We start from the raw sequence: 57,671 nt of genomic DNA on the forward strand, positions 1-57,671 counted from the left end.
GGGTAAACCAATAAGTGACGTTTGGAGAATCCCTTTTATTAATCCTGTGTCAAATGAAAGAGTTGATTATGCGACTCAAAAACCTGAAAAATTACTTACACGAGTATTAAATACAAGTTCAAACAAAAATATGGTTATCGCTGATTTCTTTGGTGGTAGTGGAGTAACTGCAAAAGTAGCCAATGAATTAGGTAGAAAATTTATTCATTGTGATGTTGGTATAAACAGTATACAAACTGTAAGAGATAGATTAATTGCAGAAAAAGCAGACTTTAAAATATTAGAAGTAAAAGATGGTGTGAGTTTATTTAGAAACCCACAACAAACAATGGATAAATTAGGCTCTCTAATCACAGGCTTACAAAAAAAGGTAGAAGGAGTTTCAAAATTTTGGTTTGGAGCAATAAACGACAGTAAATTAGGTGTAATTCCAGTTTATGCACCAGATTTAATTAATAGTAAACAAAAAGTATTAGATATTCCAACCATTAATAGAATTATCAATCAAGAAATACAAAATCTAACTATTACAGTTAAAAAAGTAATTGTCTATTACATTGACATTGATGATGAAAAGGAATTACGAAAATTTATAAAAGACAACAATGCAACCACAGTAGATATTGAATTGAAAGATTTAAAAAATCTATTGCACGAAACAGTTGTAAATGATGAAGTGGAATTTTCTTTAAACAATGCAGATTCAGAATACACGATAGAAATTGAAAAATTTGTAAGCGACAGATTATTACAGAAAATTGGAGCATTTAACGAAAAAGGAAATTTACAATCTCTTAAAAATGGAAAAGAGTTTAATCCTATAGAAATTAGTGAAGAAGGTTTAGAATTGATAGAACTGATTTCTTTAGATTGTAAAAACAAAGAAGGAGAATGGTTTAGCTCAACTGAAATTAAAATTGACAAATTGGGTTATGTTATCACAAACGGAGAAAAGTCGAAAGAATTCTGGAACGGAAAAATTACGACAACAGAAAAACCATTGAGAATAAAAGTGAGAAATATTAGTGGAGACGAATTAATAAAAGATGTGGAATAAAGCCAGTGGCTAACAATGTATATAAAAAATAGGGCGGAAAGTGCTAAATCAAAGGCTTGTGCTTTTTTGCAAATTCCGCCACATTTTTAATTTGTATTTTAGAAAAAAGATAAAAATAAAATGAAAAATATGGCTAAGTGTAAATCCGAAAGTAAGTGCTTATCTACTGCCCTACTTTTCATATACTAACCGTTGTATGCCATTTAAAAACAAGAAAATGAGAAAAATTATAATTGGATTTTTATTAATTTTTACAACAAGCTATTCATATAGCCAAGAATGGAATGAAGATTTTGGAGCACCTGTAGTTGTTTTAGTGGAAACCAATCCTTGGCTAATGGTTATAGGTTCGGACGTTCCAACAATAGCCATTTACGAAAGTGGTAATATTGTTTATAAAAGAATAGAAAAAAAGAAAATGCATTATTATTCAGTAAAATTAGATTCAGCTCAAACTCAAGATTTAATCTATAGTTTGGGAATAACTGATAGTCTTGTAAATATGAAAGAATATATCGAAGCTGCATATTCTACTGACCAACCAACAAATGAATTAATTTTAAATTTTAATGAACCCATAGTAAAACAAGTTTATGGAAATTTAAGAGACGACAAAGTGGTAAGAGAAAAAACGCCAAAAGAATTTTTAACTGTCTACGATAATCTCATAATATATAAAAACAAAAAAGAGAAAGAATGGATTCCAGATAATATTGAAATTATGTTAACCGATTATAGTCATTCGCCAGAAAAACCAAAAGAATGGCCAGAAAATTGGCCTAATTTGGAAAGTGAATTGACGGTTAAAAGAAGTGAATCCTTATATAGTCTATACTTACCAAAAGAACACTTTGAGGAATTCAAAGCACTTATATCGGACTTGAAGGAAAAACAAGCTATTGAAATAAATGGAAAGAAATTTTCGGTTTCATATCGTCTACCTTTTCCGAATTTAAGATAAAAAACGGCATACAACAATGGCTATAAGTAATTGCTTGTTCTCGGCTACTTCTGAAAATCCTCTCGGATTTTCAGTTTGGTGTGTGCTTGCAAGGTTAAGAACTAACCCACGCAACTACTCATAGCCTAGACCGTTGGCGTGCATTGAAAAACAATACAACAAAATGACATTTTCACAATCAGAAATACGAGACTTATTAATAAAATTCTATCCCTATTTACAAGAAAAGGAAGTTAAAATATTATTATCGATATCCACCTATAAAGTTTTTAAAAGCAAGGAAACTATCCTAAAAAGTGGAAGAAAGGATAAAAGATTCTTTATCACTCTAAAAGGTTCAGCACGATCCTTCACTATAATTAATGGAGTAGAACTAAATTGTCATTTACGTTCGGAAGGTTTCCTTATGGGAGATGCAAGATCATTTGGAGACGATCAGGTTTCACTATTAGATACTGAGGCGATCACTGACTGTCATGTACTTATTTTTGATATGGGAGAATTGGAAGAAATAGCATTTGAAACCCCAAAAATGATGACATTCTACTTAAATCTCATGAAGGAAATTATTCTTGTTTTTTCTCATCGCATACATACATTCGTAACCATGAACGCAGCAGAGCGCTATGACGATTTAATGAAGTGGAATCCTCTTTATCTGAAATCGACTTACGACAAACATCTTGCAAGTTTCTTAGGCGTTACTCCATTAACATTTCATCGTGTTAAGAATAAAAACAGCTAAGCACACATATCAAATGATATTTCTATCTCGAAGGAATAAACATATCTTTGAACAAATTTTTAACAAAATTCATTATGAAGAAAATAATCTTATTTACCTTAATATTAAGTTCACAATTTTTATTCCAATCATGTGATAAAGAAGAGGCAGAACCTCCTCTTCCAACTTTGGCTATTGGTGATTTTCACGAAGGTGGAGTAATTTTCCATCTTGATGAATCTGGAGAACATGGATTAGTTTGTGCAGTATTAGATCAGGGTTTTGATATAGAATGGGGATGTCCTTCATTGCTTAATTTTGGAGCCAAGGGTCTGGAAATCGGAACAGGTGCTCAAAATACTTTAGACATTATTACTGCTTGTAACACTACTGGCATAGCTGCTGATCTATGCGATAAACTTAATCATAATGGATATAAAGATTGGTTTCTACCAAGTAGGGATGAGTTGGACTCACTATATCAGCATAGAGATATAGTGGAAGAAACATGCCTTGAAAATAATGGAGGATACCTTCATGCAGATGAATACTGGTCATCTTCACATTATTTAGATAACACTGTTTGGATTCAAAGTTTTGGTGCCGGAAATCAGTCAAGCGAATTAAAAGACAAAAAGAATTACGTTCGGGCTATTAGAACGTTCTAAAACAAAAAATCAATATTTTATAATCATAGAAATAAAAATCAAATGAAAAAACAAAAACTACTTTTAAGAACACTATTCAAATTAATAACTTTTACGTTGTTAATTGTAGGAATTACCAGCTGCAACAGTAGCACAGAGAAAGATAAAGCAAATAGCTCGACTCCAAAATTCAAGGGCAAAATCGCTCTTGATGTTCGAGACTCAGAATCGGACTGGTCAGCTTACACCCCAAAATCGGCTCCCAAAGGGGCTCCAAATATTTTGTTTATACTTTACGATGACACAGGTTTAGGTGCATGGTCTCCTTATGGTGGAGCTATTAATATGCCTACAATGGATAAATTGGCAGCAAACGGATTAACATATACTCAATGGCATACTACAGCCCTGTGTTCGCCTACTCGTTCCACAATTCAGACAGGTAGAAATCATCACCTAAATGGTATGGCAGCCATTACAGAAACTGCAGACGGATTCCCAGGTGCAAATGGTAGAATGGGCGCTGAAGTAACACCACTTTCAAAAATCTTACAAGACAATGGGTATAGCACATTTTGGATTGGGAAAAACCATAATGTGCCTGAGCAAGATGTAGCATCAGGTGGTAGTAAAAAACAATGGCCATTACAAATGGGTTGGGATAGGTTTTACGGATTCATTGGAGGGGAAACAAACCAATGGTATCCAGATTTAATTGAAGACAACCACTTTGTTGATAAAGAATTTGAAGAAGGCTACCATCTTTCTAAAGATTTAGCAGATCACGCTTTGGGAATGATTCGCGACCAACAGGCTACAAACCCTTCAAAACCTTGGTACATGTGGTACAATCCTGGAGCAAATCATGCGCCTCACCATGCACCAAAAGACTATATAGCAAAATATAAAGGCAAGTTTGATGCCGGTTATGATGCTTACAGAGAATGGGTTACTGAACGTATGATTGAAAAAGAAATCTTGCCAGAAGGAACCGTAAATACTCCAATGAACCCAATGCGTGAAGATATGGCAGAAGCCATTGATAATGTACGCCCTTGGGATTCTTTAAACGATGATGAAAAGAAATTATTCGCAAAAATGGCCGAAGTTTATGCTGCTTTTTCAGAATACACTGATGCTCAAGTTGGTAGAGTAATTGACTACCTAGAAGCAAGTGGACAATTAGCAAACACTATCGTTCTTTATGCTGCCGATAATGGCGCATCTGGAGAAGGTAGTCCAAATGGTTCCGTTAACGAAAATAAATTCTTCAATAATTTTCCAGACGAATTAGAAGAGAACATGAAGTATCTTGATGTGTTAGGTGGACCAGAAACCTATGAGCATTATCCAACAGGTTGGGCATCTGCATTTTCTGCACCCTTTAAAATGTTTAAGCGTTATTCGCAATATGCAGGGGGAACTAATGACCCATTAGTTATCTCATGGCCAAAAGGAATTAAAGCAAGAGGCGAAATTAGAAATCAATACCACCACTCGGTAGATATTGTGCCTACATTGCTTGAAGCAATTGGTTTGGAAATGCCAGAGGAATATAATGGTGTTAAACAAGTTCCTTTATCAGGAGTTTCAATGGCTTATACTTTCGATGCTAAACCAAACGACCCAACTCAGAAAAAAGTACAGTATTTTGCAATGTTAGGTTCTCGCGGTATATGGAAAGAGGGATGGAAAGCAGCAGCAATACATGCTCCACTTTCAGGAAGAAGTAATTTTGATAAAGATGATTGGGAATTATACCATGTAGATGTGGATAGGTCAGAATCGAAGGATTTAGCAAAAGAAAATCCAGAAAAATTGCAGGAATTAATTGATGCTTGGTTTGTTGAGGCAGAAAAAAACAATGTTTTACCTCTTGATGACAGAAGTGCGGCTGAAATTATTGGAATTGAAAGACCATCGCAAGAACCTGCAAGAGACCGATATGTTTATTATCCTTTTGCAGCACCCGTACCAGAGGGTAATGCTGTAAATGTTAGAGGTCGTTCTTATAAAATATTGGCTAATGTAGAAATTACAGATAAAACATCAGGGGTAGTTTTTGCACATGGTTCACGTTTTGGAGGACACTCTTTATTTATCAAGAATAATAAACTGTATTATGTATATAATTTCTTAGGAATTAAACCAGAGCAAGTTTTTGAATCTTCAATAAAACTTAAGCCCGGTAAGCATACTATTGGTATGGAATTCAAGAAAGATAAAGCAGGAGATAAAGGTGAATCAATTGGTAACACTACACTTTATATTGATGGGAAAGCAGTTGCCGAAGGCGCTATGAGAACACAACCTGCTAAGTTTACTCTATCTGGAGATGGCTTATGTATTGGTTACGATAGCGGTGATGCCGTGAGCGAGTTGTATCCGTCAGATAGTAAGTTTGCTAATGGAACAATTGATTTTGTAGGTGTAACTGTTGAAGGTACGCCATATGTAAACTTAGAGGCTGAAGCAAAACGTGCTTTGATGAGTCATTAATAATAATTAATATTAAGTAAATACCTAACAGACGTTAAAAAACTGTTAGGTATTTATTTGAAAAAAAATCACAATATGTTATATATAAAAAAAACATTAATTACATTTCTCTTGTTTATAATTGAAGTGATTACAGTGAATGCTCAAGAAAAAAACTTTGGAGTTACTGTAGGTTTTACAAGTATTAATTTTAAAAATAAGCTAGAGATTTTAGGTGAAAAAATAACTGATTCTGAATCTTTTGAAGGTTTTTATATTGGTATATTTAAAGAATTTAATTTAGCCGATGAATTATTATTACACCCAGAACTACAAGTTGCCTTTTATAATGGATCAGGAACCGATTGGGAAGACACCAATTTAACCGATATTATTTTACCTGTATTGTTACAATATAATTTTGCAGGTGATTTTAGTGTTTTAGTAGGTCCTAGGTTTGATTATCTAATCACTTCGGATGATGTTATACAGTTTAATGAATTTGGGTTGGGGTTTGAATTAGGTGCTCAATACGAAATTAGTCCGAGTTTCTTTGTGAATTTACGTGCTTCACTTGGTTTGACGGATAGAGTAGAAAGTACAGGTACTATGATTGATGAGTATGTTAGTAGTAAATCTCAAACAGCTAATTTAAGTTTAGGCTATAGGTTTTAATTAAGAGTATTAACATATTGTTTTCACTTATAACACTAAAAGCAATAGGGATAGCAGTTCTATTTTTACTTTTAACTCCAGAAAATGGAACTTTACAAGAAATTAATGGAGTCATAAAATCAAAAAATTCAACTATTTATTTTGAAGTTTTCGGGTTCGAAAACACACTCTTTAATGGACAGATACATTCAAATTAAATGATTGTATCATTGATAGTATCAGGAATGAAGTGTTGAATAAACTCCTTATATAAATTTAGAAGCGGAAACAAAACATTCGTTGATGAGTCATTAATTAAGTTTAAATATGTTGGTCAATAAAAAACAACGACACGCCAACAATGTATATAAAAAATAGCGGTTTTGGTGCTAGCTTAAATCGCTATTGCTTTTAAATAAGTATATTGCTTTCCGAAAGTTGGTGAGTTTTAACTCACTACTTTTCATATACTAGACCGTTGGCGCTCATGATTGCGGAGCGTAATAAAAATGGCGGTTTAATATTCCTAAAAACCAATATTACGGCAAATCTAATCCTGTAAATCTGACTTTCTTACTCAGACGATTTCGGACCAAAGCATTACGCAAATATTACGGCGGACTGATAACCAGTGCGTATATCAAAATCTAATAAATCGGACTTCACTCACTCATGCGATTTCGGACCATAGCAATACGCAAGTATTACGGCGGACAGACAAACTTTGCGGCATAACAAAGCGCAATAATCGGATTTAATTACTCTTGAGATTTCGGATCCATAACAATGCGCAAGCTAGACGGCAAAGCTAAACGCAAAAACTAGTGTTTTAAGATTGGATAAACAGATTCTTAAAAATGTCACGTGCGCCAACAATATGTATAAAAAATTGCTACTTTAGGCAAGAATTTATGGCAAGTGCATTTTAGGACGGCTGATTTTCCTACGGAAAATCATTCTCCTTTTGTCCGCAACTTCCCATACATGAGACCGTTAGCCCACATGCTCACTCGGTTCTAAAAAAGTGGTTTAATCACAAAATATCTGCTAACTCCTACTCCAAATTAATTCGCTAAAAGCTGACTTTCTTACTCTTGCGGTTTCGGACACATAACTTTACGCAATCTGGACGGCGGAGTGATAAACTGTTCGGCAAAGCAAAACGCAATAAATCGGATTTTATCACTGTTGCGATTTCGGACACATAATTTTGCGCAATCTGGACGGCGGATTGAAAAACTGTTCGGCAAACCAAAACGTAATAAATCGGATTTTCTCACTCTTACGATTTCGGACACATAACAATTCGCAAGCAGGACAACGGATTAATAAATACGGCAAATCAGTTCGTGAAAAATTTGTTGTTTAAATTGGTTAATACAGATTCTACAAAAACATACGTGGGCTAACACAGTGTATAATTAATGGCTAGGTCGAGCTTGCTTACGAAAATCCTGCGGATTTTCTATTCGGTTTTTATTTGTTATCTTCCGTGCTAAATTACGCCACTAATTATACACGAAACCGTTAGCACACATAAAACAAAAAATCGTGCTAAAATTAAACAAATACGGAAAACCGGAAGTTTCTTTTTAGCAGAAAAATTAGATTTGAAATTTTAAACAAAACCAAACAGAAAAAGAAAAATTATGGCAGGTATTTTAGGATTATTAAGTTTTGCATTATTTATTGCATTAATTGTTGGACTTGTAAAACCATCATTAGTATTACGTTGGACAAATAAACCAACTCGATTGAAAGTTATTGGATACTGGTTTTTAAGTATCATTGTTACAGGAATTTTAGGAGTTATGTTTATTGGTGACACAATAAATGCAAAAGCAAATATTGAAAGTGCGAATAAATATATAGAAGATGGAAATTACTCAAACGCAATTTCAGAGTTAGAAAAAATCCAAAAAACCGATACTTTATATAATAATGCCCAATTATTAATAAAAAAGGCTGATAGTTTAAGCAACTTAACAGACGAAGAAAAAAGAATTGCAAACGAACTGAAAGTAGAAAATGCTAAAAAAGAAGAACTTTTAAAACAAAAAGAACAACTTGAAAGAGAAATAAAGTCAATAGACAAAGGTATAAAATTTGCTGATGGCAATACTATAGATGCACTTCAAATGGATATAGTTGTTTTTGCAAGTTGGGCGAAAATAATTAAAGAAGCTGAAGAATCAAAAGAAGTAGAAATTCAAAATTTAGGAAAAAAATTAAAATCAAAAGTTTCAAGAATACAAATTCGAGAGTTTCCAAATTTAAGAAAACAATATGCGAAAATTGTTTCGAAAAAAATGTGGGAAAACGACATTGAAGTTTCAGCTAATGGAACTGGAAAAAGATATATAAACTTTAGTGGTGGAGTTTTTGCTGCGAATAAAAACAAAAAAGATTTTCAAATTCAAGTTCAGGAAGTTCTGAATATGTTTAGATTTAAACAATCAAGATATCGTTGGTACAAAGGAGAAAGTGAATACACTTATTATACAATGTATGAAGGAAAAGACTCTGAACCAGTAACATTTGAAAAATAATAACGTGTGCTAACACCGTATATAATTTATTGCTGGCTTCTCGCTTACTTACGAAAGTCCTCGCGGACTTTCTTGGTCGGTAATTATTTACTAAATTAGTTGCTTGAAACACGCAACAAACCATATACAAACTCGTTGGCATTCATTTAAACGTTACGTAGTAATAAATGTTAATTAATAAAAATTGAATATTATGAAAAAAAACAAAGCTTACTGTATTGGCGGAGGAATTGGTTCTTTAACTGCCGCAGCATTCATGATTCGTGATGGTGGAATGGATGGTAGCCAAATTACCATTTTTGAAAAATTGCCAACCCAAGGAGGTAGTTTAGATGGAAAACGTTTAGAAGATGGAAGTTACTCCTTAAGGGGGGGAAGAATGCTTACAACCGATCACTACGAATGCTTGTGGGGATTGTATGAAGGCATCCCATCACTAGAAAACGAAGGAATGTCTGTTAAAGAAGAGATCATTGCTTTTAACAAAAAACACATTCCGCATTCTCAAGCCAGACTTGTTGATGAAAACCGTCATATAGTAGATGTATCCAGCATGAAGTTTACCATGCACGATAGAATTGAACTGTTGCGTTTAACGGAAGCCACAGAAGAAAAATTGGGAACTTCTAAAATAACAGACTGGTTATCAAAAGAATTCTTTGACTCCAATTTTTGGTATATGTGGCAAACTACTTTTGCTTTTCAACCCTGGCATAGTGCAGTAGAATTTAAAAGGTATTTGCACCGGTTTATGAATGAGTTTCCGAGAATTGAAACGCTTGCAGGGGTAAAAAGAACAATTTACAATCAATATGATTCTCTTGTGCTGCCTTTGCTTAAATGGCTAAAAGATAGAAATGTAAATTTTCATTCGAATACCATTGTAACGGATGTGCATACGCAGGAAATTGATGGTAAAGTCACAGTAACTTCTCTCGAAATAGACGCTGATGGCAACAGGCAAACCATTTCTGTCGATGCAGATGATATTGTGATTTTGCAAAACGGTTCCATGACAGATGCTTCTAGTCTTGGAAGTATGACAAGTCCTCCACTTCTTAAAACCAAAGAGGACAGCCATGGCTGGAAATTGTGGGAAAAATTGGCCAACGGGCGGCCAGATTTTGGGAACCCTAAACCGTTTAATTCCAGCATACCAGAATCATTTTGGGAATCATTTACAGTTACCTGTAGAACACCGAAATTTTTTGATAAGATGACTGAATTATCAGGTAATCAACCGGGAACGGGGGGATTGGTAACTTTCAAAGATTCTAATTGGCTCATGTCCGTAGTCTTGTATAATCAACCTCACTTCATTAATCAACCAGATGACGTACAGGTATTTTGGGGGTATGCATTGCATGGCGATAGAGTAGGAGATTTTGTTCCAAAAACAATGGTCGAATGCAACGGAGATGAAATTTTAACTGAATTATGTGGCCACCTAAACTTTGACAAAAGTGTCTTTGACAAAGCAACATGTATACCTTGTAGAATGCCTTACATTACTTCTATGTTTATGCCCAGAGCATATACTGACAGGCCAAAGCCAGTGCCAGAAACTTCAAAAAACTTGGCTTTTGTGAGTCAATTTGTGGAATTAAAGGACGATGTTGTCTTTACTGTTGAATTTTCTATTCGTGCCGCCCAAACTGCCGTTTATCAGCTATTAGATATCGATAAAGAAATACCACCTATAACCAAGCATGATAAGTCTGCCAAAGTTTTGATTGACTCTGTGGTAAAGGCATTCAAATAAAAATATGAAGAAGAAAATTATATTAGAAGTATAAATTTTTATTAAACAATAATATTAAACTATGGATGATTCTATAATATACCTAAATGGTTTAGGCTTAGGCTCGCTATCAGCCGCAGTATACCTGGTTCAGAAAGCTGGTTTCAAGCCTGAAAATATTCACATTTTAGAAAAAAACCCTGAAACTGATTTGGTTGGTGGTTCAATGGATGCATCATTTCAAATGATTGACGGCAAACCAGTCTATTTCATGCGTGGTAGCCGCATGTATGAAGACAAAGTATATTGCTGCACCAAAGAGCTATGGTCTTTGATTCCTTATGACGAACATGGTTCCTGCCTGGATGATCATGAGCGCAATCATAAAGAATGTAATATCGATACTGTGGTAAGACTGTTGCACGCAAACGGTGAAAAAGATAGTGGGCATGATCTTGGGCTAGGGCCTACCGAAGCACTGCAAATGGCTCGCTTGATTGAAATACCTGAATCTAAGATTCCAGCAGACGCTAAAATTACCGACTATTTCAGCGAAAAGTTTTTTAAAAGTAACTACTGGTACATGTGGCGTGCCCTTTTTGCTTTTCAGCCATGGCACTCTGCAGTAGAAATGAAGCGCTATATGCGACTATTCTTCCATCGATTGTCTGATATGGAGAAAATGACCTCCTTAGAGCGTACGCGTTACACAAATTACCATTCATTTATCTTACCCGCTATTCAGCTCTTGACGAAAAAAGGAGTTAAAATACGTTATAACACGTCTATTACAGATGTTGACTTCAAAGTAAGTGGTAATCAGCGTTGGGTGGAACGCTTACATCTTGAAACCTCTACAGGCACTAAAATGGATGCAATCGAGGTACGACCTCATGACAAAGCTTTCTTAACCATTGGTTCCATTGTTTCCAATCATTCTTACGGCTCTCATGACAAGCCCGTATCCACAACAGTAGCAGACAAACCAGGAGGAGCTTATCAATTATGGCAGAAAATAGCCTCAAAGCAACCTGACCTTGGTCGACCTGATCGCTTCTTACGTGATGTTTCACTTTCCAGAATGATGCACTGTACAGTGACTTTTAGAGGTAACCTTTTTGAGCGAAAATTTCAATGGCTAGTTGAACGACAAATGGGGAGACAAAGTCCGTTACCACTTACCCAATCTCCATGGATTCTGCATGTGCACACCTATCGACAGCCCTTCTTTCCTGGTCAAGACCCAGACACCTGTGTGATATGGGTTTCGGCACTAGGTGAGGACAACATTGGTCAATTTGTAAAAAAACCAATGTATGAATGTACCGGAAGAGAAATTTTAGAGGAAATCCTGGGGCATTTATGGGGAGACTTGGACGAGAAGGAAAAAACAGAACTCCTCGATACATCCTACTGCGTACCTTGTCGCCTGCCTTATGGAATCTCTCAGTTTCTTCCGAGAACAGAAGGAGACAGGCCTCGAGTAGTGCCAGAGGGTTCAGAAAATTTTGCTCTACTAGGGCAGTTTGTCGAAATTCCAGATGGCATTGTATTTACGACTGAATATAGCGTTCGCGGAGCTATTTTGGCGATTAACAAACTAATCGACCCCTCAATAGAACCGCCCAAAATGTATTTTGGGCAGCATGATCCTTGGACCAACTTCAAATCGGCTAAAGCAATTTTGGGTTGAAATACTACGGGACTCTTTGTTCAAACAGAATGCATTTGTAAATGCCCCTTATGTTTCGCAGCCATTCTGTCAATAATTTGCGAATTTGAACAGGTAAATAACGAATGCCAACAGTGTGTATAGTGCATAGCACCCTTCGGGGTGCTACGACACCATACACGGAACGTTGGCAACAAGTTAAAGTACCGTCATCAAATATTAACCAACCATATGAAAACCAAACCACACAAAACTGAAAGAATTCACTCATTGGATTCTTTACGAGCAATTATGATGCTTTTAGGGTTAGTTATTCATTCTGCAATTACCTATGGAGTTATAGAATATGGAAGTTGGTCTATAAAAGATGCTTTGGCAACACATCTATCAAACGATTTTATTGTTAGCTTTATTCACGCTTTTAGAATGCAAATATTCTTTATAGTCGCTGGTTTTTTTGGAGCTATGTTGTTTTACGAAAGACAACCTCTTAAAATGGTTAAAAATAGAATATCTAGAATTGTTATTCCTTTTATAGTTTTTGTGCTATTACTTTGGCCTTTTATTGTTTTTTCTTTTGGATTTACAAAATTATTATTTGAAGGAAGCAATAATCCATTATCGGAAGCATTAGCACCTTTTTCTAATATCGAAATACTAATTCCAGGTAGGACTTTTCATTTATGGTTTCTTTATTATTTGGCTATTATTACTTTTGTTTCAGTAGGACTTGGATTGCTATTTAAAAAACTTCCGAGTATATCCAATCATATATCAAATTCATTTAGTTGGATAATTCAAAAGCCATTGCTACGTATCCTAATTTTCGCAGGTTTAACCGCCATCGTTTATTTTATTATGGGTACTTCTTCAGTAGCTACATCTACATCATTTATACTCGATTTTAATACCTTTATTTATTATTTTATATTTTATATGGTAGGATGGGTATTATTTAAATCGAAACACTTATTAGGTACTATGATGCACTTTGATTGGATTAGTACTGTTCTTGGAATCACACTTTTTACAGTTCACTTTTTTAATTATGATGCATTTAATTATGAAACTCATATTATTCTAAAATCAATTATGATATGGTTATTTGCTTTTGGCATCATGGGTTTGTTTATTCGTTTTGGTAGTAATCATTCAGCTACAATGCGCTATGTATCCGATTCGTCTTATTGGGTATATTTAATCCATTTACCGTTAACCGCCATCATTCCAAGTTTTATTTATGATTGGCCACTACCTGCAACAGTAAAATTTTTGTTAGTTCTAATCAGTACTGGAATCATCTGTTTTGTAAGTTATCATTTTCTAGTTAGAGGAACATTTATAGGAAATTTTTTAAATGGAAGAAAATACTCGAGAAAACTATCTGATATCAAAAAAGCAGAAGAGTTATCAAAATTAAAACGAGCTTTAGACAAATAAAACCTGTTGCCAACACCGTGTATAATTAATTGCTTTGGTCGTTGCTTATTTGGAAAATTCCTTCGGAATTTTCTCGGGTTCGTATTTGTTTACTAATTTAGTTGCTTAAACACGCAACTAACCATACACAAACACGTTGGCAATAATTCTGACCCGTCCTGAATAAAGGCTACATAATTTTAAACATTATGTATAAAAACGACAAAGTAATCAGACGGTATTCAGAACCTTTTAAACTGAAAATTTTAGACGAACTTACTACTGGAAAACTAAACAAGTATCAATTAGGTAAGGCATACGGTATTGCCCCTACAACTATTAATGAGTGGGTTAAAAAATACAACCGTAAAGACCTTATGAACACAAGAGTAACTGTGAAAACTAAAGATGAAATAACACGTATTAAAGAGCTACAAAAGGAAATTGAACAGCTTAAAAAACTACTTTTAAAAAAGGATATGGACGCTCTTGTAGATGAATCCTACCTTGAGGTAGCTGCGGAACAGCTGGGCTACAAATCCATTCTTGAGTTAAAAAAAAAGCTAAATATCAAGCCTTAATTAAAGCTAGAGGTAAGTCTGAGGGATTTGCATCTTTAGACACCATTACAGAGTCTTTCGGGGTTAAACGTGATGCCTACTACAAATTCAAACGTAGAGAGGAAAAGCGTTTACAGATTGAACAAAAGGTTGTCGAAATTGTAAAGCAAAGACGCAAATCCCTTCCTAGAGAAGGCGTTAGGAAACTTTTAAAATCATTAGACCAACAGTTTACTAACGCTAACTTAAAAATAGGTAGAGACACTTTATTTAACATCCTTAGAAAACACAATATGCTCACACTTAGAAAAAAATACAGTACTAGAACCACCAATTCATTGCACAGATTCTACAAGTACAAAAACATCATTAAAGACCTAGAAGTTACAGAACCTAATCAAGTCTGGGTAAGTGATATCACATACATCAGAACCATAAAAGGCTTCTGTTATTTAGCCCTTATAACCGATATGTATTCTCGTAAAATCGTTGGTTATGACCTCAGTGACAGCCTGGAGTTAAATGGCTGCGTAAGAGCACTTAATAAAGCGCTATACCAAGCTAAAAACGTTAAAGGGCTCATACATCACTCAGACAGAGGAATTCAGTATTGCAGTAATGTGTACACACAAATACTTAAAAGAAAAAAAATAAGCATTAGCATGACTGAAGAAAATCATTGTTACGAAAACGCTATGGCTGAACGCGTTAACGGGATACTCAAAAATGAGTTTTATCTTGATCAAACCTTTGACAGTATGGCGCATGCTAAGAGAGCAACAAAAAATGCAATTAATTTATATAACGAAATAAGATTACACTTATCTTTAGACTTCAAAACACCTAATATGGTTTATAATTTAGCTGCTTAAATTCATTTTTTAACTGTAGCCATATTTTAGGACGAGACATTCTCTCCTTCATGCTCTCAAAAAATAAACTAATTAGATTTTAAACCTTTGTACAATATTTAAGTCATAGTATCAAAATACTTAAAATAAAAAATTATGAAAATAGATTTCTTAAACTTGTTATTATTAGCTTCCATATTTTTTGGTTGTAGTAACGATGATGTCTATATTAATAACGAGTCTAATGAGGATGAAGTCATTGAATTACCTACTCCAGATTTGCCATACTCAATAGTTGATACAGATGTTTTTGAGTTCTATAGTGATAATGCCATAATTACAGCACCAAATGTAAGTGATGCTTTTTATGGTCAAGATGCTACTTATATTGGAAATCAACCATCATACACCGACAATGGTGACGGAACTATAACAGATAATGTTACAGGTTTAATGTGGCAACAAAATATGGGGGATAAAATGTCTTATGACGATGCTGTAACATTAGTAGAAACTATAAATTTAGGTGGACATACAGATTGGAGAATACCTACCATAAAAGAGCTTTATTCATTAGCTTATTTTACAGGGCAATGTTTTGGTGAAGATGCTGTAACGATGTTCATTGACATAGATTATTTTGAGCAACCTATAGGTGATGAATCTTTAGGAGAAAGAGAGATAGATGCACAAACATGGTCTAAAACACATTATGTAGGACAAGTAATGAATGGAGATGAAGCAATTTTTGGTTATAATTTTGTTGATGGTAGATTAAAGGCATATCCAAAATATAGCCCTTCAAATGGTTCTCCTAACACTATGTATTTTAGAATGGTAAGAGGTAACGAATCTTATGGTAAAAACAACTTTACCGATAATGGAGATGGAACAATTACAGATAATGCAACAGGTTTAATGTGGCAACAGGCGGATGACGGCAATACTTATGATTGGGAAAATGCATTGGACTACGCAGAATCACTTACACTTGGTGGGCACAGTGATTGGAGAATGCCAAATGCAAAGGAATTACAAAGTATAGTTAATTATACGCGAAGTCCTTCAACCTCTTCTTCTCCTGCCATTGATCCATTGTTTTCTTGTACAGAGATTACAGATACAGATGGTAATTCTGGGCAGTATGGTTATTATTGGTCAAGCTCCCCATTAAAAGATGGCCCAACTCCATATACCGATGCAGTATACTTCTGTTTTGGAGAGGCACAAGGAGTAATGAATAATGTACTAATGGATGTACATGGTGCAGGAGCACAACGTAATGACCCAAAATCTGGTAATTCAGCAGATTTTCCTGATAATTTTGGTCCACAAGGTGATGTTCGTTATGTATATAATTTTATAAGAGCCGTAAGAAATATTAAATAACTACTGCCAACAATAGCTATAATTAATACGGGTTTCGGTGCTTAACCCAAAGTTTAGTGTATTTTTATAATGTCCGCCAAATCTTTTGATTTGGCTTTAGAACAAAAAAGATAAAACAAAATAAAAAGTTTTGGCTAAGTGTTTAATCGGAAATTAATTTCTTTTTTATTCCCGTACTAATCATAGCCTAGACCGTTGGCAACAAGCTGTCAAATTCGTCAAAAAAGAAAAATTGATGTTTAAATTGATAATTTTGTACCTTTGATAAAAAGCTGGATAAAATGAATTTAGAAGCTCGAAAAATAGAATTTGTACAAGAATTTTTAAAACTTCAAAGCGAAGAAGCGGTTTCACGCCTCGAAAAAATTTTGAGAAAAGAAAAAAACGCTTCAAACGAGCGAATATTTGCACCTATGACCCAAGAGGAACTGAATAAAAGAATTGACAAATCGGAATCTGATTTCCGAAACAATCGATTTAAAAGCAGCTCTGAACTTTTAGCAAAATATGAATAATGACATTGAAAATTATTTGGTCTGAATTCGCTGAAACTCAACTTGACGAAATCTACGAATATTATAAAAAAGAAGCCGGTATAAGAATTGCAAAAAAACTTGTGAAAGGAATTATCAATGAGCCAAAAAAGTTAATAAAAACACCCTTCATTGGACAAGAAGAAGAATTGCTAAAACAAAGAGAAATTCATTATCGATATTTAGTATTCAAAAATTATAAATTGATTTATTCTGTGGACAAAGAAAACGGATTTATAAAAATAGCTGACGTTTTTGATACACGACAAAATCCACCAAAAATAAAACGGACAAAATAAAAGCCAGTTGCCAACACCGTATATAATTTATTGCTTGATTCTCGCCTACTTACGAAAATCCTTATGGATTTTATATTCCGTCATTATTTGCTAAATTAGGTGCTTAAACCACGCAACAAACCATATACAAGCACGTTGTAAATAATAACAACAAAAAATCTCATTACAGAAAACTGAATGTAGAACTCTTTTTGTATTTTTGTATAAAACAGAATATTATGCACACTATACAATTAAAAATAAACGATAAAGTTTATGACAAATTCATATGGTTATTGAGTAAATTCAATAAAGAGGAAATTGAGATTGTAAGTGAGACTTCTGACTTTGCTTCTACTCAAAAATATTTACAACAAGAATTAAATGAAATTGAGAGTGGAAAAGCTAACTTTATATCTCAGCAAGATTTTGAAAATAGATTAAACGGAATAGTTTAAATGTTTATATGAAAATTATTTACAAGGACACTTTTGTTCAAAGACTTGAAAAACAATTAAAATATATTGCCAAAAACAATCCTAAATCAGCAAGAAAACTAAAATCAGAATTGATAAAGAGGATTAAAACAATACCTGAGAACCCTTATCTATACCGAAAATCAATATACTTTGAAAATGAATCTGTTAGGGATTTAATATATAAGGGATATACAATCGTTTTTAGAATTAATGAAAATCAAATTGAGATATTTGGATTTACTCGATATCAGGAAGAACCAACTGACTAAAAAACTACTATTTACAACATTGGCTATAATTAATACGGGTTTAGGTGCTTAATCTAAAGTTTAGTATATTTTTATAATGTCCGCCAAATCTTTTGATTTCGCTTTAGAACAAAAAGATAAAACAAAATAAAAAGTTTTGGCTAAGTGTTTATTCGGTAATTTATTTCTTTTTTATTCCCGTACTAATCATAGCCGAGACCGTTGGCAAACATTAGAGAGCAACCTTTCGGGAAAAATCACATCTAATTAAAAAAAATATTAAATATGAAAAAAATAAATTTAATTCTAATACTATTTACTTTAATTTTTCAAAGTTGTAATAATGATGATTGTGGAGAATGCTTTACACCTCCTCAAAGTTTTCAATTTGAAATTGTTGATAAAACTAGTGGAGAAAACTTATTTACTAACGGAACTTATGATTCTGGAAATATAGAAATAACTGACAACTTGAATGATAATGAACCGATAGAATTTACATTTATTTCAGAAAATAATATTAATCTGATTCAAATTGGTTCAATTGGTTGGGAAACCGAAATTGTGAATCTGAAAATTGATATTTCTGATAATCACATCTTTGATTTTTATGTTGATGCTGAAAGAAAAATGGGAGAATGTTGTAGTTATACAGAATATAACGAAATAACAATTGGAGAATCTGAATTTGAATTGGACTCTGAAAATGGAATTTATAAAATACTTGTGGAATAAAAAACGATTTGCCAACACCGTATAAAAAAAATTGCTAGTTTTAGCTAAACCAAAGTTAGTTGCTCGTTTGCTTGCTTCTGATTTTCCTTCGGAAAATCCTCGCACACAAACACGCAACTTTCCTTATACAAAACCGTTGGCAACAATCTAAAAATCAACATCAAATTGAACTAATCTAGAAATATTTAATATGAAAACAATCAAAAAAATTCTACTTTTTCTGATAACTATCTTTCTTTTTTCGTCTGCAACTTTTGCACAAGAAAAAGATAATGACAAGCCTATTTTTATTTTAGTACATGGTACGTTTCAATGGGGAGGACAATGGAATTTACTGAAATCTGACCTTGTTTCGAAAGGTTATGTCGTGTATAATCCAACTCTAACTGGACTTGGCGAAAAGAATCACTTATTATCAAAAGAGACTGGTATATCTACTCATATAAATGATATTGTAAATTTCATTGAATGGAATAATTTAGAAAATATTATTTTGGTAGGTCATTCCTATGGTGGACCTGTAATTTCGGGAGTTGTTGATAAGGTAGGAAATAAAATAAAACATCAAGTATATGTTGATTGTGCTCCTGCAGACAATGGAGAAAATACAATGGATGTTTTTGGGCCTGATGTTGCTCGTATCTCATTGGAATCAGCAAAAGAAAATGGAGATGGTTGGCTTATAACAGCTGATGCATTGAGAGAACCCATTCCTACAATGTCTAAACATCCCTTAAAATCATATTTGGAGCGCGTAGAAATTGTTAATGACATTAAAACGGACGGAACTATAGTACTTGCCACTGAAGCTATGTCAATATTTGGATATATGAGAACAACAAGTGCTCCAATAAAAGCAAAGGCAAGAAATTGGAAAGTATATACAATTGAGGGTCCACATACTTTACAAGAACAAGATCCTTCAATGTCTGAAATTTCAAAAATTCTTGTTGACATTTATAATTCTATATCAAATTAAATTTCAGAATTTTGGTTAGTACCTGAAAATAAAAAAAACTATTGCCAACAACGTGTATAGTCAATTGCTAGCTCTGTGTTTACTTGGAAATTCCTTCGGAATTTCCTCTGGCTCGTTCTATTTTATTAATTTAGTTCTAGCCAACGCAACTAACCATACACAACAACGTTGGCAAACATGCTCACTCAGTTCTAAAAAAAGTGGTTTAATAAGCAAAATCTAAAGCTCACTCCTACTCGATTCTAACTCAAAAATCATCTAATAACAATTACAGTTTATAAATTTTGCGGCAAAGCAAAACGTAGCCAATCGGAATTTCTTACTCTTGCGATTTCGGACCATAGCAAGACGCAATCTGGACGGCGGACTGATAAACTGGATGGAAAAGCAGAGCGGAAAAACTCGGATTAATTTACTCAGCCGATTTCGGACAAAATCAATACGCTAGCATTACGACGGATTTAAAAATATTACGGCAAAGCGAAACGCAAAAATTAGTTGATAAGTAATGGATATAGTAAAATCTTTAAAAACATACGTGTGCCAACAATATGTATAATTAATTGCTTTGGTCTGTGATTACTTGGAAAATTCCTTCGGAATTTTCTTGCTCTCGGTTTTGTTTGTTAAATTAGTCCCGAAATACGCAGCTAAATTATACATGTAGCCGTTGTAAAACATTGACCAAAAATTGAAAGTATACAGTAAATGTCCTAAATGTAATCACGAAAACGTGTTTCGAACTAATACAGCAACACGTGTGGAATTTGCTATGAAACACGGGAAATTCAATAAAATCAAATGTTCAAACTGCAATCAGGAGAACTCACTTCACGCAAATAGGTTTTATGCAAAAGAATCCAAAATGATTGCGATAATTTCGGGTATTATTTTTTTAATTGGTACAGTTGTCGGAATTTATTTTGTATTTAAAATGATTTCCGAGATGAAAACAGTTATGGGAATTTTTACTGTTGCTTGTGGATTATTATTTCCAGTCTGGATTTTTAGTAATTTAAATAAAGAAGATAGTATACGTATAAGAACCTTTAACCAAACTTATGTTTCTGAATAAAAATAAATTATTATTTACCTTAAATTATCAGAATTCTAACTGTTAGTTTGAGTGCCAATACAGAAGATGTATTAACTGTTATTTTTTCAAGAATTAGAGAATTGAGCAATGAACAATTAAATAATTCTGGTGCTTCTAAATTGAATTTTATAACAGAAAAAAAAGAAGCTAAAAAAATATCAAAAATGGACATAAAAATGGAAAAGTAAATATAAACTGAGATAAAAAACGTTTTACAACAAGGTGTATAATTAATGGCTAGGTCGAGCTTGCTTACGAAAATCCTGCGGATTTTCTATTCGGTTTTTATTTGCTAACTTTCGTGCTTAATAACGCCACTAATTATACACGAGACCGTTGTAAAACATACGAATGAACAAACTGCTAACATTAAACATTCTGATTTTATTACTTGTTTCTTGCGTTAATAAAGAAAAAAGTGAATCGGAATTTTATGCAGAAAATAAAACTTCATTTTTCGATTTACGAAACTCTGATTGGACAAAAAACACGTGGATTAGAAAACCCGAAAATTTAAAAACAATTCACGAATCATTTAAAAAGTTCGGTTACGATAAACTAGAAAATCTGATTTTTAAAAGTAACAATGAATTCTTAATACAAGATATTTGCATTAAGCGAAATTTTGAGAATTTAATGGACAGTTTGCAACTGACTTACAACAAACCTGAAAAACAAACCAAATATTACGCTGAATTTTGGAATCGCAGAAAAGCGGAGAATAATGACTCAATAGTTTATGAAATAATCCGAGAATTTAACTCTGTGAAATCGGACAAAAAACGACTGAATTATGATAATGAGTTTGTAAATGACACATTAGTTGACCTTTTAAAAATTGAGTTTAACAACAAAAATCTGACTTCGGAAAAAGCAAAATCGGATTTTGATATTTTAAAAAAATACGGACTTCATCAATCAGCTTATAACCTACTCTATGAGAGACCAGAATATTTTGATACAGATTTAGACCGAAAAAAAATGGAGAAAGAATTGACTAAAACAAAAGAATTTAAAGAAGCGTGGTTAATTGACAATGCGAAATAAGCACGTTTTACAACACCGTATATAGCTCATAGCTAGTCAGTTGCTTAATCGAAGTTAAGGTATATTTGCAAGTCCGCCAAATTTTTTAATTTGGCTTATTGAAAAAAAAGGTAATAAGAAAATTAAAAAATTCGGCTCGTGCTTAACCGAAAAATTATCGCTAATTTGCACGCTACGAGCCATATACAAAACCGTTAGCCCACATGCTCACTCGGTTCTAAAAAAGTGGTTTAATCACAAAATATCTGCTACTGCTACTCCTACTCCTACTCCAATTCAATTCGCTAAAAACGGAATTTCTTACTCTTGCGGTTTCGGACACATAACTTTACGCAAGCAGTACGGCGGACTGATAAACTGTGTGGAAAAGCAAAACGCAACAAATCGGATTTTATCACTGCTGCGATTTCGGACACATAACTTTGCGCAATCTGGACGGCGGATTGATAAACTGTGCGGCAAACCAAAACGGAATAAATTGGATTTTCTAACTGTTGCGGTTTCGGATTCTTAACAGTTCGCAAGCAGCACAACGGATTAATAAATACGGCAAATCAGTTCGTGAAAAATTTGTTGTTTAAATTGGCTAATACAGATTCTACAAAAACAAACGTGGGCTAACACAGTGTATAATTAATGGCTAGGTCGAGCTTGCTTACGAAAATCCTGCGGATTTTCTGTTCGGTTTTTATTTGTTAACTTCCGTGCTTAATCACGCCACTAATTATACACGAGACCGTTACCACACATTGAAAAATGAGCAAATACATAATAATCATATTATCAATTTTCATAATTAGTTGTTCAAATAAGCAGTCTAATAACAAAGAATTAATCACTGAAAAAATAGATACGTTGAAATATTCCTATAATGGATTTAATAACGGTTTTGATCTTTTACTATTCAGTAACAAGAAGTTTGAATTTATAGACTATGTATATGGTTGTACTGGTGGAGGACAAAATAAAAAAGTGTTTGGAGAGTATAAAATTGACAGTACTAAATTAACATTAATTCCCAAAAATATTAAATTATTAATTACCCCTTTTGACTCTTTTGAATTTGAAGGTAACACAAAAAAAATTGAAACTAAATATGGTCCAGATTCATTAAAAATTAAAACTAAATACAATTTAATAAATTGGGGTAGACACAAATATTTATTATCAGAAGAATTAGCTTTAGTCGGTGAAGAGCATATTAATGATTTTCATAGATTTTCAGAAAACTATAATTCAGGATATGAACCGAGAAATAGTGGTAAATATTTAAAAATGGTATCTGAAAAAGTAGATACAACTGGAAGTGAATTAAATTTAAACAATTTACCTCAAAAATGGAAAAAACTATTTCTTTCTAAGCCTATTATTAGTCTGATAAACAAAATAACTACGACAACTTCCAAAAGAGACAATGAATTAAAAATCTGGAAAGTAGAAATTAATAGAGGAATTAAAGACAATGTTCGAAAAGGAATGGAATTTACTGATGAATCTGGTAATTTTTCATTAAAAATTGATTCCGTTGGACAAAAAAATAGTTTTGGATTAGCTTACGTCTATGATTTTGAAAAAAATATTAGCATAAAAAAAGGAAGTGAGTTAAGAACAAAATGGAAATAAAAAACGTGTGGTAACAATGTATAAAAAACATAGGGCATTTGTGCTAAACCGAAAGTTCTGTGCATATTAACAAAGTCCGCTAAATATAAAATTTGGCGTTTATAGTAGAAAAGATAAAAGCAAAATATTTATATTTAGCTAAGTAATAAACCGAAACGAAAGTGCTTATCTCCTGCCCTACGTTTCTTATACTAGACCGTTGGCAAACATTTGGAATAAAATTTGTTGGATATTATTTAACATACAGGTTTAAAATAAAATATTATATTTGTATTCATAACAATATGGAAAAAGAAACTCTTAATATCGACTTCAGAAAAAAGATATTTAAAGCCCAATTAAATGGAATTGGATTTAAAGAAGGAGATTCTCATATAATTTATCTTCCAAGTCTTCAAATATCTTCTTACGGAGACACAGTAAAAGAAGCTAATGAAATGATGAAAATTTCTCTGAAAGAGTTTTCTGAAAATTTACTTGAATTGAATGAACTTAAAGTTAATTCAATATTAAAACAGTTAGGTTGGTCTAGAACTAAATTCTTTAATAAAAGATTAGTTCATTTGAGTGAGACAACATTTGAAGATATCAAAAAAGAATTTAATCTTCCAGATGATACTCAAGTTCAAAAAATTCCAATAGCTGTTTAAGAATGGGAGAATACAATAATCCTGTGCCAACTAAATGTTGGGAAGCTTATCTTACATTTTGCGGATGTGTTTTTGACAGACAACAAGGAACTCATCATCATTGGAAATGTCCCAATTGTTGGAGAACAGTAACTTTTTGGGGACACAAAAAAGATGTTCCGCGATTTCATATTGGTACTTGTTTGAAAACAATGGGTAAAACTAAGACTGAATTCAATAAATGGGCGAAACAGAATTGTTAGTAAAAAACGATTTGCCAACAATGTGTATAATTCATTGCTAGTTAGAGCCTACTTACGAAAGTCCTTGCGGACTTTCTATCTGTGTATTATTTGCTAACTTTAGTGCTTAAACACGCAACGAAATCATACACTCGACCGTTGGCAACAATCTAAAAATCAACATCAAATTGAACTAATCTAGAAATATTTAATATGAAAACAATCAAAAAAATTCTACTTTTTCTGATAACTATCTTTCTTTTTTCGTCTGCAACTTTTGCACAAGAAAAAGATAATGACAAGCCTATTTTTATTTTAGTACATGGTACGTTTCAATGGGGAGGACAATGGAATTTACTGAAATCTGACCTTGTTTCGAAAGGTTATGTCGTGTATAATCCAACTCTAACTGGACTTGGCGAAAAGAATCACTTATTATCAAAAGAGACTGGTATATCTACTCATATAAATGATATTGTAAATTTCATTGAATGGAATAATTTAGAAAATATTATTTTGGTAGGTCATTCCTATGGTGGACCTGTAATTTCGGGAGTTGTTGATAAGGTAGGAAATAAAATAAAACATCAAGTATATGTTGATTGTGCTCCTGCAGACAATGGAGAAAATACAATGGATGTTTTTGGGCCTGATGTTGCTCGTATCTCATTGGAATCAGCAAAAGAAAATGGAGATGGTTGGCTTATAACAGCTGATGCATTGAGAGAACCCATTCCTACAATGTCTAAACATCCCTTAAAATCATATTTGGAGCGCGTAGAAATTGTTAATGACATTAAAACGGACGGAACTATAGTACTTGCCACTGAAGCTATGTCAATATTTGGATATATGAGAACAACAAGTGCTCCAATAAAAGCAAAGGCAAGAAATTGGAAAGTATATACAATTGAGGGTCCACATACTTTACAAGAACAAGATCCTTCAATGTCTGAAATTTCAAAAATTCTTGTTGACATTTATAATTCTATATCAAATTAAATTTCAGAATTTTGGTTAGTACCTGAAAATAAAAAAAACTATTGCCAACAACGTGTATAGTCAATTGCTAGCTCTGTGTTTACTTGGAAATTCCTTCGGAATTTCCTCTGGCTCGTTCTATTTTATTAATTTAGTTCTAGCCAACGCAACTAACCATACACAACAACGTTACCACACATTGAAAAATGAGCAAATACATAATAATCATATTATCAATTTTCATAATTAGTTGTTCAAATAAGCAGTCTAATAACAAAGAATTAATCACTGAAAAAATAGATACGTTGAAATATTCCTATAATGGATTTAATAACGGTTTTGATCTTTTACTATTCAGTAACAAGAAGTTTGAATTTATAGACTATGTATATGGTTGTACTGGTGGAGGACAAAATAAAAAAGTGTTTGGAGAGTATAAAATTGACAGTACTAAATTAACATTAATTCCCAAAAATATTAAATTATTAATTACCCCTTTTGACTCTTTTGAATTTGAAGGTAACACAAAAAAAATTGAAACTAAATATGGTCCAGATTCATTAAAAATTAAAACTAAATACAATTTAATAAATTGGGGTAGACACAAATATTTATTATCAGAAGAATTAGCTTTAGTCGGTGAAGAGCATATTAATGATTTTCATAGATTTTCAGAAAACTATAATTCAGGATATGAACCGAGAAATAGTGGTAAATATTTAAAAATGGTATCTGAAAAAGTAGATACAACTGGAAGTGAATTAAATTTAAACAATTTACCTCAAAAATGGAAAAAACTATTTCTTTCTAAGCCTATTATTAGTCTGATAAACAAAATAACTACGACAACTTCCAAAAGAGACAATGAATTAAAAATCTGGAAAGTAGAAATTAATAGAGGAATTAAAGACAATGTTCGAAAAGGAATGGAATTTACTGATGAATCTGGTAATTTTTCATTAAAAATTGATTCCGTTGGACAAAAAAATAGTTTTGGATTAGCTTACGTCTATGATTTTGAAAAAAATATTAGCATAAAAAAAGGAAGTGAGTTAAGAACAAAATGGAAATAAAAAACGTGTGGTAACAATGTATAAAAAACATAGGGCATTTGTGCTAAACCGAAAGTTCTGTGCATATTAACAAAGTCCGCTAAATATAAAATTTGGCGTTTATAGTAGAAAAGATAAAAGCAAAATATTTATATTTAGCTAAGTAATAAACCGAAACGAAAGTGCTTATCTCCTGCCCTACGTTTCTTATACTAGACCGTTGTAAAACATTGACCAAAAATTGAAAGTATACAGTAAATGTCCTAAATGTAATCACGAAAACGTGTTTCGAACTAATACAGCAACACGTGTGGAATTTGCTATGAAACACGGGAAATTCAATAAAATCAAATGTTCAAACTGCAATCAGGAGAACTCACTTCACGCAAATAGGTTTTATGCAAAAGAATCCAAAATGATTGCGATAATTTCGGGTATTATTTTTTTAATTGGTACAGTTGTCGGAATTTATTTTGTATTTAAAATGATTTCCGAGATGAAAACAGTTATGGGAATTTTTACTGTTGCTTGTGGATTATTATTTCCAGTCTGGATTTTTAGTAATTTAAATAAAGAAGATAGTATACGTATAAGAACCTTTAACCAAACTTATGTTTCTGAATAAAAATAAATTATTATTTACCTTAAATTATCAGAATTCTAACTGTTAGTTTGAGTGCCAATACAGAAGATGTATTAACTGTTATTTTTTCAAGAATTAGAGAATTGAGCAATGAACAATTAAATAATTCTGGTGCTTCTAAATTGAATTTTATAACAGAAAAAAAAGAAGCTAAAAAAATATCAAAAATGGACATAAAAATGGAAAAGTAAATATAAACTGAGATAAAAAACGTTTTACAACAAGGTGTATAATTAATGGCTAGGTCGAGCTTGCTTACGAAAATCCTGCGGATTTTCTATTCGGTTTTTATTTGCTAACTTTCGTGCTTAATAACGCCACTAATTATACACGAGACCGTTGTATGCCATGCAAAAATGAGCCACCACACAAATAGCACATTTGGTATTTGCCGACACACAGGCAAACCCTGAAAACCAAAAGAGCTATTTTTTTGCCAACGCTCGAATGAATGATAACTACCATTAATAAAAGGAATAATATGAAATCAATTAAATACTTAATAGCCATTTTTAGTTTAGGGTTTCTGATGTCAGGATGTAATCAACCTAAAAAATCAGATAACTTGCAAAAACAAGAGGGCAGTATTTTGCCATTTCCAAAACCTGTTTCAAAAAGCCAGACTGGAAAAACATTAGCGGAAAGCAAATTAGCTCCTTGGCCAAAAAACAATCATTTAGCTGATGATGCACCTAATATCCTAATTGTTTTGATTGACGATGTTGGATTCGGAATTTCAGAAACTTTTGGTGGCGAAGTAGCCACGCCAAATCTTACCAAGTTGGCAGAAGAAGGTATCAAGTACAACCAATTTCATACCACTTCTATTTGTTCACCTACGAGAGCCTCTCTACTCACTGGACGCAACCATACCCGAGTGAGTTCTGGAACTATAGCCGAACGTGCCGTAAATTTTGATGGCTATACCGGAATTATCCCAAAAACATCAGCTACTATAGCCGAAGTTTTAAAGAATTACGGATATAACACCTCTGCCTTTGGTAAATGGCATAATTCGCCCGCCAATCAAACCACCGCTATGGGACCAAAAGATTACTGGCCTAATGGTTATGGCTTTGAATATTTTTATGGTTTTCTAGCTGGAGAAACCTCTCAATATGAACCCAGATTATTTGAAAATTACAATTACGTTGAACCGCCACACGATCCAAAATATCATTTAACAGAAGATATGGCAGAGAAAGGATTGAAATGGTTAGGAGAGCATAAAGCATACTCACCAGATAAGCCTTTCTTTATGTATTGGGCTCCAGGGGCAGTTCATGGACCTCACCATGTTTTTAAAGAATGGTCAGAGAAATATAAAGACAAATTTGATGGCGGTTGGGATGAATATAGAGCACGAGTATTTGAACGCCAGTTGGCTATGGGAATAATTCCTGAAGGAACTAAATTAACAGAAAGAGATTCTACCATGGCAGCATGGGACGATATTCCTGAAGATGAGAAAGAATTCCAATTACGTTTAATGGAAATCTTTGCGGGGTTTGTAGAACATACTGATGCACAAGTAGGAAAGTTGATTAATGGAATGGATGAAATGGGGTATAAAGACAATACAATTGTCATTTATATTTTTGGAGATAATGGGTCAAGTGCTGAAGGTCAAAATGGTAGTATTAGTGAATTATTGGCTCAAAATCAAATACCAAACACCATTGAAGAACAAATTTCTGCTCTTGATAAAATTGGAGGGCTTGATGCTTTAGGAACAAACAAAGTTGAAAGTATGTACCATGCTGGTTGGGCATGGGCCGGAAGTACACCTTTTAAGAGTACAAAACTTGTCGCAGCACATTTTGGAGGAACACGTAACCCTATGGTTATTTCTTGGCCTAAGGGAATTACCCCAGATAAAACAATGCGAAGTCAATTTTTACATGTGAATGATATAGTTCCTACATTGTATGACATATTAAATATTCCGCATCCAAAGGTAGTTAATGGCTATCCTCAAGACCCTATTGATGGAAAAAGTTTTGCCGCTACATTTAAAGATGCTAATGCTAAAAATTTAAAACACACACAATTTTTTGATAATAATGGAAGTCGTGGTGTATATCATGATGGTTGGTTTGCAAGTACTTTTGGCCCATTATATCCTTGGGTTTCTGCTCAAAAAGGGTTGGCTGATTGGGATTCTAATAAAGATGTTTGGCAATTATATGACTTGAGCAAAGATTTTTCTCAAGCTAATGATGTATCAGCTCAATATCCTGAAAAGCTCGCTGAAATGAAGGCCCTATTTTTGGCCGAAGCCAAGAAAAACAAAGACTTTCCGATAGGTGCTGGAATTTGGTTAAGACTTCATCCGGAAGATGTTATTACTTCGCCATATACGGAGTGGACTTTTGACCAAAACACCACGAGAATGCCCGAGTTTGCAGCTCCAGGGTTAGGAAAAAAGAGCAATAAAGTAATCATAGACTTGGAAACAAAATCAAATCAAAACGGTGTACTGTATGCGCTTGGTGGTATTGGAGGCGGATTAACCTGCTATATGGAAGATGGTTACTTAAAGTATGAATACAACATGATGATTATACATCAATTCAAAATGGCAAGCAATGTGAAAATTTCTGAAGGAAAACATCAAATTGAAATAACAACAGTAATAAAAGACAATAAGCCCGGTGCACCAGCAACCGTAACCTTAGCTGTAGATGGGAAACAAGTGGCTGAGATGAAAACCTTGGGAACAGTTCCTGCAGCATTTTCAGCAAGTGAAACACTGGATGTAGGTATTGACTTAGGTTCTCCTGTTTCCTATGACTATTTTGAAAAGGCTCCTTTTAAATATGAAGGGAAAATAAATTCTGTAAATATTAAATTGCTGTAATCAATGAAGCACTTTCTTTTTATTCTATTAATAGCAATAACTAGCAATACACTAGCTCAGGATCATTCAAATATTACTAAAGCCGCTGAACATGCTACAAACCCACTTGCATTTGTGACAAAGTTGCAATTCCAGCCTAACTATACAATGAAAGATAATGGTGGTGACCAATTGGTAATGATTAGTAGAATTATGCAGCCTTCAAAAACAATAGGCTTACCATTTATTAAAAGTAAAGACCCCTCAAAAATTTATACCATTTATCGATTGGAAGCCCCCGTTGCAAGTCAAACATTCCCAAACAATGCCGGAAATGCTACTGGGTTATCTGATTTAATTTTAATAGATGTTATTGCCTTTAAACAAAAGAAAGGCTTGTTTGGAGTTGGTCCTGTTTTGATAATGCCAACAGCAAGTTCAGAATATTTGGGTAGCGGAAAATGGAGTACAGGATTAGCAGGAGTTTATATGACAAAAGCTTTTGGATTAACTCTTGGAATTTTAGGTCAACAATTTGTAACTTTTGCTGGAGATTCTGAAAGGCAAGATCAAAATTACATGCTATTTCAACCCATTATTACTAAAATATTTAAAAAAGGATACTTTATGAATTTCTCACCTATTATGAAGTTTGATTGGGATAACGATGATTATAATATACCACTAGGTGTTAATTTTGGTAAAGCATTTGCTAAAAACCTTTCTATGTTTATTGGTGCAGAATATGTTGTTAGCGGTCCTGGTCAAGGAGATTTTACAATTAGATTGAACATTAACGCCATGTTTGCATCAACAAAATAAATTATGAAAAGAATCTTATTATTATTAATTACATTCTCAACTTTGCAAATAGCAAATGCGCAAGGCGATGGTGCTCGTATGATTTTATGGGGACCTAATGGAGTAACAGGTGTAATTCCAAAATGGATGAGTTTAAATCAAAATATTACGCCTGCCAATATTTTAGTTAAGGACGCAGATTTACATATCAATGCTTTCCCAATTACTGCCATTCACAATTTCGGAATTGCGGGTCGATTTGCTCAAGTCATGGTAAACGCTGTACCTGGTAATGTAAATGGTTCTGCAGCTATACCTGAAACAGGCACACCTATACCTACAAATATTACTGTTAATTCTAGTGGTTTCTCTGATGGATTTGTCGGTTTTAAATTGGGCTTGATAAACCAACCAGCATTAAATGTGAAAGAATATGCATCCTACGAACACAAAACTTTTTCCATGACAAGTTATACCCGTATTTGGTATTCTGGATCTTATGAACAAAATGAAGAATTAAATTTGGGAAGTAATCGCTGGACGTTTGAATTGGGATTGCCGATGAACATTTATTTAAGTAAAAAAAATCCTAAGAGAGCTACATGGTTAGAAGTGTATCCTGCAATCCATTTATATACGGCAAATAATAACCCTACGACTATTACAAAAGCAAATAAAACAGAACAGTTACCCTTGTTTAGTTTGGAAAATCACTTTAGCCATAATTTTACAGATAAACTGTGGGCAAGTTTAGATTTACGATATCAATTTGGTGGCGAATTAAAAGCTGACGGGGTAAAACAAGACAATAAAATAAATGCTTTAGGTGGCGGTGCAACGGTTGGTTATCAAATCATTCCTCCTTTAGCTTTGCATTTGTCTTATGGTGCTGTATTTAACAACGCTTCAAATGTGGAAGCAAATATGTTTAAAGTTACCCTACAATTCAGTTATGTGAATATGAAAAAATTAAATACAACAGCAAAATAAATTATTTAACTATGAAAAAATCAATCATTGTATCCCTTTTAATTTCAGTATTCTTGATGGTAAACTCTCAAGAAATAAGCGCTCAAAAATTTGATCGATCTGTACGAACATCCGAAAATTTTGAACCTACAATTCCACATCCAAATCAAGAGGATGCCGTAGCAAAAAAGCTAAAGGCGTTGAAAAAGAAAACTGGGAAAAAACCAAATATAGTTTGGTTGATTGTTGATGATATGGGTTATGGCGATCCTGGTTGTTATGGTGGTGGTGCTGCCATTGGCGCAGCAACTCCTAATATGGATAAATTTGCTGCCGAAGGTCTAAAATTAACCTCTGCATATTCACAACAAACCTGTACCTCCACCCGATCTGCCATTCGTACAGGACGTTTACCAGTTCGTACTGGCTTAATTCGTCCAATTTTGGCAGGAGATGTATTAACACAAAACCCTTGGGATACCGAAATTAGTATTGCAAAACTTTTAAGCGATGCTGGTTATTACACCTTGTTAACCGGCAAATGGCATATTGGTGAGGCAATTGGTATGCGGCCTCACGATGTTGGGTACGATGAGTTTTTAGGCTATTACCCTGCACAAAAAGAAGTTTCGCAAGGTGTTGATGCAAGACGTTACCCCGATTTAGTATTAAACCCTGAAAGGATGGCAGATTTTGAAGGAATAAAACCAGACGATCATTTACAACATGGTTGGAAAGGTGGAAAGACCGTAAAAGAAAGCCAAGTAAAATCTATTGAAGATATGGGGCGTGCTGATCAGGTATTGACTGATTTTACGATTTCTAAGATAAAAGAATTAGCAAAAGGTGATCAACCCTTTTTTATAGATCATAACTTTATGAAAGTTCATGCCGATAATCATGATAATCCGGATTATCCAGGTTTGAGTGCTGCAAAATATCAATATAAAAATGCTGTTGCAGAAGTAGATATGCATATAGGAAATATTATTAAAGCACTTGATGAAGCTGGCGTTTTAGAAAACACTTTTATTTTTATTACCTCAGATAACGGCCCGCAAATGGATAGTTGGCCCGATGGTGGCTACACACCTTTTAGAGGAGCCAAAGGAACTACTTTTGAAGGAGGAGTGCGTATTCCGGGTATTGCTTATTGGAAAGGTATGATAACCCCTGGTCGCCAAAGTGATGAGGTATTTGATTTGATGGATTTATTTGGAATTAATTTAAGATTAGCAGGCGTTTCTACGGATAAATTACCGAACAATAACTATTACGATTTTATAGATCAATCTAGTTTCTTGTTTCTAGATGATGGAAAAACAAATAGAGAGGCTGTTTATTTTTGGTTTGGAAAAGAACTTATGGCAATAAGAATGAAAGAATACAAACAACATATAAAAGTAATTATTCCGCAATCTACACATATGTGGATAGACTATTCAACCATACAAGATGTAGGATTAGCCCCTTGGATGTTTAATTTATACATCGACCCAAAAGAAGAAATGCCCGTAGGTCATAGACGCAGTGCTTGGTTAGCAACATTAGGTGCAAAACTAAAAAAGCATGCCGCTACATTTAAAAAATATCCACCTAAAAATATTGGTTTGTAAAATACGAACCCTTCGCATCCATACACATTACCAAGTCGCTCAAAAAGCCAACCGCACGAGCCAAAACTTGTCAAAGAGTATGGCTGCCCCAACGCTGACCTAAAAGGAAGCACGGACATACAACAAAGTGTATAAATCATTGGTCGATAAGTGGTTAGCGAGGAGTTTAGAACTATAAATAATATTTACAGTAAACTGAAAATGAAGCGCTTCGAAATGCCCAACGCTTCATACACAAACCGTTATAGGCAATCCCTCATAGAAACCCAAAAATTCCTCAGTACATTGGCTAACGAAAAATTGAGTAAATTCGATCTGAAAATTCTAATAAATATGATAATATCTTAAATGTATAAATTATTGATTTTCAGAAACATAATTTTACGTTAGTCAGAATTTCACGACAGAGAACCAAAATATTCAAAACATGAATAACACTTCTAAAATTGAAATAATAAAAAAATTAGGAATATCAGATGAAGAAATTAATCAATATGGAGATGTTTTCTTAATTAATTATTTAAAGTTTCATCACAAAAAGTACTTTGGTGAATCTTCAATTGTATTTCTTGGTTTTACTAAAGAAGAAATTGAACAATTTAAAAAAAAATCAAATTTATTTAAAATAAATGTCAAATTAAGAATTTCTCCTAATCTCAATTTTGTTTGCGTTAAAAAAGATTTTAAAGATGAAAAGCGAATTAATAAGTCAAAAGAAAATGGAGCTATAATCTTAACTGAAAGTGAATATTTAGAACTATTTAATGAAAATGAATATAACATTTATGATAATGAATTAATATTTCCAACATCAGTTGAAGAAGATTTAAGAATTGTAAAACCTTTGAGTAACTTCAATGAAAATATAGAAGTAGAAAGTTTTTCATTTTCAAACGAGAAAACATACTCAACTAATTTATTTGAGCAAACTTGTGATTGTAACGAATTTATTCAAAGTAATAAAAGTAAATATGAAAAAGGCGATTTAAGAAGATTTTGTAAACATCTACTTTTAGAATATAAGCAAACTTTTGCTCCAAGAAAATTATCAAAAATAAAAGATTTCTTAATTGAGAATGGATATTCTTTAAAAAGCAACTTCAAAAAAATAAATATCGAAAAAATAATTTTACCTATTTACTTTTCATATGATAATGACAATGAATGGTGTGATATTTATTTTCCAGTAAAAAATACATATAAAAAATACGGTTACAATCATATAGAAAAAAGATTCTCGTATGACGATAAACCATATGGTTATGTTCCTGCATTGAGAACCGAACTCAATAAAGTTTTTGGAACTAAAAACCAACAAAGCAAAATCAATAAAAAAGCAGTACCAAATCAAAACAAAGGCTGTGTCTCAGTTTTATTAATGCTTAGTTTTATGATTTTCGGTATTATATTTTTTATCATTAATTAAAGATAAGTTTCTAAATGGATAAACTTTTAAATATCACTTTAACACATGAATTTTATAGATGCTCAAAAGCATTTGAAAATTTTTGCAATCAAGCTGTTTATCTCAAATCAAATCCATCAAAAAGCGACCGAATTGATTGTTATAATTCTTATGTAGATTTTCTTTCTCATCTATATGAATTTTATTTATCCTTTATAAAAAATCAATTAAAAAGCAATAAATTGAGTACTTATGAAATTCATGAATTAAATAATGATATGAAAGACCATGAAAAACATGACACAATTCTCAATAATGAATTAAAAAAACTATTAAGGAATAGAAAAAATAGAATTGTCAATGGTTATAAAGATAATTTAATAATGTCAATTGATTTTTATAATAAAAAGTTTCCTGAAAAATTTGCTGAACATTTTAGATACATTAGAAACAGAAGAAATCATTCTGATTTTAGAAGAGCGTCTGATAATCATCATATTTCACTTAAAGAATTTTTCAAGCTATATCATGGTTACATGTTAATTATGTATCATGAAACCAAATGGCTTTGGGATGTTGATATAGAAAAATTTGAATGGAATGGAATTGAAGAATTTGCAACCGAAATTTTAAAATAAAAACTGCCTATAACACAGTGTATAATTAATGGCTAGGTCGAGCTTGCTTACGAAAATCCTGCGGATTTCCTATTCGGTTTTTATTTGTTATCTTCCGTGCTAAATCACGCCACTAATTATACACGAGACCGTTGGCGCTCATGATTGCGCAGCGTAATAAAAATAACGGTTAAATATTCCTAAAAACCAATATTACGGCAAATCTAATCGTGTAAATCTGACTTTCTCACTCAGCCGATTTCGGACCAAAGCAATACGCAAATATTACGGCTGACTGAAAAACATTCCGTATATCAAAACCTAATAAATCGGACTTCACTCACTCATGTGGTTTCGGACCATAGCAATACGCAAGCATTACGGCTGACAGACAAACTTTGCGGCATAACAAAGCGCTATAATCGGATTTAATTACTCTTACGATTTCGGATCCATAACAATGCGCAATCTGGACGGCGGACTGATAAACTATGCGGCAATGCAAAATGCGAAAATTGGTTGCTTAAAAATGGATAACCAGATTCTTAAAAATGTCACGTGCGCCAACATTATGTATAAAAAATTGCTACTTTAGGCAAAATTTAATGGCAAGTGCATTTTAGGACGGCTGATTTTCCTGCGGAAAATCATTCTCCTTTTGTCCGCAACTTCCCATACATGAGACCGTTGGCGCTCATGATTGCGGAGCGTAATAAAAATGGCGGTTTAATATTCCTAAAAACCAATATTACGGCAAATCTAATCCTGTAAATCTGACTTTCTTACTCAGACGATTTCGGACCAAAGCATTACGCAAATATTACGGCGGACTGATAACCAGTGCGTATATCAAAATCTAATAAATCGGACTTCACTCACTCATGCGATTTCGGACCATAGCAATACGCAAGTATTACGGCGGACAGACAAACTTTGCGGCATAACAAAGCGCAATAATCGGATTTAATTACTCTTGAGATTTCGGATCCATAACAATGCGCAAGCTAGACGGCAAAGCTAAACGCAAAAACTAGTGTTTTAAGATTGGATAAACAGATTCTTAAAAATGTCACGTGCGCCAACAATATGTATAAAAAATTGCTACTTTAGGCAAGAATTTATGGCAAGTGCATTTTAGGACGGCTGATTTTCCTACGGAAAATCATTCTCCTTTTGTCCGCAACTTCCCATACATGAGACCGTTAGCCCACATGCTCACTCGGTTCTAAAAAAGTGGTTTAATCACAAAATATCTGCTACTGCTACTCCTACTCCTACTCCAATTCAATTCGCTAAAAACGGAATTTCTTACTCTTGCGGTTTCGGACACATAACTTTACGCAAGCAGTACGGCGGACTGATAAACTGTGTGGAAAAGCAAAACGCAACAAATCGGATTTTATCACTGCTGCGATTTCGGACACATAACTTTGCGCAATCTGGACGGCGGATTGATAAACTGTGCGGCAAACCAAAACGGAATAAATTGGATTTTCTAACTGTTGCGGTTTCGGATTCTTAACAGTTCGCAAGCAGCACAACGGATTAATAAATACGGCAAATCAGTTCGTGAAAAATTTGTTGTTTAAATTGGCTAATACAGATTCTACAAAAACAAACGTGGGCTAACACAGTGTATAATTAATGGCTAGGTCGAGCTTGCTTACGAAAATCCTGCGGATTTTCTGTTCGGTTTTTATTTGTTAACTTCCGTGCTTAATCACGCCACTAATTATACACGAGACCGTTAGCCAACATGCTCACTCGGTTCTAAAAAAGTGGTTTAATAACAAAATATCCGCTAACTCCTACTCCAAATTAATTCGCTAAAAACTGACTTTCTTACTCTTGCGATTTCGGACACATAACTTTACGCAATCTGGACTGCGGACTGATAAACTGTTCGGCAAACCAAAACGCAACAAATCGAATTTTCTTACTCTTACGGTTTCGGACACATAACTTTGCGCAATCTGGACGGCGGACTGATAAACTGTGTGGTAAACCAAAACGGAATAAATTGGATTTTCTAACTGTTGGGATTTCAGATCTTTACATTTCGCAAGCAGCACATCGGATAAATAAAATTTACGACAAATCAGTTCGTGAAAAATTTATTGTTTAAATTGGGTAATAAAGATTCTACAAAAACAAACGTGGGCTAACAATATGTATAATTAATTGCTTTGGTCAGTGATTACTTGGAAAATTCCTTCGGAATTTTCTCGCTCTCGGTTTTGTTTGTTAAATTAGTCCCATAATACGCAACTAAATTATACATGTAGCCGTTAGCCAACATGCTCACTCAGTTCTAAAAAAGTGGTTTAATAACAAAATATCCGCTAACTCATACTCCAAATTAATTTGCTAAAAACGGAATTTCTTACTCTTGCGATTTCGGACACATAACTTTACGCAATCTGGACGGCGGACTGATAATCTGTGCGGTAAAGCAAAACGGAATAAATCGGATTTTCTCACTGTTGCGATTTCGGACACATAACTTTGCGCAATCTGGACGGCGGACTGATAATCTGTGCGGCAAACCAAAACGCAATAAATTGGATTTTCTCACTGTTAAGAATTCGGATTTTTAGCAATTCGCAAGCAGCAAAACGAATTAATAAATTTTACAGCAAATCAGCTCGTGAAAAATTTGTTGTTTAAATTGGTTAATACAGATTCTACAAAAACATACGTGGGCTAACACAGTGTATAATTAATGGCTAGGTCGAGCTTGCTTACGAAAATCCTGCGGATTTTCTATTCGGTTTTTATTTGTTATCTTCCGTGCTTAATAACGCCACTAATTATACACGAAACCGTTAGCGTTCATGGTTCACTCAAATCGAAAAACAGTGGTTTAAAAGCTAAAAAACCAAGCACTCTCCTACTCTTTCCAAACACAAAAAGTGCTTAAAGTATAAATTGTTTTATAAGATTTGTGGCAAAGTAAAACGTAACAAATCGGACTTTCTTACTCATGCGATATCGGACACATAACTTTGCGCAATCTAGACGGCGGACTGACAAACTTTGCGGCAAAACAAACTGCAATAATTCGGATTTAACTCACTCTTGAGATTTCGGACTATAGCAATACGCAATCTGTGCGGCGCACTGAAAAACTGAATGAAAAAGCAAAGCGCCTAAATTCGGATTTCATCACTCAAACGGTTTCAGGCAAAATCAAGACGCAAGCTGGACGGTAAAGGAAAGCGCAATAAATTAGTTGTTTAAAAATGGACTTCTCTTTATTCTATAAATTGCACGTACGCTAACAATATGTATAAAAAATTGCTACTTTAGGCAAAATTTAATGGTAAGTGCATTTTAGGACGGCTGATTTTCCTGCGGAAAATCATTCTCCTTTTGTCCGCAACTTCCCATACACGACACCGTTGTAAAACATTAACAAAATGAACGAAAACAAAGGATTAGACATCTTTGGAATTAAACCAGTTGCATCTGCAATTGACTCTACTGTTAAAAAGAGTTTAGAAGGAATTGAGGGATTTTTGACTTTAGTTTGCAAACCAGCATTAGGAGAAATTGGATTAATGGCTCAAGACCAAGTTAGATATTGGAGACTTGGAAATGCTATTAAAATGTTGGAAAAAGCGAAAGGAAAAATAGAATTCAATAATGACAAACTTGAATTAAAATCACATCCAAGAATTGGATTATCAATAATTGAGAATAGTTCCTTAATTGACAATGATTTCGTACTAGACTTATGGGCTGGATTATTTGCGTCTTCTTGCACATTAGATGGACAAGACGATGAGAATTTAATATTTGTTGACCTTCTAAAAAGTTTAACAACAGCGCAAGCAAAGATTTTAAAGTATTCAGTCGAAAATTGCAGAAAAATACTTTATCCCAATGGATTAGTTACAGCAGATGGAGACTTAACCGTTCACGCAGATGAATTAAAGAAAATCACTGGAGTAAATAATATTCATAGAATTGACAGAGAATTAGATAGTCTAAATTATATGGGATTAATTCCTTCATTATCGGGAGGGTTTAGTGCTTCTGGACCAGATTTAGTTGCAAATATTTGTCCAACTTATTTATCATTGAGTTTGTATATTAGATGTCAAGGTTCATCACTTGACCCAGACGTATTCTGGAAAGATAAACTAATAACCGAAGAGCAGTTAAATAAGGAAAAAGAAGAAATAGCAAAGAAAGAAGCGGAAGAAAGAAGGAAAGTTGCGGAAGAAAAAAGAAAGAACAAGGAATAAAACGTTTTACAACACCGTGTATAATTAATGGCTAGTTCTCGCCTACTTACGAAAATCCTCTGGATTTTCTATTCGGTTTTTATTTACTAAATTAGGTGCTTAAACACGCCACTAATCATACACAAAACCGTTGTAAAACATTAACAAAATGAACGAAAACAAAGGATTAGACATCTTTGGAATTAAACCAGTTGCATCTGCAATTGACTCTACTGTTAAAAAGAGTTTAGAAGGAATTGAGGGATTTTTGACTTTAGTTTGCAAACCAGCATTAGGAGAAATTGGATTAATGGCTCAAGACCAAGTTAGATATTGGAGACTTGGAAATGCTATTAAAATGTTGGAAAAAGCGAAAGGAAAAATAGAATTCAATAATGACAAACTTGAATTAAAATCACATCCAAGAATTGGATTATCAATAATTGAGAATAGTTCCTTAATTGACAATGATTTCGTACTAGACTTATGGGCTGGATTATTTGCGTCTTCTTGCACATTAGATGGACAAGACGATGAGAATTTAATATTTGTTGACCTTCTAAAAAGTTTAACAACAGCGCAAGCAAAGATTTTAAAGTATTCAGTCGAAAATTGCAGAAAAATACTTTATCCCAATGGATTAGTTACAGCAGATGGAGACTTAACCGTTCACGCAGATGAATTAAAGAAAATCACTGGAGTAAATAATATTCATAGAATTGACAGAGAATTAGATAGTCTAAATTATATGGGATTAATTCCTTCATTATCGGGAGGGTTTAGTGCTTCTGGACCAGATTTAGTTGCAAATATTTGTCCAACTTATTTATCATTGAGTTTGTATATTAGATGTCAAGGTTCATCACTTGACCCAGACGTATTCTGGAAAGATAAACTAATAACCGAAGAGCAGTTAAATAAGGAAAAAGAAGAAATAGCAAAGAAAGAAGCGGAAGAAAGAAGGAAAGTTGCGGAAGAAAAAAGAAAGAACAAGGAATAAAACGTTTTACAACACCGTGTATAATTAATGGCTAGTTCTCGCCTACTTACGAAAATCCTCTGGATTTTCTATTCGGTTTTTATTTACTAAATTAGGTGCTTAAACACGCCACTAATCATACACAAAACCGTTGGCAATAATTCTCTCCTTCATGCTCTCAAAAAATAAACTAATTAGATTTTAAACCTTTGTACAATATTTAAGTCATAGTATCAAAATACTTAAAATAAAAAATTATGAAAATAGATTTCTTAAACTTGTTATTATTAGCTTCCATATTTTTTGGTTGTAGTAACGATGATGTCTATATTAATAACGAGTCTAATGAGGATGAAGTCATTGAATTACCTACTCCAGATTTGCCATACTCAATAGTTGATACAGATGTTTTTGAGTTCTATAGTGATAATGCCATAATTACAGCACCAAATGTAAGTGATGCTTTTTATGGTCAAGATGCTACTTATATTGGAAATCAACCATCATACACCGACAATGGTGACGGAACTATAACAGATAATGTTACAGGTTTAATGTGGCAACAAAATATGGGGGATAAAATGTCTTATGACGATGCTGTAACATTAGTAGAAACTATAAATTTAGGTGGACATACAGATTGGAGAATACCTACCATAAAAGAGCTTTATTCATTAGCTTATTTTACAGGGCAATGTTTTGGTGAAGATGCTGTAACGATGTTCATTGACATAGATTATTTTGAGCAACCTATAGGTGATGAATCTTTAGGAGAAAGAGAGATAGATGCACAAACATGGTCTAAAACACATTATGTAGGACAAGTAATGAATGGAGATGAAGCAATTTTTGGTTATAATTTTGTTGATGGTAGATTAAAGGCATATCCAAAATATAGCCCTTCAAATGGTTCTCCTAACACTATGTATTTTAGAATGGTAAGAGGTAACGAATCTTATGGTAAAAACAACTTTACCGATAATGGAGATGGAACAATTACAGATAATGCAACAGGTTTAATGTGGCAACAGGCGGATGACGGCAATACTTATGATTGGGAAAATGCATTGGACTACGCAGAATCACTTACACTTGGTGGGCACAGTGATTGGAGAATGCCAAATGCAAAGGAATTACAAAGTATAGTTAATTATACGCGAAGTCCTTCAACCTCTTCTTCTCCTGCCATTGATCCATTGTTTTCTTGTACAGAGATTACAGATACAGATGGTAATTCTGGGCAGTATGGTTATTATTGGTCAAGCTCCCCATTAAAAGATGGCCCAACTCCATATACCGATGCAGTATACTTCTGTTTTGGAGAGGCACAAGGAGTAATGAATAATGTACTAATGGATGTACATGGTGCAGGAGCACAACGTAATGACCCAAAATCTGGTAATTCAGCAGATTTTCCTGATAATTTTGGTCCACAAGGTGATGTTCGTTATGTATATAATTTTATAAGAGCCGTAAGAAATATTAAATAACTACTGCCAACAATAGCTATAATTAATACGGGTTTCGGTGCTTAACCCAAAGTTTAGTGTATTTTTATAATGTCCGCCAAATCTTTTGATTTGGCTTTAGAACAAAAAAGATAAAACAAAATAAAAAGTTTTGGCTAAGTGTTTAATCGGAAATTAATTTCTTTTTTATTCCCGTACTAATCATAGCCTAGACCGTTGTGCCTAATTTAAGAAAATGATTGCGGAAATAAATAAAGCTTGGAATTGGAAAGGATTTAACGCAACCGAAATCATTCGCACGAATGAATTTGGAAACGTGATTTTCAAAACGGACAAAAACGAATATTGGAGGATTTGTCCCGAAGAAATTAGTTGTGGAAAAATAGCGGAATCTGACTCTGAATTTATAGAAGATTGGGAAATGACAAACCTTGTGAATATTGCGAAATCGGAACTTGGAGAATTAAAAGAAAACGAAAAATATTGTCTGAAAATGTCGGCTGTTATTGGCGGAGAATATGAAAAATCTAATCTTGGAAAAATTAGTTTTGCGGAATTAATTGCTTTTAGTGGAGATTTAGGATTTCAGATAAAGGATTTGAAAGACGGACAAAAAATAAAGCTGAATATAAAAAACTAGGCACAACACCGTATATAATTTATTGCTAGTTCTAGCCTACTTACGAAAATCCTCGCGGATTTTCTATTCGGTTTTTATTTGCTAAATTAAGTGCTTAAACCACGCAACAAACCATATACAAACACGTTGTGGGTAATGTAACCAAACCAAATAGAAAAAATGAATGTAGAAAGTTTACTTAATAAGATTAAAATATTTACGGAATTAGTAATTGAATCTGGATTTAAAAGAGACGTAGTGGACTACAAGCAATCTATAGCCCAAGCTCAAAACCAGAATTTAGTCTTTATGAAAGGGCTTTCTGAAAATATAAAAGAGAATCTCATTTACTTTGAAAACAATTCTCTTGATAGTGAATTAAATAGCGTATTAAGAGAAAATGAACCTTTCACTTCTTTGAACACATTGGAGGAATTAGAAGAATTAGATTCCGACAAAGAAATAGATGGACAGCAATATTTTCAAAAGTTCAATGCAATCCTAAATCGACTTCAAAAAGCAATACAAACAAACGAACCTGAACTGAATACTGTTAAAACTACATTTGACAAATATGTTTCAGAAGACGATGATTACGAAAGTGACGGAGAACAAGCCGTTATGTCTTTGATATTTAAAGACCTCGAGTCAACAGGAAGTTTAAAGGAGTTTTCAAGAGTGCTACATCGATGGAATAGAACTTTACTTATTTATCATACTTTACTTAAGTCTGAATCACCAAAAGAGATTTCACTCGTTGAAATTCAGAATGGTTCAATTGATGTGATTTTCAATATAGATTTTGATGTTGCTATTGACTTAACAGAACTAATCAAAACAGGATTAAGAGTCTATGGAGCATATCTATTATATAAATCCAAAACGGCTAAAGAAATTATTGCTTCTTATATGGGCAATAAAAAATTAATCGCAACCGAGAAAGAAAGAGAGAAATTAATGTTAGATAACATTAAAGATTCGATAAAATTAAAAGCACTTGAACAACATAAGGAAAATTTAAAAACAGATTCACCACCTGCAAAAGCAGGAGCAACCAAAAAAGCAGATGAAGTTGCAAAAGTTATTACTGACCATATAGTAAAAGGCAATGAAGTTAAACTTTTGACACCACCTGAACCAGAAGAAGAAGATAAACCTGATATGTCAACTGAATTAAGAACAGAGACTGCAACTGTAAGAGAAAGATGGAAAAAGCTGGACGAAAAAGAAAAACAATTATTCCTGGACAAATACACAATTAAGGAAGAGGAAGAAAAACCAAATGAATAAAACACTACCCACAACAACGTGTATAATTAATGGCTAGTTCTCGCCTACTTACGAAAATCCTCGCGGATTTTCTATTCGGTTTGTATTTGCTAAATTAGGTGCGTGAAACACGCCACTAATCATACACAAACACGTTGTGGTGCATATAAAAAATGAGAACTAACTTCAAAATATCGTTACTAATTTTACTAGTTTTTACTATTATTGGATGTCACAGTAATAACAAGAAAGAAAAACAGTTGGTAAAAATAGAGTTCGGAAACATAAATTCTGAAAACGATAGTCTTGGTGTTGAATTAGAGTTAAACAGATTTAAGAATTGGAAAGACATACTCAAACGAACTGAAAGAATTGCTTGTAATGACAGCTTACCGAAAATCACTATAAAATCAGACAACAGAATAAAGACAATTTATTTCCTAAATCCTTGTTGGGACGACTTTGGTTGCATTTTAATTCGAAAAAAAAATGTGATTGAAATTCACAATGATACTATTAATAAATCAGATATGAATTTCTATCAAATAGATAGTTTACAAAAAGTAATAAAGAGAGATATAGAAAACAATGGGAAGAATCCAGATTTATGTGATAATCAAGATAAATTACTTTTTTACATTTCGTATAATGATAACTTAATCGGAAATTTACCTAAAACATTAGATGAACTAACAGAAAGCTATTATCGAATTACAGGAAAAACGGATATTAAAATATGGTTAAATGAAAAAATATACTTTGTTCCACCACCACCGCCAACAATAGAACTAGATCAAACTGAATAAAAAATACGCACCACAACAAAGTGTATAATTAATGGCTAGGTCGAGCTTGTTTACGAATATTCCTGCGGAATATTCTATTCGTTTTTTATTTGTTAACTTCCGTACTAAATCACGCCACTAATCATACACGAAGCCGTTGCCAACAATATGAAAAAACTGTTTCAAATATTAATTCTACTATTAATCACGGCTTGCGGTTCAACAAAAAATACGTCTGACCGAATTGCGGACGAAAAATTTAAATTGTGTTCTGAATTAAAATACGAAAAACTGATAACCCAGTATTATAGTCGGACTGATGAAAAACTTATTCTTAAACAGAATATTCATAGTTTACTTGAAAATTATCTAATTCAAGAAAACTATCTGACAGAAATAAGTAAAAATGGATATTCGGAATTACTGAACAAAGCTGTACGAAAAGAAATCGATACTAAATTCTTTGAGAAATTTAAAGCTGATTTAGAATTTGACCCTTTACTTTTATTTCCTCGTAATTATCAATCAGGTTGTTATGACTATTTAATTATTCAATTAAAAATATTGGACGAAAATAGTTGGCAATATAAATTCAGAGACGATTATTGGAAATCAGAGGTTGAAGGTTTTTTAATGTCTGACAACGGACATATAAATAATGCTTTAAATAAAATTCCAGAAGAAAAATTTGAAATGTTAATTTATAGAAAATTGTTTTTGGATTTAATATACGTACATCTGAATTAAAAATACTGTTGGCAACAACGTGTATAATTAATGGCTAGTTCGAGCTTGCTTACGAATATTCCTGCGGAATATTCTATTCGGTTTTTATTTGTTAAATTTCGTGCTAAATCACGCCACTAATCATACACCAGACCGTTGTACGTAATTTGAGAAAATCGGAACTGAAATAGAAAATAAAAAATTAATTAAATGAGCGGAGGAGCTGGACATGTTGCGGATATGAATAATAGAATGAAACAAAATCGTTCTATGAAAACATCTAACAAACCGAAATTTAAATCTAATAATAGAGATTTGAATTTTTCAAGTGGCGAATCTGAAAAACTGAATTTTAAAAAAGTTTCAGAAGAGGAACTTACTCGAATTAAAACTGAAATTAGAAAGAAAGCGGAATCGGAACGAAAAAAGGAAAGAATAATATTCGCCTTGACTGTCTTAATTCTAATCATTATTTTGACTATATTTTTGAACTAGTATTTTGAAAATAATAATCTGAAAAATAAAAACTACGTACAACACCGTATATAAAAAATTGCTGGTGTTGTGCTAAAAAAAAGGTCGTTGCACGTTTGCTATGTCTGAATTTCCTTCGGAAATTCCTCGCACGCAAACCCGCAACTTTCCATATACAAACACGTTGTGGCTAATTTAAGATGACCGAAAACAAAATGAAAAAAATTGACCTTTTCTGCATAGGAATTTATATTCTGTTTGGCGGACTAATATTCTTTTTTTACCGACAATCTGTTTTCCCTCAAAAGACTATAAACACATTACTCTTGGCTCTGACTTTTGGAGGCCCTTTATCTCTTTTCTGGATGTATTATCAAAGATTTAGAGAAAAATTAATTACTCTAATTTGGTTCGGACTAGGATTAATTCAATGGTATATATTAAACGGACTAAAAAGCAACTCTGATTTTAAGTCAGCGGTTGGTTCTTATGCAAATTATGACAAAACCTTAATCGGACTTGTAATACTTTTGACAATTTTCAGAATAATAAGTTTAGTTTTTACAAAACAAGAATTTATGATTGCAGCTTGGTTTTCACCAAAAGATAACCGAAAATTAAATACTTTGGATACTATATTTACATTCGTTGGATTTTTAAGCCTAATTGGATTAAGTGAAATATAAAAAAACTAGCCACAACACAGTGTATAATTAATGGCTAGTTCGAGCTTGCTTACGAATATTCCTGCGGAATATTCTATTCGTTTTTTATTTGTTAACTTTCAAGCTTAATAACGCCACTAATTATACACGAAACCGTTAGCTACAATTAAACAAAACGAAAATGGGATTAGGAAGACCGATAAGGACAATATTCATAACAGAGGATTTTCATTACTCTGAAATTGATTTTGAATTAGATTCATTTATTGAGTTTTTAGATTTGACCAATCAACAAATAGATGAAAAAGTAAAAAAATACTTAAAAGAGTATAACGACACACCTGATTTGGCTAAAGACTTGAATTATGACCCAATTGACATTTATATAAAACAAAAGAATTTACAGCTTTATTATAGCTCAATTATAGTATCTATCTATTCATTTTTAGAGCAATCCTTATTGCGCTTATGTGAAATTGCAGAAAAAAACAAACGAATTAAAATTGACGATATATCTGGTAAAGGAATTTTCAGGTTCAAAAGATACCTCGAAAAAGTAATTGAAATTGACTTTGAAGAAATTAATAGTGAATGGAATGAAATTACTAAACTCAACCACTTAAGAAATGTCTTTGTACATTCATCAAATTATAGACTGAATAAATCGGAAACTAAGACAAGAATAAACTCTATAAAAGAGATAAAACAATTGAATGTTATTGAGCAAGGAGAATATTATAAAATTGAATTTACAGATGATGAATCAATAAGATTTTTTGTAGAAACTATTCGGACATTTTTAAATAAAATACACACAGGCAAACAGTAGCTAACACGGTGTATAAAACATAGCTAATAAGTGTTTAACCGAAAAGTTCTTGCTTATTTACTAAAACCGCCAAATTTTTAATTTGGCTTTTAAATGAGAAAAAAATAAAAACAAAATATAAAAATTCGGCTCAGTGTTAATCCGAAAAGTTAGTGTCTTTTTGCACGCTACGTTCCATACACAATCACGTTACCACACATTAAAAAGAACAATGAAAATAAATTTAACATTATCAATTCTTCTAACATTTCTCTTTGGAATCATAAATGCTCAAACGGTTGAGGAATTATACAACAAAAGAGATTTTAAGGAACTGATAAAGTTTGCAGACAAATCGGAAGATTTAACAAAAGAGCAATTATATTGTGTTGGTTATGCCTTTTTTCAACTTGAGAATGATAAAAAGGCTATTGAAATGTATGACAAAGCGATTACTAGAGGTTTAGATGATGATAATATCTATTTATACAAAGGGCTTTCTTTAAGGTATGACCAACAATATGACAAAGCGGTAGAAACATTCAAAATCGCCATTGACAGAAATCCAAAAGGGCAAAAAAACTATACAGAATTAGGTAACACATTTTACTATCAAAAAAAACACGATTCTGCCTTAGTATATTTTTACAAAGCAAGAGAATTAGATTTTGAACTTGGCGACCCATATTTTAAAGTTCCAGATATTTATCATATTCAGCAAAACTTCACAAAAGCACTCGAAGAATATTATACAAGTGCTTCATTAATTAATAAAGAAGACCCGACTTATATTGAAATTTTAAAATCAATTGGATTACTAGAATATACCGTCACTAAAAATTACAATAATTCAATCAAAGCATATTCAGAAGTAGTTTCCCTTTTACCAAAGGATTACAATATTTATCCCAAATTAATTAAAGCATATTATGCTAATGAAAACTATATGAAAGGAGATAGTTTAATCAGTATAATGAAAGCCGAATATGAAAAAGGGACTTTACCTGAAGAATACCAAAAATATGGAAGTGTTGCAATAGACGAATTTGAGTGGAATGGTCAAAAAGTAATAACTTATAAATATTTTAAAGAAACTAAAGAAACTCTCGATATAATGTATAAGATTTATCTTTTGAGTAAAGATGATAAATCTGTAGAACGGACTTTAATGACCGAAAAGACAATCCAGATTGGAGAAGATGGAGCTAAACATCTTTTGTGTGAAAGAGAAAAAAATGGTGTTCATCATACTTATCCTTATGGTTGGTCAACAGATGAAATTGACTATCCAAGTTTAAAAAAGTCAGTGATTTTAGTACTGAATAAAGAAATGAACCCATCTGCTTCCTCAAGTTTTGGAACGAAGCCAAAAGACAAGAAAAAGAATAAATAACGTGTGGTAACAACGTGTATAATTAATGGCTAGTTCGAGCTTGCTTACGAAAATCCTCGCGGATTTTCTATTCGGTATGCATTTTCTAAATTAGTGGCTTAAACACGCCACTAATCATACACAAAACCGTTGGCGCTCATGATTGCGCAGCGTAATAAAAATAACGGTTAAATATTCCTAAAAACCAATATTACGGCAAATCTAATCGTGTAAATCTGACTTTCTCACTCAGCCGATTTCGGACCAAAGCAATACGCAAATATTACGGCGGACTGAAAAACATTCCGTATATCAAAACCTAATAATTCGGACTTCACTCACTCATGCGACTTCGGATTCCAAGCAAAACGCAAGCATTACGGCGGACAGACAAACTGTGCGGCTTAACAAAGCGCAATAATCGGATTTAATTACTCTTACGATTTCGGATCCATAACATTGCGCAATCTGGACGGCGGACTGATAAACTATGCGGCAATCCAAAATGCGAAAATTAGTTGCTTAAAAATGGATAATCAAATTCTTAAAAATGTCACGTGCGCCAACAATATGTATAAAAAATTGCTACTTTAGGCAAAATTTAATGGCAAGTGCTTTTTAGGACGGCTGATTTTCCTGCGGAAAATCATTCTCCTTTTGTCCGCAACTTCCCATACACGACACCGTTACCCAAAATTAAAACCATCATTTTATACAATTGAGTTCAATATTAAAAACCATAGACTTCTTTCAATTTTTAAAAGTTAGATACGCAGGAAATATTCCATATCAAAATATTTTAATTGTTGGACTTATATTGGGATGGTTTACTTATCTCGGATTAGAAAGAAATTGGATACCAATTAAATTAATTATTTCTATTACTATAACCGTAAGTGCCATAATAACTTTTTGGTTTAAAAAATTTTATAAAAATAATTTGGGTTTTTATTGGTCATTCTTTCATAATATTGGTATTGGATTAATTTTTGCTTTCTTGTTTTTAAAAAGTAATGATTTATTATCTTCAAAACCAATAGTATATAACAATTACCGAATAACTGATGTAAGATTTGTTCATGGTATTACCTCTAGAGGTAGTAGAACAAGTCCAATGAAACCTATTATTTCAATTGATTTTAAGGGAACAAATAAAAATTTTACTTTAAGTCCAGTAGACTCAAAAAATATAACAATTAGAAATGCATATATCGGAGTAAAAGAAGGATTTTGGAATTATGATGTTATTAAATCAATCGATATTGCAAGAAAACAAAAATAACTTTGGGTAACACCAGCTATAGTTCATTGCTTCTGACCTTCCTCGCGGAAAGTCCTCGCAAATTTGCTATCTTCGGTGCACGGCGGAAAATCCTCGCGGATTTTCACGCAACGAAACCATAGCCATAACCGTTAGCATACATTAAAACCGAATCGTAATCGAGAACCAAAATTGAAATAGTAAAAAGTGGAAAAAGAAGAAATTAGAATTGCTTTTAATGAAATTAAAGGATTTCTCGATAAATATTTTCCTGACAATTATAACGAATCAGAACAATATGAGGAATGTTACCATATTAATGTTTATTCCCAAAACGAAGAAGATTCATCAGTTTGGTTTGAATTTGATATTGGAAATTCGGAATTAATTGTTGGTTTTGGAATTAGTCATATTCATTATGGAAAACAATACGGAATAGAAATATCAGAAGGACTAAATCGACTTTTAGATTTTTTTACCACAAAAATGAAAAGAACTGATTACTATAAAGGCAAGGTGAATTTTAAGAATGTGTATGAAATAAAAAGAGAAAATGGAACTTATGAAAATTTAGGAACAAGTTCTATACTATTTCTCTATCCTTTTTGGAAAGAAACGACTAAAAAAGTGACTGAACATTCTGAATTAATAAAAGACGAAAATATTAAAACGGAACTTGAAAAAATAAGAGAACGAATAAATAACGTATGCTAACACCGTATATAATTTATTGCTTGGTACTAGCCTATTTACGAAAATCCTCGCGGATTTTCTATTCGGTTTTTATTTGCTAAATTAGGTGCTTAACCACGCAACAAACCATATACATCAACGTTGTGCAGCATTTGACCAAAAACATGAAATTAATCAAAATATTACTTCATATTTTAGTAATTATAGTATTCTTCACCAATTGCAATAATGACACCCATTTAGAAAAAAATAGCATAAGAAAATCTGATTCTGAATTAAAAATTATCAAGAAACGACAAGATTCACTAATTGATGTTTATTTAAAAAATGGTGCTTGGAAATACTCTTATTACTCTTCAGAATGGCAATCTGAAATTGACAAAGGATTAGCTAAAGACTCTACAATTGCTTATATGTGGCAGCAAAAAGCAATGCCGCTTTTTAAACAAGGTAAGTATGAAATAGGAATGGAATATATAGATAAAGCTGTAAAATATGACAGACAGCGTTGGCAAGACTATAGAGCATTCATAAAATGCATCTTTGCGAAAACGTATAGAGAAGCCATAAAAGATTTTGAAGATTATAAAAAACGTTTTGGATATGGCTATGTAATGGATCACACCTATGATTTTCATATTGGACTTTCATATTTACAACTAAATGAATTTAAGAAGTCAGAACAAATTTTTAAAATTGATTACGAAAAGCAACTTTCAGAACACGGAGAGCATTGGTTACACCCAGTTGATTTATTTTATTATGGTATTAGTAAATATGAACAAAAGAAATATAAAGAAGCTATAGACTTATTCGATTTAGCTCTTAAAATACATACTCAATTTTCAGATGTACAATATTACAAAGCGTTATGTTTAGGTAAAATTGGGAAAATTGAAGAAGCAAAAGAATTAATGAGAATAGCTGAAAATAATGGAAAATTAGGATTTTCTTTTAATGAGGACAATGCTATTTATGAAAGATACCCCTACCAAGTTAGATGGAAATAAAAACGCTGCACAACAAGGTGTATAATTAATGGCTAGGTCGAGCTTGCTTATGAATATTCCTGCGGAATATTCTATTAGGTTTTTATTTGTTAACTTTCGTGCTAAATCACGCCACTAATCATACACGAGACCGTTGGCGCTCATGATTGCGTAACGTAATAAAAATAGCGGTTTAATATTCCTATAAACTAATTTTACGGCAAATCTAAACGCTCTAATCAGAATTTCACACTCTTACGATTTCGGACCAAAGCAATACGCAAATATTACGGCGGACTGAAAAACATTGTGTATATCAAAACCTAACAAATTTGAACTCACTCACTCATGCGACTTCGGATCCCAAGCAATACGCAAGCATTACGACGGACAGACAAACTTTGCGGCAATGCAAAATGCAAAAATTAGTTGCTTAATAATGGATAATCAGATTCTTAAAAATGTCACGTGCGCCAACAATATGTATAAAAAATTGCTACTTTAGGCTAGAAATTATGGCAAGTGCATTTTAGGACGGCTGATTTTCCTGCGGAAAATCATTCTCCTTTTTGTCCGCAACTTCCCATACATGAGACCGTTAGCCAACATGCTCACTCGGTTCTAAAAAAGTGGTTTAATCACAAAATATCTGCTTACTCCTACTCCAAAATAATTCGCTAAAAAACTGAATTTATTACTCTTACGATTTCGGACACATAACTTTACGCAATCTGGACGGCGGACTGATAATCTATGCGGTAAAGCAATTCGCAATAAATCGTATTTTCTCACTGTTGCGATTTCGGACACATAACTTTGCGCAATCTGGACGGCGGACTGATAAACTGTGCGGCAAACCAAAACGCAATAAATTGGATTTTCTCATTGTTGCGGTTTGGGATTCTTAACAGTACGCAAGCAGCACATCGGATTAATAAAGTTTACGGCAAATCAGTTCGTGAAAAATTTGTTGTTTAAACTGGCCAATACAGATTCTACAAAAACAAACGTGGGCTAACACAGTGTATAATTAATGGCTAGGTCGAGCTTGCTTACGAAAATCCTGCGGATTTCCTATTCGGTTTTTATTTGTTATCTTCCGTGCTTAATAACGCCACTAATTATACACGAGACCGTTAGCCCACATGCTCACTCGGTTCTAAAAAAGTGGTTTAATCACAAAATATCTGCTAACTCCTACTCCAAATTAATTCGCTAAAAGCTGACTTTCTTACTCTTGCGGTTTCGGACACATAACTTTACGCAATCTGGACGGCGGAGTGATAAACTGTTCGGCAAAGCAAAACGCAATAAATCGGATTTTATCACTGTTGCGATTTCGGACACATAATTTTGCGCAATCTGGACGGCGGATTGAAAAACTGTTCGGCAAACCAAAACGCAATAAATCGGATTTTCTCACTCTTACAATTTCGGACACATAACAATTCGCAAGCAGGACAACGGATTAATAAATACGGCAAATCAGTTCGTGAAAAATTTGTGTTTAAATTGGTTAATACAGATTCTATAAAAACATACGTGGGCTAACAATATGTATAATTAATTGCTTTGGTTAGTCATTACTTGGAAAATTCCTTCGGAATTTTCTCGCTCTCGGTTTTGTTTGTTAAATTAGTCCCGAAATACGCAACTAAATTATACATGTAGCCGTTAGCCCACATGCTCACTCGGTTCTAAAAAAGCGGTTTAATCACAAAATATCTGCTAACTCCTACTCCAAATTAATTCGCTTAAAACTGACTTTCTTACTCTTGCGATTTCGGACACATAATTTTGCGCAATCTGGACGGCGGAGTGATAAACTGTTCGGCAAACCAAAACGCAACAAATCGGATTTTCTCACTCTTACGATTTCGGACACATAACAATTCGTAAGTAAGACAACGGATTAATAAATACGGCAAATCAGTTCGTGAAAAATTTGTTGTTTAAATTGGTTAATACCGATTCTACAAAAACAAACGTGGGCTAACACAGTGTATAATTAATGGCTAGGTCGAGCTTGCTTACGAAAATCCTGCGGATTTTCTATTCGGTTTTTATTTGTTATCTTCCGTGCTAAATTACGCCACTAATTATACACGAAACCGTTAGCCTCAATTTACAAAACCCTAACTGCAAATAATGAACATGAGTAATTTTGAATTTATAGGAGATTGGAGTATTAATACACAACTGGATACATTATCAAAGATAGATTCAGATTATTGGCATTCTTATGAAAAGAGAAAGGCACACACGGAGCTTCTTGAAAAAGGACTTGTTCCATTGACAATTGTAGATAAACGAGATTATAACCCTGAACCACTTCCAGAACAAATTCAGGCTCTCGACTTTCTTTTATCAAATGAATCAAAATTGTTAGATGCAATCACTGAATGTTTTATTGAGAAAATAAATCCTTTTTATGTCGAAGCATGCGGAGAAGATGACTGGATTCCCTCAAGTTTAAGTAAAAATAATTTAGGAGAATTGCTAAGAATAACATCAATTAAGGTTACTGAAGAATCAAAAAATGGAGTAGCCTACACGGTATTTGAATTTGAATATAGAGGGGATGAAGAACATGGTATTGCAGTTGTATTAAATGAAACACGGCTTGTTGGATTTGGTGGTTTAGGTGATTTAGGATTTGATGTTATTAACAAAGATTTAGGAAATGTCGAACCTGTTGATTATGACAAACTAGTTGAAGAATCAAAATTCGGTTCTGATATGGTACATAAACCTTTAGGACAATACGGAAAATTTAAACCATGGCAACTTGATTCAACTGAAGACTACTTTAGTAAACTTCTTAGGAATAAAGAAAACGACAGATTGATAGAGGAAATAAAAACCAATAATTGGGACATTAATCTAAGGTTTCCTTCTTTGAATAAGAATTTAGTTGATTTAGCTGCATACGCAAACAATATTGAAGCCATTGAATATTTAATTAGTAATGGTGCGGATTATTCCAAATCTATTTTAGAGTGCACAGATTATTATATAAAAAAGGAAGCTATTAAGTGTTTAGTTGCACATGGCGCAAATGTCGATGAATTAAACTATTGGGATGTAACTCCTTTGCATAATGAGATATTAAATTATGTTGGGGCATTTCGTAATAAGAAGGAAGAAGAAATCGAAGCATACAAAGATAAACTACAATTCTATGTTTCTGTTGGTTCTAATCCAATGTCATGTGATAAGGAAAATAATGATTACAAATCAGTTCTTCGAAAGAGGTGGAATGAAAAGTATTTGACTGAAAACGATATATTTAGGAAAGTGGAAGAATTGATATTTCCAAATCAGAACAAAGGAACTAAATGGAGATTTTGGGAGAAAAACTGAGGCTAACAATAAATATACGTAATGCGGGGCGATTTGGTAAATTTGAAGTCTAAATTATTTAACAAACAAAGTAGCGGTTTGATAGTGAAGTGCCTTGAAATCCCGCACTACGCATATTCGTGCCGTTAGCCACAATTGAGCACATTTGAACCCGAATAACACCTCAAGCTAACGTGAGTAATTTTGAAAATATTTTAATGAAAAAATTACATTTGGTCCAGATTTTCACTCAAAAAACTTATTGAAGAATATGATTGACTACAAATTAAAACCATTAATCCCCCTAATGTTTCGGATACCTGGAGTAGCCATTCTTCTTTGCGGGCTTTTTTTTATTGGTACTTTTAGTCATGTATCTATTTTAGGAATATTTCTTACATTAACTTCAATACCAATAGTATTTACTAAAAACGGAATACTGATGGATTCAAATAAAAAACGGATAAAAAATTATATAGGCCTTTTTAAATTAAAAGCTGGGAGGTGGAAAGCTATCGATAATTATCCATTTGTTACATTATTGCATTTGAATTTAGTAAGTCGAGGAGAAAGTAATTCTGGCTTAAATTTTTATGATAAGCAAAAAGTTTACAGAATCTGTTTACTTAATGAAAATCACAGAGAAAAAGTTAAAATTGTTGATTTTACTGATTTAGATAAAGCAATTATAGAAGTAAATAAAATAGCTAAGTCTTTTGACATAAGATTCACAAAGTACTCACCTTTATAAAAAAACTGTGGCTAACAAGGTGTATAATTAATGGCTAGTTTGAGCTTGCTTACGAATATTCCTGCGGAATATTCTATTCGGTTTTTATTTGCTAACTTTCGTGCTAAATAACGCCACTAATTATACACAAACACGTTAGCACCAATTAACAAACTGAATGAAAAAAATACTATCATCAATTTTAATTTTTACCTGCATAAATTGTGTTTTAGGACAAGAAAAAGAAAACTTATATGTTGGAAAATGGATAACGGAACCAAACGCAAATGGAATGATTAATTTGATTAATCTAAACCATGATGGTTCTGGAATTGCAGGACCTGGAGTTTATAAAAATGGAAAAATTGAATTATCTCGATTTATGAAATCTGACTTAAAAGATTGGAAAATAGAAAAAGATACTTTGACTTTAATTACAAAACCTATACCAAGAGGTAATAATAGAGAGCCAAAATCAATAACACTTATCTATATAATTTTAGAAAAGGAAAATAATAAATTTACAGCGTATTACTCTGACCCCGAGATGGACAAAATGATGGAAGCAGCTGGTGAAAAAGCTGAACCGATTAAATTGGAATTTAAAAAAATGGAATAAAAACAGGTGCTTACAAGGTGTATAATTAATGGCTTGTTCGAGCTTACTTACGAAAAATGACAAAAATAGAAACCTATATAGTTGATTCTTTTACAGACAAACCTTTTAAAGGAAACCCTGCTGGAGTTTGTTTTTTAAATCAAAAAATGACAGATGGACAAATGCTATCTATTGCAAAAGAATTAGGACTTTCTGAAACTGCATTTATTACCCTAATTGATAAACCTAACAAATATTCCATAAGATTCTTTTCCCCAGTAATTGAAATACCACTTTGTGGGCACGCAACACTTGCTTCTTCAAAAGTTCTTTTTGAAATTAATCCCGAAATGAATCATATTCACTTTAAGAATATTCAGGAATTGGATTTAATGATTAAAAAAAATCAAGAAAAAATTGAAATGGAATTCCCTGTTTATAATACAATTCCACAAAATACTCCTAAAGAATTATTAAATGCACTCGGAATAGAAAAATTATCGAATAGTGTCTTTAATAAAGAAACAAGCATTTTACTAATTGAGATAGAAAGTTGTAAACTTTTAAATAATCTCACTCCTAATTTCGAAAAATTAAAAGCTTCTCATAATTCTATTAATGGAGTATTAGTTACTGCAATATCTGATAAAAATGACTTTGACTTTGAATCAAGATATTTTTGGCCTTGGAGTGGAACGAATGAAGACCCTGTAACAGGAGGAACTCATACTTTTTTAGCAAAATATTGGGCTGAAAGACTTAATAAAAAGAAAATGAATTCTTTTCAATGTTCTGAAAGAACTGGTTTTATGGAAGTTGAATTAATTAGTGACAGCAAATTGACAATAAAGAGTGAAGCTCAAATAATTCTAAAGGGGGAACTGAGAATATAAAAACTGGTGCTAACAAGGTGTATAATTAATGGCTAGGTAGAGCTTGCTTACGAATATTCCTGCGGAATATTCTATTCGGTTTTTATTTGTTAACTTCCGTGCTAAATCACGCCACTAATCATACACGAAGCCGTTGCCATTAATACTGAAAAAACTTTGCGGATTGAATGTTTTGTACTAACTTTGTAATTACAAATAAAATGTTATGGAAACAGCAATTATAAAAATCGGAAATTCTAAAGGTCTACGTTTAAGT

Annotated in this window: 54 protein-coding genes (2 of these 54 running past the window's edge); all 54 read left to right on the plus strand. The window is 32.9% G+C overall.

The features are described from left to right. Positions 1–1,057 carry the 3' portion of a DNA methyltransferase gene (locus JJL45_RS11585; protein ID WP_068605294.1) on the plus strand. Its footprint begins 842 nt before the window's first position, so only the last 1,057 of its 1,899 coding nucleotides appear in the window; its start codon lies off the left edge, out of view; the stop codon is at positions 1,055–1,057. A 217-nt stretch (positions 1,058–1,274) separates the two neighbouring features. Beyond that, entirely contained in the window at positions 1,275–2,018 is a 744-nt protein-coding gene (locus JJL45_RS11590) for a hypothetical protein (RefSeq protein WP_202664138.1), read from the plus strand. 163 nt (positions 2,019–2,181) lie between these two features. Further along, complete coding sequence (locus JJL45_RS11595; RefSeq protein ID WP_068605299.1) at positions 2,182–2,763, plus strand: Crp/Fnr family transcriptional regulator; 582 nt, start codon at positions 2,182–2,184, stop codon at positions 2,761–2,763. A gap of 74 nt (positions 2,764–2,837) precedes the next feature. Next, positions 2,838–3,410: a DUF1566 domain-containing protein gene (locus JJL45_RS11600; protein ID WP_068605301.1), complete on the plus strand. Its 573-nt coding sequence runs from the start codon at positions 2,838–2,840 to the stop codon at positions 3,408–3,410. Positions 3,411–3,452: 42 nt separating this feature from the next. Further along, a complete protein-coding gene (locus JJL45_RS11605) occupies positions 3,453–5,888 on the plus strand; it encodes an arylsulfatase (RefSeq protein WP_082936007.1) in 2,436 nt (811 codons plus the stop codon). Between the two features lie 75 nt (positions 5,889–5,963). Further along, a complete protein-coding gene (locus tag JJL45_RS11610; protein WP_068605303.1) occupies positions 5,964–6,542 on the plus strand; it encodes an outer membrane beta-barrel protein in 579 nt (192 codons plus the stop codon). Positions 6,543–8,170: 1,628 nt separating this feature from the next. After that, positions 8,171–9,070: a hypothetical protein gene (locus JJL45_RS11615; protein ID WP_068605359.1), complete on the plus strand. Its 900-nt coding sequence runs from the start codon at positions 8,171–8,173 to the stop codon at positions 9,068–9,070. Between the two features lie 193 nt (positions 9,071–9,263). Further along, complete coding sequence (locus JJL45_RS11620; RefSeq protein ID WP_068605358.1) at positions 9,264–10,832, plus strand: oleate hydratase; 1,569 nt, start codon at positions 9,264–9,266, stop codon at positions 10,830–10,832. Between the two features lie 61 nt (positions 10,833–10,893). After that, entirely contained in the window at positions 10,894–12,504 is a 1,611-nt protein-coding gene (locus tag JJL45_RS11625) for an oleate hydratase (protein WP_068605357.1), read from the plus strand. Between the two features lie 210 nt (positions 12,505–12,714). Then, positions 12,715–13,923, plus strand: a complete 1,209-nt coding sequence (locus JJL45_RS11630; protein WP_068605410.1) for an acyltransferase family protein — start codon at positions 12,715–12,717, stop codon at positions 13,921–13,923. 188 nt (positions 13,924–14,111) lie between these two features. After that, complete coding sequence (locus JJL45_RS11635) at positions 14,112–14,483, plus strand: transposase (RefSeq protein ID WP_068605397.1); 372 nt, start codon at positions 14,112–14,114, stop codon at positions 14,481–14,483. Next, positions 14,483–15,334 carry an IS3 family transposase gene (locus tag JJL45_RS11640; protein ID WP_202664388.1) on the plus strand — a complete coding sequence of 284 codons (852 nt, stop codon included), beginning with the start codon at positions 14,483–14,485 and terminating at the stop codon, positions 15,332–15,334. Before JJL45_RS11635 ends, JJL45_RS11640 begins: the two co-directional genes overlap by 1 nt. Before the next feature lie 135 nt (positions 15,335–15,469). Next, the gene (locus JJL45_RS11645) at positions 15,470–16,702 is read left to right on the plus strand and encodes a DUF1566 domain-containing protein (RefSeq protein WP_082936012.1); all 1,233 of its coding nucleotides are present in this window, start codon (positions 15,470–15,472) and stop codon (positions 16,700–16,702) included. 281 nt (positions 16,703–16,983) lie between these two features. Then, entirely contained in the window at positions 16,984–17,217 is a 234-nt protein-coding gene (locus tag JJL45_RS11650) for a hypothetical protein (protein ID WP_068605405.1), read from the plus strand. Then, positions 17,217–17,534, plus strand: coding sequence for a type II toxin-antitoxin system RelE/ParE family toxin (locus tag JJL45_RS11655; protein WP_082936015.1), 318 nt, complete (start codon positions 17,217–17,219; stop codon positions 17,532–17,534). Before JJL45_RS11650 ends, JJL45_RS11655 begins: the two co-directional genes overlap by 1 nt. A 218-nt stretch (positions 17,535–17,752) precedes the next feature. Next, positions 17,753–17,971 carry a tRNA pseudouridine synthase A gene (locus tag JJL45_RS11660; protein WP_068605143.1) on the plus strand — a complete coding sequence of 73 codons (219 nt, stop codon included), beginning with the start codon at positions 17,753–17,755 and terminating at the stop codon, positions 17,969–17,971. A gap of 8 nt (positions 17,972–17,979) precedes the next feature. Beyond that, complete coding sequence (locus JJL45_RS11665; protein WP_068605138.1) at positions 17,980–18,261, plus strand: type II toxin-antitoxin system RelE/ParE family toxin; 282 nt, start codon at positions 17,980–17,982, stop codon at positions 18,259–18,261. A gap of 264 nt (positions 18,262–18,525) precedes the next feature. Beyond that, positions 18,526–18,975, plus strand: coding sequence for a hypothetical protein (locus JJL45_RS11670; protein ID WP_068605403.1), 450 nt, complete (start codon positions 18,526–18,528; stop codon positions 18,973–18,975). 190 nt (positions 18,976–19,165) lie between these two features. Next, the gene (locus tag JJL45_RS11675; RefSeq protein ID WP_068605392.1) at positions 19,166–19,954 is read left to right on the plus strand and encodes an alpha/beta fold hydrolase; all 789 of its coding nucleotides are present in this window, start codon (positions 19,166–19,168) and stop codon (positions 19,952–19,954) included. An 865-nt stretch (positions 19,955–20,819) separates the two neighbouring features. Next, positions 20,820–21,029, plus strand: coding sequence for a hypothetical protein (locus JJL45_RS11680; protein ID WP_202664140.1), 210 nt, complete (start codon positions 20,820–20,822; stop codon positions 21,027–21,029). Between the two features lie 47 nt (positions 21,030–21,076). After that, complete coding sequence (locus JJL45_RS11685) at positions 21,077–21,238, plus strand: hypothetical protein (protein WP_202664141.1); 162 nt, start codon at positions 21,077–21,079, stop codon at positions 21,236–21,238. Between the two features lie 163 nt (positions 21,239–21,401). After that, on the plus strand, positions 21,402–22,097 hold the full coding sequence (locus tag JJL45_RS11690) for a hypothetical protein (RefSeq protein ID WP_068605399.1): 696 nt from the start codon (positions 21,402–21,404) through the stop codon (positions 22,095–22,097). 756 nt (positions 22,098–22,853) lie between these two features. Continuing rightward, positions 22,854–23,720, plus strand: coding sequence for a hypothetical protein (locus JJL45_RS11695; RefSeq protein ID WP_068605412.1), 867 nt, complete (start codon positions 22,854–22,856; stop codon positions 23,718–23,720). 284 nt (positions 23,721–24,004) lie between these two features. Continuing rightward, positions 24,005–24,370, plus strand: coding sequence for a hypothetical protein (locus JJL45_RS11700; protein WP_202664142.1), 366 nt, complete (start codon positions 24,005–24,007; stop codon positions 24,368–24,370). 2 nt (positions 24,371–24,372) lie between these two features. After that, positions 24,373–24,612 (plus strand): type II toxin-antitoxin system HicA family toxin, encoded by a 240-nt coding sequence (locus tag JJL45_RS16320; RefSeq protein ID WP_068605390.1) that lies wholly within the window; start codon positions 24,373–24,375, stop codon positions 24,610–24,612. Positions 24,613–24,804: 192 nt separating this feature from the next. After that, positions 24,805–25,593 carry an alpha/beta fold hydrolase gene (locus JJL45_RS11705; protein ID WP_068605392.1) on the plus strand — a complete coding sequence of 263 codons (789 nt, stop codon included), beginning with the start codon at positions 24,805–24,807 and terminating at the stop codon, positions 25,591–25,593. A gap of 185 nt (positions 25,594–25,778) precedes the next feature. Then, a complete protein-coding gene (locus tag JJL45_RS11710; protein WP_068605412.1) occupies positions 25,779–26,645 on the plus strand; it encodes a hypothetical protein in 867 nt (288 codons plus the stop codon). 394 nt (positions 26,646–27,039) lie between these two features. After that, complete coding sequence (locus tag JJL45_RS11715) at positions 27,040–27,249, plus strand: hypothetical protein (RefSeq protein WP_202664140.1); 210 nt, start codon at positions 27,040–27,042, stop codon at positions 27,247–27,249. A 47-nt stretch (positions 27,250–27,296) separates the two neighbouring features. Continuing rightward, a complete protein-coding gene (locus JJL45_RS11720) occupies positions 27,297–27,458 on the plus strand; it encodes a hypothetical protein (RefSeq protein WP_202664141.1) in 162 nt (53 codons plus the stop codon). 290 nt (positions 27,459–27,748) lie between these two features. Next, entirely contained in the window at positions 27,749–30,127 is a 2,379-nt protein-coding gene (locus tag JJL45_RS11725) for an arylsulfatase (protein ID WP_068605340.1), read from the plus strand. Between the two features lie 3 nt (positions 30,128–30,130). Beyond that, positions 30,131–30,928, plus strand: a complete 798-nt coding sequence (locus tag JJL45_RS11730) for a hypothetical protein (RefSeq protein WP_202664143.1) — start codon at positions 30,131–30,133, stop codon at positions 30,926–30,928. 3 nt (positions 30,929–30,931) lie between these two features. Then, positions 30,932–31,897 carry a transporter gene (locus JJL45_RS11735; RefSeq protein WP_068605336.1) on the plus strand — a complete coding sequence of 322 codons (966 nt, stop codon included), beginning with the start codon at positions 30,932–30,934 and terminating at the stop codon, positions 31,895–31,897. Between the two features lie 11 nt (positions 31,898–31,908). Continuing rightward, positions 31,909–33,492, plus strand: a complete 1,584-nt coding sequence (locus JJL45_RS11740) for an arylsulfatase (protein ID WP_082936009.1) — start codon at positions 31,909–31,911, stop codon at positions 33,490–33,492. A 427-nt stretch (positions 33,493–33,919) separates the two neighbouring features. Next, the gene (locus JJL45_RS11745) at positions 33,920–34,918 is read left to right on the plus strand and encodes a hypothetical protein (RefSeq protein ID WP_068605332.1); all 999 of its coding nucleotides are present in this window, start codon (positions 33,920–33,922) and stop codon (positions 34,916–34,918) included. A gap of 14 nt (positions 34,919–34,932) precedes the next feature. Next, positions 34,933–35,535, plus strand: coding sequence for a hypothetical protein (locus tag JJL45_RS11750; RefSeq protein ID WP_068605330.1), 603 nt, complete (start codon positions 34,933–34,935; stop codon positions 35,533–35,535). Positions 35,536–38,933: 3,398 nt separating this feature from the next. Beyond that, complete coding sequence (locus tag JJL45_RS11755; RefSeq protein WP_202664144.1) at positions 38,934–39,764, plus strand: hypothetical protein; 831 nt, start codon at positions 38,934–38,936, stop codon at positions 39,762–39,764. Positions 39,765–39,912: 148 nt separating this feature from the next. Next, the gene (locus JJL45_RS11760) at positions 39,913–40,743 is read left to right on the plus strand and encodes a hypothetical protein (RefSeq protein WP_202664144.1); all 831 of its coding nucleotides are present in this window, start codon (positions 39,913–39,915) and stop codon (positions 40,741–40,743) included. 236 nt (positions 40,744–40,979) lie between these two features. Further along, positions 40,980–42,212 (plus strand): DUF1566 domain-containing protein, encoded by a 1,233-nt coding sequence (locus JJL45_RS11765; protein ID WP_082936012.1) that lies wholly within the window; start codon positions 40,980–40,982, stop codon positions 42,210–42,212. A gap of 214 nt (positions 42,213–42,426) precedes the next feature. Continuing rightward, a complete protein-coding gene (locus JJL45_RS11770; protein ID WP_068605375.1) occupies positions 42,427–42,831 on the plus strand; it encodes a T6SS immunity protein Tdi1 domain-containing protein in 405 nt (134 codons plus the stop codon). Positions 42,832–42,990: 159 nt separating this feature from the next. Continuing rightward, positions 42,991–44,100: a hypothetical protein gene (locus JJL45_RS11775; RefSeq protein WP_068605378.1), complete on the plus strand. Its 1,110-nt coding sequence runs from the start codon at positions 42,991–42,993 to the stop codon at positions 44,098–44,100. 152 nt (positions 44,101–44,252) lie between these two features. Beyond that, on the plus strand, positions 44,253–44,885 hold the full coding sequence (locus JJL45_RS11780) for a hypothetical protein (protein WP_068605380.1): 633 nt from the start codon (positions 44,253–44,255) through the stop codon (positions 44,883–44,885). A 147-nt stretch (positions 44,886–45,032) separates the two neighbouring features. Beyond that, the gene (locus JJL45_RS11785) at positions 45,033–45,611 is read left to right on the plus strand and encodes a hypothetical protein (protein WP_068605328.1); all 579 of its coding nucleotides are present in this window, start codon (positions 45,033–45,035) and stop codon (positions 45,609–45,611) included. 189 nt (positions 45,612–45,800) lie between these two features. Then, on the plus strand, positions 45,801–46,085 hold the full coding sequence (locus JJL45_RS11790) for a hypothetical protein (protein ID WP_068605326.1): 285 nt from the start codon (positions 45,801–45,803) through the stop codon (positions 46,083–46,085). 194 nt (positions 46,086–46,279) lie between these two features. After that, positions 46,280–46,750: a hypothetical protein gene (locus JJL45_RS11795; RefSeq protein ID WP_202664145.1), complete on the plus strand. Its 471-nt coding sequence runs from the start codon at positions 46,280–46,282 to the stop codon at positions 46,748–46,750. 160 nt (positions 46,751–46,910) lie between these two features. Further along, the gene (locus JJL45_RS11800; RefSeq protein ID WP_068605322.1) at positions 46,911–47,558 is read left to right on the plus strand and encodes a hypothetical protein; all 648 of its coding nucleotides are present in this window, start codon (positions 46,911–46,913) and stop codon (positions 47,556–47,558) included. A gap of 211 nt (positions 47,559–47,769) precedes the next feature. Next, positions 47,770–48,930: a tetratricopeptide repeat protein gene (locus JJL45_RS11805; RefSeq protein ID WP_068605320.1), complete on the plus strand. Its 1,161-nt coding sequence runs from the start codon at positions 47,770–47,772 to the stop codon at positions 48,928–48,930. Between the two features lie 697 nt (positions 48,931–49,627). Continuing rightward, positions 49,628–50,191 (plus strand): hypothetical protein, encoded by a 564-nt coding sequence (locus tag JJL45_RS11810; protein WP_068605318.1) that lies wholly within the window; start codon positions 49,628–49,630, stop codon positions 50,189–50,191. 186 nt (positions 50,192–50,377) lie between these two features. Then, a complete protein-coding gene (locus tag JJL45_RS11815; RefSeq protein WP_068605316.1) occupies positions 50,378–50,884 on the plus strand; it encodes a hypothetical protein in 507 nt (168 codons plus the stop codon). 143 nt (positions 50,885–51,027) lie between these two features. After that, entirely contained in the window at positions 51,028–51,873 is an 846-nt protein-coding gene (locus tag JJL45_RS11820; RefSeq protein WP_068605315.1) for a tetratricopeptide repeat protein, read from the plus strand. A gap of 2,133 nt (positions 51,874–54,006) precedes the next feature. Beyond that, the gene (locus tag JJL45_RS11825; RefSeq protein ID WP_202664146.1) at positions 54,007–55,215 is read left to right on the plus strand and encodes a DUF6985 domain-containing protein; all 1,209 of its coding nucleotides are present in this window, start codon (positions 54,007–54,009) and stop codon (positions 55,213–55,215) included. A gap of 250 nt (positions 55,216–55,465) precedes the next feature. Further along, positions 55,466–55,945, plus strand: coding sequence for a hypothetical protein (locus tag JJL45_RS11830; protein WP_068605311.1), 480 nt, complete (start codon positions 55,466–55,468; stop codon positions 55,943–55,945). Positions 55,946–56,102: 157 nt separating this feature from the next. Continuing rightward, positions 56,103–56,543 carry a hypothetical protein gene (locus JJL45_RS11835; RefSeq protein WP_068605309.1) on the plus strand — a complete coding sequence of 147 codons (441 nt, stop codon included), beginning with the start codon at positions 56,103–56,105 and terminating at the stop codon, positions 56,541–56,543. Between the two features lie 56 nt (positions 56,544–56,599). Then, positions 56,600–57,415, plus strand: coding sequence for a PhzF family phenazine biosynthesis protein (locus JJL45_RS11840; RefSeq protein ID WP_068605307.1), 816 nt, complete (start codon positions 56,600–56,602; stop codon positions 57,413–57,415). A 205-nt stretch (positions 57,416–57,620) separates the two neighbouring features. Further along, positions 57,621–57,671: the beginning of an AbrB/MazE/SpoVT family DNA-binding domain-containing protein gene (locus JJL45_RS11845; RefSeq protein ID WP_067145653.1), read on the plus strand. Its footprint extends 195 nt past the window's final position; only the first 51 of its 246 coding nucleotides appear in the window; the start codon lies at positions 57,621–57,623; the stop codon falls past the right edge of the window.

Origin of the sequence: Tamlana sp. s12, assembly GCF_016767215.1 — a bacterium.
Classification (GTDB): domain Bacteria; phylum Bacteroidota; class Bacteroidia; order Flavobacteriales; family Flavobacteriaceae; genus Pseudotamlana; species Pseudotamlana agarivorans.

Coding starts and splice junctions, on each gene's coding strand:
- JJL45_RS11710 (WP_068605412.1), top strand. CDS start 25,779: ATGAGCAAATACATAATAATCATATTATCAATTTTCATAATTAGTTGT.
- JJL45_RS11625 (WP_068605357.1), top strand. CDS start 10,894: ATGGATGATTCTATAATATACCTAAATGGTTTAGGCTTAGGCTCGCTA.
- JJL45_RS11680 (WP_202664140.1), top strand. CDS start 20,820: ATGATTGCGATAATTTCGGGTATTATTTTTTTAATTGGTACAGTTGTC.
- JJL45_RS11645 (WP_082936012.1), top strand. CDS start 15,470: ATGAAAATAGATTTCTTAAACTTGTTATTATTAGCTTCCATATTTTTT.
- JJL45_RS11785 (WP_068605328.1), top strand. CDS start 45,033: ATGAAAAAACTGTTTCAAATATTAATTCTACTATTAATCACGGCTTGC.
- JJL45_RS11675 (WP_068605392.1), top strand. CDS start 19,166: ATGAAAACAATCAAAAAAATTCTACTTTTTCTGATAACTATCTTTCTT.
- JJL45_RS11695 (WP_068605412.1), top strand. CDS start 22,854: ATGAGCAAATACATAATAATCATATTATCAATTTTCATAATTAGTTGT.
- JJL45_RS11775 (WP_068605378.1), top strand. CDS start 42,991: ATGAATGTAGAAAGTTTACTTAATAAGATTAAAATATTTACGGAATTA.
- JJL45_RS11620 (WP_068605358.1), top strand. CDS start 9,264: ATGAAAAAAAACAAAGCTTACTGTATTGGCGGAGGAATTGGTTCTTTA.
- JJL45_RS11740 (WP_082936009.1), top strand. CDS start 31,909: ATGAAAAAATCAATCATTGTATCCCTTTTAATTTCAGTATTCTTGATG.
- JJL45_RS16320 (WP_068605390.1), top strand. CDS start 24,373: ATGGGAGAATACAATAATCCTGTGCCAACTAAATGTTGGGAAGCTTAT.
- JJL45_RS11830 (WP_068605311.1), top strand. CDS start 55,466: ATGATTGACTACAAATTAAAACCATTAATCCCCCTAATGTTTCGGATA.
- JJL45_RS11750 (WP_068605330.1), top strand. CDS start 34,933: ATGGATAAACTTTTAAATATCACTTTAACACATGAATTTTATAGATGC.
- JJL45_RS11660 (WP_068605143.1), top strand. CDS start 17,753: ATGCACACTATACAATTAAAAATAAACGATAAAGTTTATGACAAATTC.
- JJL45_RS11835 (WP_068605309.1), top strand. CDS start 56,103: ATGAAAAAAATACTATCATCAATTTTAATTTTTACCTGCATAAATTGT.
- JJL45_RS11795 (WP_202664145.1), top strand. CDS start 46,280: ATGAAAAAAATTGACCTTTTCTGCATAGGAATTTATATTCTGTTTGGC.
- JJL45_RS11790 (WP_068605326.1), top strand. CDS start 45,801: ATGAGCGGAGGAGCTGGACATGTTGCGGATATGAATAATAGAATGAAA.
- JJL45_RS11655 (WP_082936015.1), top strand. CDS start 17,217: ATGACATTGAAAATTATTTGGTCTGAATTCGCTGAAACTCAACTTGAC.
- JJL45_RS11745 (WP_068605332.1), top strand. CDS start 33,920: ATGAATAACACTTCTAAAATTGAAATAATAAAAAAATTAGGAATATCA.
- JJL45_RS11690 (WP_068605399.1), top strand. CDS start 21,402: ATGAACAAACTGCTAACATTAAACATTCTGATTTTATTACTTGTTTCT.
- JJL45_RS11725 (WP_068605340.1), top strand. CDS start 27,749: ATGAAATCAATTAAATACTTAATAGCCATTTTTAGTTTAGGGTTTCTG.
- JJL45_RS11770 (WP_068605375.1), top strand. CDS start 42,427: ATGATTGCGGAAATAAATAAAGCTTGGAATTGGAAAGGATTTAACGCA.
- JJL45_RS11715 (WP_202664140.1), top strand. CDS start 27,040: ATGATTGCGATAATTTCGGGTATTATTTTTTTAATTGGTACAGTTGTC.
- JJL45_RS11635 (WP_068605397.1), top strand. CDS start 14,112: ATGTATAAAAACGACAAAGTAATCAGACGGTATTCAGAACCTTTTAAA.
- JJL45_RS11800 (WP_068605322.1), top strand. CDS start 46,911: ATGGGATTAGGAAGACCGATAAGGACAATATTCATAACAGAGGATTTT.
- JJL45_RS11780 (WP_068605380.1), top strand. CDS start 44,253: ATGAGAACTAACTTCAAAATATCGTTACTAATTTTACTAGTTTTTACT.
- JJL45_RS11730 (WP_202664143.1), top strand. CDS start 30,131: ATGAAGCACTTTCTTTTTATTCTATTAATAGCAATAACTAGCAATACA.
- JJL45_RS11735 (WP_068605336.1), top strand. CDS start 30,932: ATGAAAAGAATCTTATTATTATTAATTACATTCTCAACTTTGCAAATA.
- JJL45_RS11615 (WP_068605359.1), top strand. CDS start 8,171: ATGGCAGGTATTTTAGGATTATTAAGTTTTGCATTATTTATTGCATTA.
- JJL45_RS11760 (WP_202664144.1), top strand. CDS start 39,913: ATGAACGAAAACAAAGGATTAGACATCTTTGGAATTAAACCAGTTGCA.
- JJL45_RS11820 (WP_068605315.1), top strand. CDS start 51,028: ATGAAATTAATCAAAATATTACTTCATATTTTAGTAATTATAGTATTC.
- JJL45_RS11765 (WP_082936012.1), top strand. CDS start 40,980: ATGAAAATAGATTTCTTAAACTTGTTATTATTAGCTTCCATATTTTTT.
- JJL45_RS11825 (WP_202664146.1), top strand. CDS start 54,007: ATGAGTAATTTTGAATTTATAGGAGATTGGAGTATTAATACACAACTG.
- JJL45_RS11755 (WP_202664144.1), top strand. CDS start 38,934: ATGAACGAAAACAAAGGATTAGACATCTTTGGAATTAAACCAGTTGCA.
- JJL45_RS11590 (WP_202664138.1), top strand. CDS start 1,275: ATGAGAAAAATTATAATTGGATTTTTATTAATTTTTACAACAAGCTAT.
- JJL45_RS11595 (WP_068605299.1), top strand. CDS start 2,182: ATGACATTTTCACAATCAGAAATACGAGACTTATTAATAAAATTCTAT.
- JJL45_RS11665 (WP_068605138.1), top strand. CDS start 17,980: ATGAAAATTATTTACAAGGACACTTTTGTTCAAAGACTTGAAAAACAA.
- JJL45_RS11650 (WP_068605405.1), top strand. CDS start 16,984: ATGAATTTAGAAGCTCGAAAAATAGAATTTGTACAAGAATTTTTAAAA.
- JJL45_RS11610 (WP_068605303.1), top strand. CDS start 5,964: ATGTTATATATAAAAAAAACATTAATTACATTTCTCTTGTTTATAATT.
- JJL45_RS11670 (WP_068605403.1), top strand. CDS start 18,526: ATGAAAAAAATAAATTTAATTCTAATACTATTTACTTTAATTTTTCAA.
- JJL45_RS11600 (WP_068605301.1), top strand. CDS start 2,838: ATGAAGAAAATAATCTTATTTACCTTAATATTAAGTTCACAATTTTTA.
- JJL45_RS11700 (WP_202664142.1), top strand. CDS start 24,005: ATGGAAAAAGAAACTCTTAATATCGACTTCAGAAAAAAGATATTTAAA.
- JJL45_RS11630 (WP_068605410.1), top strand. CDS start 12,715: ATGAAAACCAAACCACACAAAACTGAAAGAATTCACTCATTGGATTCT.
- JJL45_RS11705 (WP_068605392.1), top strand. CDS start 24,805: ATGAAAACAATCAAAAAAATTCTACTTTTTCTGATAACTATCTTTCTT.
- JJL45_RS11840 (WP_068605307.1), top strand. CDS start 56,600: ATGACAAAAATAGAAACCTATATAGTTGATTCTTTTACAGACAAACCT.
- JJL45_RS11805 (WP_068605320.1), top strand. CDS start 47,770: ATGAAAATAAATTTAACATTATCAATTCTTCTAACATTTCTCTTTGGA.
- JJL45_RS11605 (WP_082936007.1), top strand. CDS start 3,453: ATGAAAAAACAAAAACTACTTTTAAGAACACTATTCAAATTAATAACT.